This window comes from Halomonas sp. NO4 (assembly GCF_010994375.1).
Taxonomy (GTDB): Bacteria; Pseudomonadota; Gammaproteobacteria; order Pseudomonadales; family Halomonadaceae; genus Halomonas.
The window spans coordinates 1-40,538 of the sequence record NZ_WHMA01000026.1 but is presented as its reverse complement, the minus strand read 5'-3'; the positions used below and the strand labels follow the sequence as shown (position 1 = coordinate 40,538).

Sequence of the window (40,538 nt, the reverse complement as noted above, 5' to 3'; positions counted from 1 at the left end):
TCTTGGTCGTGATCAATCAACAGGATACGCCACCCTTCCTACCTCCTCCCATACACCAGAAGTCACCATAGCTCCCTATCAACGCTTTGTTACGCTAAACGTCATTAGGGCGCTTAACACGATGCCAGGCAGCCGCAGGGACGCACGACCGAACATAAGGAGGACGTCCCTCGAGCTAGAGAAAGGCCGCTTGCAGTACCTCGGGGGAAGGCATGGGCCAGCACCAGCAGTTTGCACCGGGCATGCGCCTGGAAATCCTCGATGCCGAGTGGCGCCTCACTCGCCTGGATCATTCGAGGGACGGCGGCTACCTGCTCGGCTGTACCGGACTCTCCATGCTGGTGCGCGGCCGCGAGGCCCAGTTTCTCAGCCGACTCGAGGACGACATCCGCATCCTCGACCCGGCCACCACCGAGCTGGTCGACGACCTCTCCCAAGGCTATCGTGCCGGCCTGCTCAACCTGGCCACCCAGCTACGCGACACCGCCCCGACTGACGAGCGCATCCATCTCGGCCACCACGCCGCGATGGACGCCCTCAAGGCCCGCCACCAGCAACAAATCGAACTCGACCTTGCCGCCAGCCGCGAGCAGGAAGCCCGCAAGCAGCGCCGCCGAGAGGAACGCACCGCCCAGCTCGAGCGCGTCTTCGACGACTACCTGGACTGGCTGGAAGCCACTCAGCAGATCGAGCCCCGGCCTTGGCTCCAGGTCGCCGCCATCTTCACCGGCGACCCCGCCTCTCCCCAGGAGGCGCAGCCGTGATGCGTCTTATCGGGCTGGCTCTCGCTCACCCATCCCTGGCGAACCGGAACGCCATGGCAGCCGGCGCCTTGCAACGCGCCGCCGGCGGGGCTACCATTGTTTTCAATACACCCGCCAAGCCTATGTGGACTTCGGTCTTCACGCTCAAATTGCGCGGGTTTTTTTATTGCCCCTACGCAAGGCTCCAGCCACCTCGCTCCGGAGGTGGCACGATGACCCGCTTCGCCAAACCCGCCCTGACGGCAGGCGAGCAGCTCGACCTACTGATCGAGCGTGGCTTGCACATCAATGACCGTGAACGCGCTCTTCGGCTGCTTGAAGTCACGACATCCTTCAGGCTCAGCCCTTATATGCGGCCCTTCCAATATCCCGATGACCCCGAACACCGGTTCAAACCGGACGCCAGGTTATCGGACATCATGCAGGTCTACCGCTTCGACAGCGACCTTCGTCAGCTTGTGATGGTGGCCATCGAGAGGGTCGAGATCGCCGTACGGACGGGTATCAGCAACCATATGGCCTGCCAATACGGTACGCATTGGTACTTGACGCCCGCGCGCTTCAAGGCCCACTTCGATCATCCACGGTTGCTCAGTGAGCTCAACGACAAACTCGTCAAGGAAGCCCGTCAGTATCACAAAGAGATAGAACGGATCGAGAGGGCGAAGGTACCCGAGGAAATCAAACAGGCACGAAAAGAGAGCCGCAAGCGTGACAATTACCCACGCTATTACGCGCTCACCTACGACCAGCCTGCGCACTTGCCTTCCTGGGCGATGGTGGAAGAGCTGAGCCTCGGCACGCTATCCCATCTGTTCGATGGGCTTGACGAGTATCGTGATCGAAAGTCCATCGCAAGGCGCTTCGCCCTCCCGCACCATGTGCTCGCGAGCTGGCTGCACACTCTGACATTCATTCGGAATGTCTGTGCCCATCATTTCCGGCTCTGGAACCGCGAGCTCTCGATTCCGCCTAGTTGGCCGAAACACCTCACTTTTCCGGCACCTCAGGCGGGAAGGGGCGTCCCCCGCCGCCTCTTCACCGTCCTGATGATGCTGACTCACCTCACCACCCAGATCAGCCCGGACACCCGCAGGCCCGGTCGCCTGCAGACCCTGCTCGAGGAATACCCCGATATCCCTCGCCCACCCATGGGCTTCCCGGACGACTGGCAGCAACGATTCGCATCGCTTCATCCACAACCGCCGGCCGCGGCCGACGGGGCGCAGACGCGTTAAGGCAAGGCACGCTATGGCATACGCAGGCATCGTCAACGACAACGAGTTCTACAGCGAGCACTACCTCGCCGACATCTTCGAGGGCGATGTCCGCGGCGTGCTCGAGGCCTGGCAGCAGCGCGCCACCGAACACGGCGAGACGCCCTGGGCCCTGCTGCGCCGCGGCGCCCACGAACGGCTGCGCGAGATCGAGGCGGTGCATGCCCTGGCCCGCTGGGGCCGCATAATCCTCACCCCCAGCAAGCGCCTCGTCGGCGTCGGCCTGCCACGCAAGGCCAACAAGAAGGACCTGGACAACGATATCCACTACTCCATCGATTCCCCGGATCGCACGGCATATGGCATCGCCCTCGGCTGGGAAGAGATCAAGGACCTGCAGGAAGGCGTCGTCCGCAAGACCTACCTCGACGATACCCTCCCCGATGGGCCCTGGGAAAAGACCGTGGAATACCACGCCCCCTTCACCCGCCCGGACCGGGAGAAGGACTACGAGGAAGCCTGGGCGTATTTTGAGCGGGCCTCCTCATGACGGATATCGCTACCTCCTTCTTTACGACTCTGGCCGCACTCGCCCTTGGGGCCTATCTATCTATAGGCTTCTTCCCTCTGCATGCGAAACGCAGAGAGTGGAAATGGCAGAAGGAAATATGGGCAAGGGAATACTTCTTCGAGAGAATATCCAGAATTGCCTTTCTTTCCGACCATTTCGTGAGAGGCGAGCTGTCAAATGAATATTCGATGGCAGGAACCCAAGCAAGCGACATGGAAAAAGAGATAACGCTATGCGCCAAGGAAATACACGCCAATGCCCACAAGGCCATGCTATACATGCAGGCCAATGAATTAGAGGCTTTAGAACGGTATATTGAAGAAATCCAAGCAGGATTCAACCATGCAAAAGACACTTGGCGTCAGTGGCATGACGATGACCACCTGGCCGAAGAATTCCACACAATAGAATTCATAGACCTTCAGGGAAAGGCCGCCAAAAATGCCCTAAACAAGCTCACAAGGAGACGTCATGGACACTGAAAATATCGAAGCCTTTCTTGCCCGACTCATCGAAGTCAACGAATCGATCTCTGACCAGCTTACCGATATAAAGTCCGATATCAACGAGATACGATCGGAGCTTAACTGGGCCGAAGACCTGTCATTTTCCAAGCAGATCTATGAGGCCTTGAACTCGATTGATTCTCACCTTGGTAGCATCGAGGGCGATATTTCGTCACTCGGAGACTGAACGCTCCTCATCGCATAGCCGTTGGCGGCAATGGCGCCGGGAATTGACTCATGCCTGATACCTCATTGCAAAACAAGCTCGAGCTCGCCCGCCATGAGCTGCTCGACATGGGCCTGCGCGGCAATCCACTGCTGCACGTGCCCAGCAACAAGCGCTTCCTGGACATCGTGGATGAGCGATCGACCGAGGTCGCCAACATCCTGGTCGAGGAGCGCAAACCCATGCGTTTCCTTCCCTTGCCGGAGGCCTACGCAAAGCGCGAGGACGAGGCCCATACCCTGCTGCAGGAGCAGGGCATCGAGGTACTCTATCTGGCACTGGGGTTCCTGGAGTGGTACGAGGACGAAAACGCTCACACGCCGCGCTTCGCCCCCCTGGTCCTGGTTCCCGTAGCGCTGCAACGGGAATCCGCCCGCGCCGGCTTTACCCTGTCGTTTACCGACGCCGACATGGGGGGCAACCTGGCCCTGGCCGCCCGGTTGAAGCAGGACTTCCGGCTGATCCTTCCCGACTTCGATGACGCCACGCTCCTGATCGACTATTTCGGTCGGGTCGAGGAGATGATCGCTGATCGCCCCCGCTGGCGAGTCCATGCCGACCAGATTCGACTGGGGCTCTTCTCGTTCGGCAAGTTCCAGATGTACACCGATCTGGACCCGGCCAATTGGCCGGAATCCCACGATCTCGTGGCGCATCCCCAACTCGAGAAACTATTCGAGACAGGTTACCGAGAGGATGCCGAACGCCTTGAGGCATCTTCTGGCCATGATCTGCTCAAGACACCCGAGTCGCTGCACCTGGTCAAGGATGCCGACTCCAGCCAGCTCGAGGCCATCCTGGCTGTGATGGACGGTGCCAGCCTGGTGGTCCAGGGGCCGCCGGGGACCGGCAAGTCGCAGACCATCACCAACCTGGTCGGCGAAGCCCTGGCGCGCGGCCAGAAGGTCCTGTTCGTGGCGCAGAAGATGGCCGCCTTGGAGGTCGTCAAATCACGCCTGGACGAGTGCCATCTCGGCGATGCGGTTCTCGAGCTGCATAGCCACAAGAGCAACAAGAAGGCGGTCCTCGACTCGCTACGGCGGGTATTCGAGAACGGGCGCCCCAAGGTCCCGGTCCGTACTCACGAGTATCAGCGCCTCGGCGAGGTCCGCGAGTCCCTGGATGCCTATGTGGAGGATCTCCGCACCCCCATCCTGGCCTCACAGACCGACTACGTGACCGCCCTGGGGCGAATGTTGGAGCTCCAGCGCGACGAGCGCCTGCAGGCATTGTCACGGATCGACTTCGAGCGTCTCCGCAACTGGGGACCTCAGGACCTGGCCCGGAGGCGGCGTGCCATGGACGCCATGGGCGACTACCTCGCAGAGTATGGTCCCCCATCTGACAACCCCTTCCACCGTTCCCGGCGTCATGCCTTGTCGCCGGGGGAAGAGCAGGAGCTACGCAAGCTGGTCCAGCGGGCATCCGATCAGCTAACGGCGCTGACCGACAACGCGGTCTCCCTGGCCACGGTCATGCAGCTGCCCATTCCTCAGGACTTCGACGACATCGCCATCCTGCAGCGTGCCGGCACACGGGCACTGCAGGCCCCCCACCTGGCCGGCGTGCGGGTCAACACCGAGGAGTGGCAGGCAAGGCGGGACGAGGTGCGTCGGGTGATCGAAGCCGGGCAGGCTCTGGCGCGCGTTCGCGAGGCGATGCAGCCGCGCTTCATCAAGGCGGTGTATGACGCCGACCTGCTGCCGATCCGTACGGGTCTCGCTGGGCGAGCCGACAAGTGGTGGCGGGTCTTTTCAGGCGAGTACCGACGGGCGGCGGGAGCCCTGAAAGGCTATTCCCGCGACCGGCTGACGGGGTCGCCGGTGGAGTGGCTGGCCTGGGTGGACGAGCTGCTGGAAGCCCAGCAGCACCGTCAGACCCTGGAGCGTCTCTCACCGACCTGCCAGACCCTGTTCGGCGCGCAGTGGCAGGGCGAGGAGAGCGACTGGCCCGTGCTCGCGCAGCTCGCCGACTGGATCGTCGACCTGTACGAGGCGATCGGCAAGGGCGAGCTGCCGGCGGGGCTGGCGGCCTTCCTGGATGGCAACCCCGATCTGCGCGAACACAGCGATCAGGTCGAGGCCCTGCAGACCCAATCCGAGAGCGTCCAGGGCTTGCTCCAGGAACTGTGCCATCAGATCCAGTGGCAGGAGGAGGCATCCTCGATGGCTCTGGGCACCTGGCATCACCGTTTGGCCGAATGGCGAGACACCGAGCAGCTGTACTCGGTGGTGCGTTTCAACCAGCTCAGCGAAGACCTCGAGGAAGCCGGACTGGGGCACCTGGTCGAGATCCTGGCCGGCTGGCCACACGCGCCCCACGTGCTCTCGCCGTGGCTGGCGCTGAGCTACTACGGCGGTCTGGTGGATCATGCCTATGTCGAGCGACCCCGCTTAGGGCGTTTCGATCGGCTGACCCATGAACGCCTGATCCAGGAGTTCAACCAGTTGGACGAAGCCTGCTTCCGCTATGCGCAGGAGTCGCTGGTCGAGCGCTTGCACGATACCCTTCCGTCCTATCATGCGGCCGGAGAGATGGAGATCCTGCGCCGGGAGTTCACCAAGAAGCGCCGTCACCTGCCGATCCGGCGCTTGTTACGTGAGGCAGGCACGGTCATCCAGCAGGCGAAGCCCGTCTTCATGATGAGCCCGATGTCGGTCGCCGGCTACCTCGCCCAAGGCAACCTGGACTTCGACCTCGTGATCTTCGACGAGGCCAGCCAGATCCCCGCCCCTGAAGCTCTGGGGGCGATCTTACGCGGTCGGCAGGTGGTGGTGGTTGGTGACAGCAAGCAGATGCCACCCACCAACTTCTTCGGGCAATCGGTGGAGCTCACCGACGAGGAGGCTGACGAGAGCGCTACCGCCGATGTGGAGAGCATCCTCGGCATGATGAAGGCCCGCGGCATGCCGGAACGCATGCTGCGCTGGCACTATCGCAGCCGCCATCACTCGCTCATCGCGGTCTCAAACGCTCAATTCTATGACAACCAGTTGCTGATCTTCCCCAGCCCCGGGCTGCACCCCCATGCCCGCGGGCTGGGATTCCGCTACCTGCCTGATACCCACTACGATCGCGGCGGGTCGCGAACCAATGCGGGCGAGGCCAGGGCCGTGGCCAAAGCCGTCATAGAGCATGTCCGGCGTCATCCCGCGCTGTCGCTGGGGGTTGTGGCCTTCAGCACCGCTCAGCGCGAGGCCATCCTGCTGGAGGTGGAACGCCTGCGGCGCGAGCATGAGGAGCTCGAGGACTTCTTCCGTCATCACGACGGCGGCGATGAATTCTTCATCAAGAATCTGGAGAACGTTCAGGGCGACGAGCGTGATGTGATCTTCATCAGCGTGGGCTATGGGCGCACCGCGGCGGGCCGCCTGGGTCAGAACTTCGGCCCCCTCAACAAGGCAGGTGGTGAGCGACGACTCAACGTGCTGATCTCCCGAGCACGCCTGGCCATGGAGGTCTTCGCCAACTTCCAGGCCGATGAGCTACGCGTGACCGACGGTTCCCCCTTCGGCGTGCGTGCCTTCCAGGCATTCCTGAAGTACGCCGAGACAGGTGAGCTGCCTACCCACGAAATGACGGACAAGGAGCCTGATTCGCCTTTCGAGTGGGAGGTGATGCGAGCGATTCAGGATCTGGGCTATGAGGTACAGCCGCAGGTCGGTAGTCAGGGATTCTTCATTGATCTTGCGGTGAGGGACCCTGATGCCCCGGGTCGATTCTTGCTGGCCGTGGAATGTGACGGTGCCAGCTATCACAGCAGTGCCGTGGCCAGGGATCGAGACCGGTTGCGGCAATCGGTACTAGAAGGCCTTGGATGGCGATTCCATCGCATCTGGAGTACCGAGTGGTTCCGTAATGCCCCGGCCGAGACGCAGCGACTTAAAGAGGCCATCGAAGCCGCCCAGCGCCATCAGAAGGCCCTTGAAGCGGCGAGCCTGGAGACAGCAGAACAGGAGGCTCCACAGGCCACCCGCCAAGGCACAGGCGAGGCAGAGGTCGTCGAGGTAACTGTGGAGCCGGCCTCGGCCAACATCGAGCGAGAGGCGCCCTCACAAGAGGCGACCAGCATCCCGATCTACTCTCCTGTAGACACGAGTGCATTAGGGCTTTCACCAGCCGATTGCCAGTTTGAGGAGATCCCGAGCCATCGACTTCAGGAAGCCATTCACCAGGCAGTCGCTCATGAAGGGCCAATGCACCTCAAGATGCTGTTATCACGGCTGACCGACGCCACCGGGCTGCAACGCGCCGGCGCACGTATCCAACGGCGTGTTGAAGCTGAGAGCCGTACCCTGGAGCGCCAGGGACGCCTACACCGTCACGGCGATTTTCTGGATACCCCGGAGCGGGAGGTACCGCCCCAGCGTGACTGGAGCAGCCTGCCTGCCAGCCAGCGCAAGTTCGAGCTAGTGCCACCCAGCGAACTGGAGCATGCCCTCCTGCTCACCCTGAGAGACAGTGTCTCGATCGAGCCAATGGATGCCATGGGAGCTGCCATCAACCTGCTTGGCTTCAAGCGCCTGACCAAACCGATCCGCCAGCGTGTCGAAGCCGTGCTTCAGGACCTACATGACAGCGAGCACATCCAGGAACGTAACGGGCGGCTACAGTTGGCTAAGCAGGATGAGGAAGCATGATGCGCCAGTTCACTCTTGTGACGTGGATGCTACTTGCCATGGCCCTGCCGACGGCCGCGCAGGACTTCGATGATTTCACCACGCCGGGCGTCAACGAAGGGGCCATTGGCTCTGGCTACGACGACTTCACCACTCCGGGCATCAACGAGGGGCACATCGGCTCGGGCTATGATGACTTCTCCACCCCAGGCATCAACGAGGGCAATATCGGCTCGGGCTATGACGACCTCTCCACCCCGGACATCAACGAGGGCGCTATCGGCTCGGGCTATGACGACCTCTCCACTCCGGACATCAACGAGGGCGCCATCGGTTCCGGCTACGATGATCTTTCCACCCCCGACGTCAACGAGGGCGCCTGGTAGCGCATGGAGGGAATCGCTCGGCGGCGTCTATCCCTTGCGATTCCTGTCCCTCTCGGCCTGCAGTGCCTGTCTCAGTTGAGCGATGGAGCGAAGGTTCTCCTCGTGAAGCGAGGCTTCCCTATCCTGCTTGGCGGCAATACCCGGCGACATGCGCCGATCGGCTACCTTGCGTCCGCCCCGGCGAAAGCCGGCCTGGATCGGCTCCAGCATGAATTCAATCTCGTCCGCGTCCAGCTTTTGCGGATCAAAATCGCCACCCACGGCTTCCAGCAGCATCTCGCCGTTCTCGTCGCCGCGCCCGGCGGCGGCTGCCTTGAGCGCCTCGAACCCCGGCGTGCCGCCGATATCCTCCGGCGGGCAGGCCATAGCGCCATCGATCAGCCGCGGGCAGGAATTGGTCTCGGCCAATCCGGTCGCTTCCACCACGATGCGATGCAGCCAATCGTCGCCGAAGTCATAGCGGTAGTGGAAGGTATTGTCTGTCAGCCGCGAGGCAATGGCCTTGAGCTTGGCGTTGCGCGCCAGCGCGATGGGCCGGTCGCTCCAGTCGTCCGGCTCGCCGTAGTAGCGGCCATTGCACTCGAACTCGAAGAGGTGGCAGTCGCACCAACCCATGGTGGCCTGGATGACCTCGTGCAGGCGGTGCATGTTGATCTGCTCCGGCACCAGCACGCGGCGCCAGACCAGGGGATCGGTGTCGAGCAGTTCGATACGCAGGCGGATATCAGGCATGGTGAGGGGGCTTGATCAGGCTCTCGGCGGGGATGCCGAACATGTCGTGAAGTTTCCAGACCATGGCGAGGGTCAGGTTCCGCTTGCCATTCAGGATCTCATAGACGCGGTTGCGTCGGCCAATGGCGGGTTCGAGATCCTTGGGCGTGAGGCCCTGCTGTTCCATGCGAAACTTGATGGCCTCGATGGGGTCCGGCAGGTCCACGGGAAAGTGCCTGGCCTCATAGGCCTCGACCAGGGTCATGAGGATCTCGAAGCGGTCGCCTTCCTCGGTGCCGGGTTCCGGCTCATTGTCGAAGTAGGCGGACACTTCCCGCAGGGTAGCCTGATAGTCCTCTTCGGTGCGAATGGGGCGAATATCCATGGGTTACTCCATCTCCACGGTTTCGGCATCCACCTTGTCGTAATCCGCGTGAGTGCCGATGAACTTGATATAGACCGCGCCGAACCGGTAGGCAACGGCGACGATCAACCGGTAGTCGTTGCCCTTGATGTTGAACACGACGCGCTTGTTGCCCACTGGACTGGCACTCCGGTACTTGGCCTTGATGTCATGCACATTTTTCCAGTCGGCATGCTTCACTTCATCGATCCAGGCTTCCAGTGGCGCCTTGGCATCTGGGTGCTGCGCCCAGAAGTGGCGCAAATTCTTGATGGCGATGATCCTCATTTGCCCATCATGTCCCATTATGGGACCTTGTGCAAGACGAGACGTTCCCGGAGCATCCTGCTGTGGCCGCGGAAAGCATGCTGTGCCCAACAGAGGTAAGCAGACAAGGTCTTGGCATGGTGCTCGGCGCGGCAGGGCGTTTCTGTTAATTTGAGTGAGCATTACGCCTACGGTGGCCACCGGCACCGGCTCGGGCAAGACCGAATGTTTTCTATTGCCGATCCTCGATCACTGCGCCAGCCTGCGGGCCGATCCAGCGGTGACCGAGAAGCGCGGCATCAAGGCTCTGATCATCTACCCCATGAACGCCCTGTCCACGGACCAGGCGCGTCGCGTGGCGGCATCGTCTACGCCTATCTCGCCGACAAGCACATCACCTCGGCGGTGATCTGCAGCCGCCGGCACGGCGAGACGCCCTCTCCGATCATGCAGGACGCCAATGCCATCCTCGCGGTACTGGTGGAGAACCGCCGTAGCGGGCGCTATCCCTGAAGGGGTGGAGTCTCGAATCCTTCTTTGCGCGACCAGGGCCAGGAGCTGCCCAACCCCGGCATCCCCGGTGATACCACGGCCCTGCAGGAGATCCTGCCCAGTGCCGTGGCCACCGCCGAGCGCTACCCCGAAGCCACCCGCCAGGTACGCGAAGCCGAGCTCAACGAACAGACTGCAGGCACTGGTCGATTGCGCGGACACGCAGCTGCGGGCAGCGAGCCATAGGCTTCTCAGGATTCACGGCAACAGCCCAAAGCGTTGCAATTGTTCGAGGAAACGGCCCTTTCGCCGATGTTCGGCCACTATCCTGTCCAGGCGCTCCTCGAAGGCGGCCTGCTCACCGCGGTCGATGGCCAGCGCACGCAGGTCCGCAAGCAACCCGGCGGCCATTTCGTAGCTCTTGGGCTGCCGATGGCCAATCTGGCTCAGCGCTTCCTGCCAGGCTCGCTCGCCCAGCCTAGCCACCTGGGCCATTCGCTCCTGACGCTGCTTCTCCTCCGCTGCCGCCTGCTCCGCTTCCCGGCGCGCCTTCTCCGCCAGATAGGCCTGACGATGGCGCTCGTGGGAGGCATCGGCCTGTATCTTCAGCTCGGCTAAGCTGCGCCGAGGCGGCTGATCCGCCTGACCATGCTGGCGAAGGCGACGCTGCAACTCGGCGAACACACTGCTGTCGCCCTCCAGCAGGCGCCGCAACAGCGCATCCTTTTCCGGCAGGGGAAGGGAGGCGACAAAGCCCTCGACCTCACTGCCGGCAGGCGCCTTCTCGCCGGATTCGGCAGCGGCCTCCACCAGCATGGGATCAAGCGCCATGAACTCGACCAGCGCCTGCTGGCTGGGGGTCAGGGGGGCGATGCCCGGCAGCGGCTCCAGGGCCTCTTCGCGGATATAGCCGACCTGCGCGGCCCACAGCCAGCAAAGGTAGAACAGCCGCAGGTCACCGGAGAGCAGCTCCTGGCGCAACCCCGTCAGCGCCCCCATCCAGCCGCTGCCATCGTCGAACGCCTCCCATTCCGACTCTTCATCGGCTTCGACATCGATGTCGATCAACCAACCTTCGGGAATCTCACGGACCTCCAGCAGATCACACTCATCCAGTTGGAAGGCGTCCAGGTCCGTCAGGGAAAGTGCCGTCCTGGGCAGCCGAATGAGCAGGCGTTTCGATCCCCACATCGCCACATAGACATGCAGGTCGAAGTAGCGATGCAGCAGCCGGGCCGGATCGGCCTTCAGGTTGCCCCATTCGTAGTGATTAGTGAAGCTGGTGGACGTGATGCGCGCCCGGCTGGAAATCGCTCGCAGCGCCCGCTGGTCATCCACGCTCAAGGGCCGGTCCACGGCCAGGAATTCGTAGTACTGGTATTCACTCATGGCTTGCGTAGCGGCTCCTGGCAACGAATTCGGGATTATCGACCCAACCAGTTGAAGCGGTAGTCATTCATGATCATGTCAGCCTCGCGGCCATCTACGGCATCATCGCCCGACAGCCGCTGGCCGTAGAAGGGGCAGTGGCTGATCCCCACCGCCGCGCACCACAGCGTGCCCCCTCCTGATCCAGGTAGTGATACTGCTCCAGATCCGCCTCGGTGGCGGTGCGCTCGATATACAGGCACCAGCGCCACTCGCAATCCTCGCCCAGGAGGTTCTCGGCCCAATAGACATGCACACCTTCTGCCGGCATGGTTCCACAGCGGTGTTCACGTTCGGTAATCACGACTCGCCCTCCTCCGATGAAAGCACTCGGGATTCGGCGACCATGACCCGGTTGCGCCCTGCTGCCTTGGCAGCGTAGAGCGCGGCATCGAGGCGCTTGAAACACGCCTCGGGCGATTCTTCGGCCGCAAGCTCCGCCACGCCGAAGCTGCTGGTCACACGGGGAACGGGGAAAAAGACCGCGTTCTCGATGGCCTCGCGCATGCGCTCAGCCAGAATCAGAGCTCCCGACACGGGGGTATCGGGCAGAAGCAGCATGAACTCCTCCCCGCCCCAGCGCGCCAGCACGTCCGCCTCGCGCAGCAGCGCGCGGCTGATCGTCACGAGCTTGCGCAGCACCTCGTCCCCCGTGCCGTGGCCGTAGCTGTCGTTGACCCGCTTGAAGTGGTCGATATCGAACATAACCAGGCTGAGGGGGCGGCCCTGGCGGCGCGCGGTGACGCGCCCGCGCTCGAGCAGGGTGAGGAAACGGTTGCGATTGACGGCGCCGGTGAGCGGGTCGTGGCCGGCCAGGTGCTCGAGCTCCGCCTGGTAGCGCTTGGTCTGGCTGATATTGCGCATGATGGTGGCGATGCAGTCCAGCTCGCCCTGCTCGTCCCGGCGCGAGACGATGAGCTGCGAGACCGGGAGTTCGCCCGACGGCTGCTGGAGCGCCGTCTCCGCATACCAGTGCCCGTGCTCCAGGGCAAAGGGGATGCCCTGGTCGGCGATCAGCCGCCGCGCCCACTCCGGATGGGCCGCGCTGAGCGCGGCGGGCAGATGTTCCGGCAATTCGCCCACCAGCCGCCGGGCCGCCTTGTTGAGGTACACCACCCGCTGCTCGGCATCGGTGATGGAGACGAAATCCGGCGAGGCATCCAGCAGGTGGGTCAGCCGCTCCTTGAGCACCTGGGCTTCATTGCGGGCGGTGACGTCCTCGACGATACCGTTGAAGACAACCCGGCCATCCGCTTCGACCTGTTTTCGCGCGGTCACCTCGGCCCAGAACCGTCGCCCGGTCAGGGTGCGCAGGCACAGCCGCTGACGCTCCACCGCCCCCTCGCGCAGGATGGCCTCGCTGAAGGCCCGGCGCTCGGCCGGCGAGTCGTACAGATCGGCGACGGGCACCTCGCACAGCGCCGCTAGCGACTTCGCCTCGAAGATCGTCAGCATGGCCGGGTTGGCGGTGATGAAACACCCCTCGGGGCCGGGCGTGTTGCGGTAGACCCCTACCGGCAGGTTGCGGATCAGTTCGTTGTGCACTTCCAGCTGGGCGCGGTGGCGCTTCTCGTCGGTAACGTCGTCGATGATCGAGTGCAGGTACTCATGCTCGCCCACCGTGACCGGCCCGGTGTAGACATGCACGTCACGGATGTCGCCACTGGCGGTGCGGTGCTGGAACTCGAAGAAGAGCCGCCGACAGGCACGCGCCTGCGCCATGCGGCGCTGGATTTCGGCCGGTGAGAGGCAGTTGATGTCGGCGATGTTGAGCTGCTTGAGCACCTCCAGTGGATAGCCGTAGAACGCCGCCGCGGAGGCGTTGGCATCGATGATGCGGCCGTCGCTGGGGTCGACGAGCAGCTTGACCGCCGGGTTGGTACTGAACATCTGTCGGTAGATCGTCTCGTGCGATGCCGGGCCCGGCTCGGAAAGCAGGACCAGGGTGAGCTGCAGTGCCGGCTCGTCGCCCCAGTCCAGGCGCCGGGCACGCAGTTCCACCACCGACTGACCGGCGCGGGCGAGCTGCTGGCAGCGGCGCACTTCGGAGCCCTGGTCGTCGGTCGCCTCCCAGAGGCCGGCCAAGGCGGCGGGGTCCTCCTCGAACAGCAGCGCCGACAGGCTCGGCACCTCGCCCTCCGGCGGCAGGCCGAAAAGTCGCCTGGCGGCCTTGTTGGCATAGCGGCACTCCCCTGCGCGTCCCGCCACCAGGATCGGCAGGGGCAACGCCCCCACCAGTGTCTCGAAAGGCCTGGCATCGGCCTGCGCGAGTGCTGCCATTTTCGCTTCCCCACCCCCACTGTTACGCCGGATACATCGTATAACGAAAGACTAATCCAATAGAACTGGCCTGGATCAAGTTGCTTACCCAAGCGTGCGGGCCAAAGCGTATTGGGTGGCAGCGTCGCAGACACTGGCTCAACGCCGAGCCAACTGTTCGAGCGTCTCGGCCAGCGCCTCGGTCAGCAGCGCCATGTTGGGGTAGTCGAGGGTGTTCCAGGTATCGCTTGGGCCGTGGTAGTACGGGTTGCGGAAGTTGGCAGTGTCGGTGAGCATCATCGCCAGGTAGCCCATCTCCCAGAACGCCCAGTGGTCGGAGCGCAGGATGTCGCGCAGCAGCTCCGGGGCGGCAAGCCCCTCCGAGGGTAGCTCGGCGCGCTTGCGAAAGGCGCCCGTGACCTGGCGCACCAAGCGTCGCGAGCGCAGATTGCCGACGAAGGCGATGAAGTCGCCGCGCTCGGGATAGACGAGGTCAAGCAGCGGCGGGTAAGCCTGGCTGCCGGGTGCATCGCGGTAGTAGCCGAGCATCTCCAGCGACAGCATGCCCACGATGGCATCGCCCCGCGCCCGAGCCTCGCGGGCGTAGGCCAGGCTGCCCATGGCCTCGCTACCGAAGTGCGGCGCCTCCTCGTTGACGAAGGCGACCAGGCGCAGTTCCCGCTCGAGCTCGGCCTCCCGCAGCAGCTGCGCCAGCTCCAGCAGCACGGCCACGCCCGAGGCGTTGTCGTCGGCACCGGGGCTGCCGCGCACGGTGTCGTAGTGGGCTCCGACCACCAGGCTCTCGTTCGTTGCCCCGCGGCCCGGCAGCCGTACCTCCAGATTGTGGAATGTCCGGTCCCCGGTCGGCACCGGCAGGCGCCGCGGTTCGAAGCCGGCATCGCGAAAGGCCCGCTCGATGTAGTCGGCGGCCGCCCGCAGCGCTTCAGGGCGCCCGACGTGGCGCTCGCCAATCGTCTCCGCGAGCGTGCGCACATGGCCCTGCAAACGTGCACGCAGCGCCTCGCCCCGGGCATCCAGGGGCGGCGGCGTATCCCGGTAACTGCTGCCCGGCATATGCACGATCAGCCGATAGCCGCCGACCAGCGCAATTGCCAGTGTCAGCGCCACGACCGCCAGCAGGACTGCCGCCCAACGCTTCATACCGCCTCCTGCCCGGAATCCTCTGACCAACGCCTATTGACCTGCCCAACGACTAGTAATCTGCCCAACGACTAGGAGCGCGCCCTCAGCAGCAGGTTGCGCGGGGTGAGCTCGCGCGCGCAGAAGGTGCCGAGCTCGACCGAGAACCCCGCCTCCTCGAGGCGCAGCAGCCGATCCAGCGCCAGCCACACCTCCAGCGGCCGGCGGAAGAGATGGCGCACCAGTTCCAGGCGCGTGACCTCGACCAGGCGCCGCCGCCCTGCCCGCTCGAAGGCAGACCAGTCGAGGTGCGCCGGCAGGTCGAGCCCCTTCTGGGCCGCCGCCCAGCGGCAGAAGCCGGCGAACGTCTCGGGCAATCGCCCGTAGGCGAGGCTCGGCACCGGCAGGTAGGCGTCGACGCCGCGCACCTCGCGCTGGAGCCGGTCGAAGCCGAGCCGCCAGGCATTGGCCTGTTCCCGGCGGCGCCGGTCGCCCCGCGGCGCGGTGACGGTCTCCTGCACGGCCAGTGCCAGGTCGTCGCGCGCGAGCGTCAGCCCCTGCTCGGCGGCGAGCCGGCGCCCGTGCTGTGAGAGTGGCCGATAGCGCTGTGCCGCCGTACGGTGGTAGCAGCACGGCGCCAGGGTGACGGCACCGGCATGCTCGGCGGCCAGCTCGATCAGGCGGGCGTGCAGGTCGCCGCAGGCATGCAGCGCGGCCACGTGGGTCTCGTCGTCCAGCCAGTGCGTTGCCTCGTCGACCATCACGTCCTGCTGCGCGAGGGTGACGGCTGCGCCCTGCCGCTCGGCCAGGCCGGCGCCAGCCTGGCACAGCGACGCCTGCCACTCCAGGCCGATGGTCGCGCGATCGTGGACGCGCGCCAGGGTCCTGGCCAGGTGGCCCTTGCCGGCGCACCACTCCACGAGCGGCTCGCCGGGGTGCACGCGCGTGCGAGCAACGAAGGCGGCGATCTGCTGCCACTTCCGCCCGCCGATGTGCTCGCCCCAGGCCCCGGGCGGCTCGTCCCGGTCGGCGGGCAACGCCGGCAGGTTGACCAGAGTCGCCAGCTCGTCCACCGGCAGCCACGCCGCCAGCGGCGAGGCCGCGAAGGGCGCGTCCTGCCATCGCGCGACCGCTTCTTCATCGAGTGCCAGCAGCGCCTCGGCCAGCCCCGGCAGGTGCGCTTCCCACGGCAGGTGGCGGTGCTGGAACGGCAGGGGGCGCCACACCGCCTGCCACTCGGCCAGCAGCGCGGTCAGGCGAGCGAAACGCTCGATCGGGGGCAAGGACACGGCGTTCAAATCGCGTTGCGCAGGCCCAGTTCGTACGGGTGCGGGTCGAGGTAGGTCTGGGCGCGGATGTACTCCGAGCCGTGGCGCTTGATGTAGTGGTTGATCAGGCGGATGGGTACCACCAGGTGCACGCGGCCGAGGCGGTAGTCGTCGATGGCGGCCAGCAGGTCCTGCTTGGTGTCGCTGTCCAGGGCCTGCTTGAGGTAGCCCAGCACGTGGGTCAGGGCGTTGGCGTGGGTCTTGCGCGTGGCGGGGCGCGCCAGCGCCGCCATGAAGCGCTGCAGGTAGTGGCGCATCGCCTCGTCGAGCGGGCGCTTGCCGGCATCGGCCAGGTAGCGGCCCAGCTCGCGGTAGCCCTCCACGTGGTGGGCCATCAGCAGGTACTTCTGGCGGCTGTGGAATTCCAGCAGGGCGTGGTGGCTGGGGTCGGCCTCGACGTGGCGCTTCCAGTCGTCGAAGGCGTAGACGCGGGTGATGAAGTTCTCGCGCAGCACGGCATCGTTCATGCGCGTCTCCTCCTCCAGCGGCAGCTCGGGGAAGTGGCGGCGCAGCGCGCGCACGAAGGCGCCCGAGTCGCTGTGGCTGGGCATGCCGTTGTCGTGATAGACCTTGACGCGCTCCAGCCCGCAGCTCGGCGAGCCCTTCATGAGGATGAAGCCGCGCAGGTGGCGGTGCTGCTCCACGAAAGCCGCGCTCACCTCGGCCAGGCGCTCGGTGACGTCGAGGCTCGGATCCTTGGTGCCCACCAGGCGCGGCTCCTCGCCGAGCCGTCCCACCAGGCGGATGGGGTCGCGGGGCACACCGAGCCCCGCCTCCAGCTCGGGACAGAAGGGTTCGAGGGCGAAGCGGTCCTGGAGCACGTCCAGGCAGTAGCGCGAGCGCTTGTGCCCGCCGTTGTAGCGTACCTGTTCGCCCATCAGGCAAGCGCTGATGCCCACCGGAATGCGTTCGGCAACGCGGGACGGCTCTGCCATGCTGTGCCTCTCCTTCCTGCTCGACAACCCGGCCCTGTCGGCCGTACGGGGCCATTGTGGCACAGGCCATCGGGGCGGTCAGTCCCGCACCAGCCCGCGCCGCTCGTGCCACTCGGCGATGCTCTCCTCGGGATAGTGATCGAAGCACTTGTCGCCCTTGCGCACGTCCGGCTCGACCCAGCCCGCCTTGCTGTCGAGCAGCAGGTGGACCCGCTCCGGCGGGATCGGCAGGTCGGAATCGATGGCCGAGGCGAAGGGGTGCACCAATTCCGGCCAGTCGGGATCATAGACCCACAGGGCGCTGGCACAGCGCGAGCAGAAGTGGCGCTCGCCGCCACTCTCCACCCCATCGATCACGGCGTGATAGATGCGCTTGTGCGCCTCTCCCTCGACCCGAAGCGTCTCGGCCCGCCCCGAGAGGTTGATGGCATAACCGCCACCGCCGGCCGTCTTGCGGCAGATCGAGCAGTAGCAGCGCTGATAGGGATAGGGGTGCGGCGACTCGACCGAAAAGCGCACGGCGCCGCAGTGGCAGGAACCTTCCAGCAGCATGGCTCTCCTCCTTCGCGGGTTCGCGGGGCTTCCCTGGCAGCATAGCGGCTCAGCGGCGCTCGCTCCTGTCAGCGCTCGAGACCAACCGTTCCGTGCGACTCCTCCCCCCGCCGATCAAGCGCAAGGGGCACTGCTATCCTGAGTCGTTGAATGACCGAAAAGGAACACCCCATGATCGATCTCTGGACTTGGAGCACCCCCAATGGCCGCAAGGTCTCTATCATGCTTGAGGAGCTCGGCCTGCCCTACCGCACCCATGCGGTGGATATCACCCAGGGTGAGCAGCACGCGCCGGACTTCGTGGAGCTGAGCCCCAACCACAAGATTCCCGCCATTCGCGATAGCGAGACCGGCATGACCCTGATGGAATCGGGCGCCATCCTGCTCTACCTCGCCGAGCAAACCGGCAAACTCATGCCCAACGACTTCGAGGGCCGCCATCGCATCATGGAGTGGCTGATGTGGCAGATGGGCGGGTTCGGGCCCTTTCTCGGCCAGGTGCACCACTTCGTGAAATTCAACGCCGGCAAGGCACCTTATGCCGAGGAGCGTTTCCACAAGGAAGCGCACCGCCTCTACGGCGTGCTCGACAAGCGGCTCGAGGGGCGCGACTTCGTGGCCGGCGACTACAGCATCGCCGACATCGCCATCTGGCCCTGGGCTTCGCGCTTCGAATGGCAGCAGATCGATCTCGGCGACTACCCCAACGTCAAGCGCTGGTACGTCGAGATCGCCAAGCGTCCGGCCGTGGAGCGCGGCTACCACTGCCCCAAGTGGGTCAACGAGATCCCCCTGCCCTGACACTCCCGCGTTTGGGCCGGCCCAGCGTTACCGGCCTGGGCCACGCGCAGGCTCTTCCCTCCCGGCCCAGGCCGGGAGCGTTCCGGCGCATGCCGCTTCGCATGCTATGCTTTGGCCCTTCCATCCTGCGCGCCAGCCATCGAGGCAAGGAATCCCATGAACGACGACACCTTCCAGCACAGCATTCGCAAATTACTCAAGAACGTGGGCGTGAACTCCCAGCAGGCGATCGAACAGGCGGTCGCGAAGGCGCTCGCCGAGGGCCGGCTGAGCGGCGATGAATCGCTGCCGGCCACCGTTCGCGTGCAGGTGGCCGGCCTGGACCTGGACCTTGAGTTCAACGGCGACATCACTCTTGAGTGAAGCGTCGATGAATGAGGCGCCGATGATCCACGTCGAGGGGCTGTCGAAGACCTTCGCCGACGGCTTCCCGGCGCTCAGGGACGTGAATCTGACGATCCGCCGCGGCGAGATCTTCGCCCTGCTCGGCCCCAACGGCGCCGGCAAGACGACGCTGATCAGCGTGATCTGCGGGCTGGTCAATGCCAGCCGCGGGCGGGTGCGCGTGGACGGCCACGACAATGTGCGCAACTACCGCGCCGCCCGCCAGCTGATCGGCCTGGTGCCCCAGGAGCTCACCAACGAGGCCTTCACCACGGTGTGGGATACGGTGAGCTTCAGCCGAGGCCTGTTCGGCAAGCCCAAGGATCCCGCCCACATCGAGAAGGTACTGCGTTCGCTGACCCTCTGGGAGAAGCGCGACAACCGCCTGCTCGAGCTGTCCGGCGGCATGAAGCGCCGGGTGCTGATCGCCAAGGCGCTCGCTCATGAGCCCCAGGTGCTGTTCCTCGACGAGCCCACCGCCGGGGTCGACGTGGAGCTGCGCCGCGAGATGTGGGACGTGGTGCGCGGCCTGCGCGACCAGGGCGTGACCATCATCCTCACCACCCACTACATCGAGGAGGCCGAGGAGATGGCCGACCGCATCGGCGTGATCCGCGCCGGCGAGATCGTGCTGGTGGAGGGGAAGCATGCCCTGATGCGCCAGCTCGGCAGCAAGGAGCTGACCCTGCACCTCCACGAACCGCTGGCGGGCATACCGGCGGCGCTGTCTGGCCATGCGCTGGAGCTTACCGAGGAGGGCCACGCCCTGGTCTACACCTATGACGCCGCGAGTCAGGAGGACGGTTCGAGCATCTCGGGGCTGCTCGCCGACCTCGAGGCGGTGGGACTGCGGGTCAAGGACCTGCACACCCGTCAGAGCTCGCTGGAAGACATCTTTGTCAGCCTGGTCCGGGAGCGCCGATGAACCTGCAATCCGTCAAGACGCTGTATCTCGCCGAGATGGCCCGCAGCCTGCGCACCGTACTGCAGAGCATCGTCTCACCGGTGATCTCCACCTCGCTGTACTTCGTGGTCTTCGGCGCCGCCATCGGCACGCGCATCAGCGAAGTGGACGGCGTGAGCTACGGCGCCTTCATCGTACCGGGCCTGATCATGCTGATGCTGCTCACCCAGAGCGTGTCCAACGCTTCCTTCGGCATCTTCTTCCCGCGCTTCTCGGGCTCGATCTACGAGATCCTTTCCGCGCCGATGTCCTACTTCGAGATCGTGCTCGGCTATGTCGGGGCGGCGGCCACCAAATCGCTGATCCTGGGCGCCATCGTGCTGGTCACCGCGCGGCTCTTCGTGCCCTACTCCATCGAGCATCCGATCATGATGGTGTTGTTCCTGGTGCTCACCGCGGTCACCTTCAGTCTGCTCGGCTTCATCATCGGCATCTGGGCCGACGGCTTCGAGAAGCTGCAGCTGGTGCCGCTGCTGGTGATCACGCCCCTGACCTTCCTCGGCGGCACTTTCTACTCCATCGACATGCTGCCGCCCTTCTGGCAGGCGGTCACGCTCGCCAACCCGGTGGTCTACCTGGTGAGTGGCTTTCGCTGGAGCTTCTACGGCATCAGCGACGTGAGTCCGCTGGTGAGCCTCGTCATGATCCTGGCCTTCCTCGGGGTAGCGCTGGCGCTGGTGGCCTGGATCTTCCGGACGGGCTACCGGCTCAAGCCCTGACGGCTCACGCCCGACGGAACACAGCGCGGGCCGGCAAGGACGGGCTATGCTGTAACGCATCTTCTCTCACCGCAGGGAGGCCGCGTGATGCGTCGCATCCTGATCCTCCAGGGACACCCCGACAGCAGCAGCCCCCACCTCTGCCACGCCCTGGCCGAGCGTTACCGCCAGGGCGCCGAGGCGGCAAAGCGAAGTGAGCTACGGCGCAGCGGCTGCCTGACCACGGCTAACCTCCACCCCGGCCTGGAAAAAGTGAGAGGGTCTCGTAGCAACGACTGAGAGCCCGCTCAATCTTGTACTGTAGGCATTCTCTTACAGCTTCTGTGCGCTATGAATGACATTGTTTCAAGTCACTGGCAGACGCTGCCATTCCCGCCCATGATTCGCTGTGAACACGGCCTTTGTCTCGGTAGCCGCATCCGATTGTGTCGGGAGCAGCAGCCGATGACATGAGCGGCCGATAACAACACCGTAGGGAAGGAAGGGGCCCATGTCGGCCACCTTTCTCAAGGATGGTGGCGAATGGCAGTAGGCCAGATCGAAGCCAAGGCGGGCTCGCGTCTCAACTGGCATGCGGAATTCAGCGAGCCAGCCGCAGAGGCGCTCTTCCGGCGCACCATGCAAACCCACGATGCCTGCCAGTTGCGCTATGCGCTGTGCTCGGCAGCGGGACTCTTCCTGGCTTTCAGCCTGGCGGATTACGCCCTGCTCGGGCCGGGGGGTGCCTTCCTGTCGCTGCTGCTGATGCGCGTGGGCGTGGCGCTGTGCTGCCTGGCGCTGACCATGGCGACCCTCAAGCGCCCGGCGCTCGCCCAGCGCCCCCTGCCGGTCAACCTTATCTGTCTGATCTGCCTCACCGGGCTGATGGCGACCATCCCGCTGCGGCCCGACCAGATCGGCATTCATCTGGCGTCGATGATCTTCGCCAGCATGGTGCTCTACCTCTTCGTGCCCAACCGCTTTCCGTGGATTCTGACCTGGAACGCTTACCTGGCTGCCGGTGTGGTCACGGCGATGCTCATCTGGTCGAACCTCCCGCCCGAGCTGATTTTCACGAGCCTGCTGCTGCTGGGTTTCGTCAATCTGCTCGGCAGCCTGACCCTCACCCGGCTCAACCGGCTGCAACGCACCCAGTTCGCTTCCCTGCTGGAGGAGCGCGCCATCAATCGCCGCTTGCAAAGCGAGATCGAGGAGCGCTGCCAGCTCGAGGAGCGGCTGCGTCACATGGCCACCACCGACGAGCTGACTGGTATCGCCAATCGTCGCCACTTCTTCGAACTGGCAAGCCGTGAGCTGAGCCGGGCGCTGCGCGAGCGTACCCCGCTGGCCATCTGCATGGTGGACATCGATCACTTCAAGCAGCTCAACGACCGTCACGGCCATGCCACCGGCGATCGCGTGCTGGCGGCCGTCGCCGCCTGCTGTCAATCGGTGCTGCGCGACACCGACATCATCGGCCGCTATGGCGGCGAGGAGTTCGTGCTGGCGCTGCCCAACGCCGAGCTGCACACCGCCGCCAGCATCGGCGAGCGCTTGCGCGAAAAGGTCACCAACCTGACCGTGCCCACCGTGGATGACCTCGGGCAGCTCTCGGTCACGGTGGGCATCAGCCGCCTGGAAGCGACCGAGGTGCAGCTCGAGGCCTCACTGCTGCGCGCCGACCAGGCGCTCTACGCCGGCAAGGCCCGCGGCCGCAACTGCGTGGTGATCGCCGATCCACAGGCGCCCTCGCTCTCCGCCGTGAAGGCGTGAGCCAAGGCAAGCGTCACGCCTGGTCCAGGGTCGCCTCCGCCTGGGCCAGCCACTCGTGGAAGACCTGCTGGCCGCGTGCCTCGAGCGCCGGGCCGTAGCGATGGGCTTGCTCGCGGATCGCCACGGGATCGACCCCGGCCGCCGCCAACTCCGCCGCATGACCAATCAGCCACGGCTCGATGCGCCGTGAATCGACCTCGAGATGGCACTGCAGGCCCAACACGGTATCGCCCACGGCAAAGGCCTGATGCGCGCAGGGGTAGCTGTAGGCCAGCCGCACCGCGCCCGGCGGTGTCTCGAACATGTCGCCGTGCCAGTGCAGTACGGTGTCGGGATTGCCCAGGTGACGCAGTGGGCTCTCCAGGCCCTCGCGGGTCAGGCTCAAATCGCCGTAGCCGATCTCCTGCTCGGGCATGGGGAAGACTCGCCCGCCCAGGGCGCGGGCGATGAGTTGCGCGCCCAGGCAGATGCCCAGCAGCGGGCGGCCGCTTTCGATTCGCCGACGAATGGCCGCGAGCTCTGCGGGAAGGAAGGGATAGAGCGCCTCGTCGTTGGCGCCCACCGGCCCGCCAAGCACCACCATCAGCTCGGGGCTCTCCACATCGAGCACTTCCAGTGCCGCCGGCTCCAGCTGCCCGGGGTCGAGGTAGCGGATACGGTAGTCCCGCGCCTTGAGCATGGGCTCGAAGATGCCGAGATCCTCGAACGCGACGTGACGAATGGCGACGGCACTCTTCATGGCGGTGTCACTCATGGCGTGGCAACTCCCTTCCCGGATGATGGCTCAAGCTTGAATCTCGATGACCTGGTCGGCCACGAACAGCGGTGGCTCATGCTCTCCCGGGTAGCCGCCCGGGTTGGCGAGTACCCGCGTGCCGGACCGCTCCAGATCCACCGGATCGTGCACATGGCCGTGAATCCACAGGCGCATGCGCCCCATCAGCGCCGCCAGGTTCGAGGCGAAGGCGGCGGAGAGCGGATCGCCGCGATAGCGCAGCGGCACGCAGTCGGGCAGCGGCGCATGGTGACTGATCACCACTCGGGGCGTGGCGTCGTGTGCGGCCAGCTCGGTCTCGAGCCAGGCGCGTGCCTCGCGGTGCAGTGCCTGGCTGGCACGCGGGGTGAACACCTCATCCGCCGGCTGCTCGATGAGACGAAAATCGGCCATCAGCAGCTGAGCTTCGATCAGGCCCAGCGTGGGATCGTGCTCCGGTTCGCCGGCGTAGAGCGCGAAGTCGGTCCACAGCGTGGTACCCAGAAAACGCACGCCACCCAGCGTCACGGCAGTGTTGTCGAGGAGATGAATGCCCAGGCGCTGCGCGGTGTCGGCGAGCTCGGCGCGCAAGGCTGACATGCAGGTGCCGTAGAACTCGTGGTTGCCCGGCACGTACAGAACCGGCGTGTCCGGAAAGCGCTCGGCGGCCCACTCGAGCCCCCTGGTATGGCGGTGGATGTCGCCGGCCAGCACCACCGCATCCGCCTCGACGTCCGGCAGCTCGCGCGACCCGTCGAAGTGCTCCAGGTGCAGATCGGACAGGATGCGCAGTCGCATGGCGTCCTCGTGGCCTGCGGGGTACATGAATCAGACTGGCGGCCCTGGCGGTCGAATTCAACCGGCGAGGGGCCTGTCCGCTCGCGTCATGCGCCCCAGGCCCTTGGCTGGTATTGTAACGGCATGATGACCCAACCTGACCCCCGGGTGCTGATGCGGCTGCTGTCGCTGCTGCGACCGTACCGCACCCGCCTGGCCATGGCGGCGTTGGCCCTGCTGGTGGCCTCGGGCTGCGTGCTGCTGCTCGGCCAGGGGCTGCGCCTGGTGATCGACCAGGGCTTTCTCGCTGAGAACCGCGCCCGCCTCAACCAGGTGCTGGCGCTGATGCTCGGCGTGGTGGCCGTGCTCGCCAGCGCCTCGGCGCTGCGCTACTTCCTGGTCACCTGGATCGGCGAGCGTCTCGCCGCCGACCTGCGCCGCCGGGTCTTCGATCACCTGCTCGATCTGGAACCCGGCTTCTTCGAGAGCGCCAGCCACGCCAACCAGGGTGCCGGCGAGATCACTTCGCGCCTCACCGCCGATACCAGCGTGCTGCAGACGCTGTTCGGCTCCTCGATCTCGCTGGCGCTGCGCAACGTCGTGATGCTCGTCGGCGCCGTGGCGCTGATGCTCATCACCCAGCCCTGGCTGTCGGCCATCGTGCTGCTGGGCATTCCCGCCACGGTGCTGCCGATCCTGTGGTTCGGGCGTCGGGTGCGCCGTCTCTCCCGCTTCAGCCAGGACCGCGTCGCCGAACTCGGCCGCTATGCCGGCGAGGCGCTCAGTGGCATCCGCACCGTCCAGGCCTTCACCCACGAGGATATCGAGCGCCGCGACTACGGGGAGCGCGTCGAGGACGCCTTCGCTACCGCCGTGGCGCGCACCCGCCAGCGCGCCTGGCTGACCGGCGTGGCCCTGCTGGCGATCTTCGCCGCGGTGGGCGTGATGCTCTGGCAAGGCGGCCAGGCGGTGCTCGCCGGCAGCATGACCGCCGGCGAGCTGGCCGCCTTCCTCTTCTACGCCGTGCTCGCCGCCGGCGCCGTGGCCACCCTGGCCGAGGTGGCCGGTGACGTGCAGCGCGCTGCCGGCGCCGCCGAGCGGCTGCTGGAGCTGCTCGACGCCCGGCCGGGTATCCACGCCCCTGTCGACCCGGTGCCCCTGCCCGCGCCGCTGGCCGGCGAGATCACACTGGAATCGGTGAGCTACACCTACCCGGGGCGCGAGCAGCCGGCACTGACAGCACTTGACCTGACCCTCCACCCCGGCGAGCGCGTGGCCCTGGTGGGTCCTTCCGGCGCCGGCAAGAGCACCCTGCTGGGCCTGCTGCTGCGCTTCCACGACCCGGACCAGGGCCGCATCCGCCTGGATGGCGTCGACCTGCGCGACCTCGACCCGCGCGCGCTACGCGGCGCCATGGGGCTGGTGGCCCAAGAGCCGGTGCTGTTCACCGGCACCGTGGCCGAGAACCTGCGCTACGGCAAGCCCGAGGCCGACCTCGACGACCTGCGCCGCGCCGCCGCCGACGCCAACGCCCTAGCCTTCATCGAGGCCCTGCCCCATGGCTTCGCTACCCCGCTCGGCCCCGGCGGCGTGCAGCTCTCGGGCGGTCAGCGCCAGCGCCTGGCCATCGCCCGCGCCCTGCTCAAGGCCCCGCGGGTGCTGCTGCTCGACGAGGCGACCAGCGCCCTGGACGCCGAAAGCGAGCGCCAGGTGCAGCAGGCCCTCGACCGCCTGATGGAAGACCGCACCAGCCTGGTGATCGCCCACCGTCTGGCCACGGTGGTGGCCGCCGACCGCCTGCTGGTGCTCGATCAGGGACACCTCGTCGCCACCGGGCGCCACGAGGAGTTGCTCGAGACGAGCCCACTGTATCGCCACCTCGCCGAGCTGCAGTTCGGTCGCCACGCCCCGAACCGCGAGCCTACGGTCTAATCCGCCAGCAATGGTGAACGGGCGCCCCCTGCTAGACTGAAGGGGTACACGTCCGACGGGGAGCCGCCATGGCACGCCTCAACGTGACCCGCAAGCTGATCGACGCCCACCTGGTCGCCGGGCACATGGAGCCGGGCGAGGAGATCGCCCTGGCCATCGACCAGACGCTGACCCAGGACGCCACCGGCACCCTGGTGATGCAGGAGTTCGAGGCCATGCAGATCGACCACGTGCGCACCGAGCTCTCGGCGCAGTACGTCGACCACAATCTCTTCCAGGAAGACTTCAAGAACCCCGACGACCACCTATTCCTGCAGAGCGCCTGCCGCAAGTACGGCGTCTGGTTCAGCCCGGCCGGCAACGGCGTCAGCCACCCGGTGCACCAGGAGCGTTTCGGCATTCCCGGCAAGACCCTGGTTGGCTCCGACAGCCACACCCCCGCCGCCGGGGCGCTGGGCATGTTCGCCACCGGCGCCGGTGGCCTCGAGGTAGCCCTGGCCATGGCCGGCCAGCCGCTCTACCTCAAGATGCCGGCGGTGGTCGGCGTCGAGCTCACCGGCGAGCTGCCCGACTGGGTGAGCGCCAAGGACGTGGTGCTGGAGATGCTACGCCGCTTCGGCGTCAAGGGGGGCAAGAACAAGGTATTCGAATACTACGGCCCCGGGCTCGAGACTCTCTCCGCCATGGACCGCCACGTGATCGCCAACATGGGCACCGAGATGGGTGCGACGACCACGGTGTTCCCCGCCGATGCCGAGGTGAAGCGCTTTCTCGAGCGCCAGGAGCGCGGTGACGACTGGCGCGAGCTCATCGCCGACGCCGGCGCCGACTACGACGAGCACGTGAGCCTCGATCTGTCGACGCTCGAGCCGCTGATCGCCCTGCCGAGCAGCCCCGGCAACGTCAAGCCGGTGCGCGAGGTGGCCGGCGAGGCGATCTACCAGGCCTATGTGGGCTCCTCGGCCAACCCCGGCTTTCGCGACTTCGCCGTGCCGGCGTTGATGGTCGAGGGCCGCCAAGTGACACCCGGGGTGTCGTTCGACATCAACCCCACTTCGCGCCAGATACTGGAGAATCTCACCAACGAGAGCTACCTATCGCGACTGATCCGCGCCGGGGCGAGGCTCCACCAGGCGGGCTGCAACGGCTGTATCGGCATGGGCCAGGCGCCGGCCACCGGCCGCAACAGCCTGCGCACCGTGCCGCGCAACTTCCCCGGCCGCTCCGGCACTCCCGAGGACCGGGTCTTCCTGTGCAGCCCGGAAACCGCCACCGCCGCGGCGCTCACCGGCCGGATCACCGACCCGCGCGACCTGGATATGGCCTGCCCGCGCTTTCAGGAACCCGAGCGGCTTGCCATCAACCGCGAGATGCTCCTCGCCCCGGCCGGCGACAGCGGCCTGGTCGAGCTGGTCAAGGGCCCCAACGTGAAGTCGCTGCCCGAGTTCGAGCCCATCCCGGCGGCGTTTGCCGGCCCGGTGCTGCTCAAGCTGGGCGACGATGTCTCCACCGACGAGATCATGCCCGCCGGCGCCGAGGTGCTGCCGCTGCGCAGCAACATCCCCGCCATCGCCGAACACGTCTTCCGCGCCATCGACCGTGACTTCAGCCAGCGCGCCCACGCGCTGGACGGCGACGGCTTCTTCATCATTGCCGGCCACAACTACGGCCAGGGCTCGAGCCGCGAACACGCCGCCATCGCCCCGCGCTACCTGGGGCTGCGTGCGGTCTGTGCCCTCTCCTACGCGCGCATCCACTGGCAGAACCTGGCCAACTTCGGCGTCGTGCCGCTCACCTTCGAGGACCCCAACGATCTCGACACCATCGAAGCGGACGACGAACTGGCACTGGACGATGTCGTCGCCGCTCTCGACCGGGGCGAGACGGTCCAGCTCCACAACCGCACCAAGGACCGGCGCTATACGATGCGCCACGCCCTCTCGCCCCGCCAGGTCGACATGATCCGCCACGGCAGCCTGATCAACCTGGTGCGCCAGGAGGCATAGCCGCTAGCCGCGCTCCATCACGGCGCTAGCGAAACCGCCAGGCACCCATACTGACCCTTGGGGAGGCACCGGTTCCCGGCGGCCCCAATGCAACCTCTTGCGAATGCCACGACCTGATCGCCGACCTAGCCCATGCCATGGGCGGGGGTGACGACGAGACACAGGCCGGTTGAATCGGTTGGTGGGGTGAGGTTAGCTGCCTGACAGTCAGCCAGTGTAAGGACATGAGGTTAGAGTTATTACCGAGGTTTCCGCGAAGGCCAATAACGAGCGATAGTGGGCTTTACGCTGACCCCGTGAACCAGAATCGACAAAGCAACCACCACCAGGACCAAGTGTATCAATTCCAGCGCGACTTCCTCTGGCAGCCCGTGTTGGATGGCGTACATCAGATAGTACAGTGAGCCAATACCGCGAACGCCAAACCAGCCCATGAGGTGGCGCATGCGCATGGGCGACCTGCTGCCAAGCACGCCAAGATGCACACTGACGGGGCGGGCGACAAAAAACAGAAATGCCGCGAAACCCACGGCTCGCCAACTCCAGGAATCCCAGAAGAGCGAGCCACCGATCAGTAAAACCAACACGATTTCTGCTAACCGTTCGAGGTGCTCGTTGAATACTAGAGAGCTTTCGCTCACGTGCACGTGCGCTATGGCTTGCGGCTCACCTTCCAGGGGTGTCTCGACAGGTACCGCGTAACCTTGCTTGAGGCCGGCCAATTTCAATTCGGTATGACGCAGAGCTACCGCTGCACTAAAAACGGCCAAAAAGCCCCAGGCATCCACTAACAGACTGATTCCATAGGCGAACGCAATCAGCCCCAAGCCGAGAAAGCTTTCCAGAAAGGCAGTGCCCACAAAGCTAGTGCGTGTCTTGTTCACCAGCCAACCGACACCAACGCCCGCCAAGATACCAATACCGATACCCGCACCGCTTGCCCAGAACACATCCACTGCCAGCCACCGCCAACCGGCATCGCCAAGATCGTGCAGACCCAGCAAACCGAGACCGAGCATCACGAACGGGAAGGCACTGCCATCGTTCATTCCGGCCTCGCAGGTCAATGAAAAACGTAGTTCGTCAGGATCATCAGCGTGACGAACCTGAACCTCCGTCGCCAGTACAGGGTCGGTCGGTGCGACCACGGCACCGAGCAACACGGCAGCCCCAAGGGGCAAAGCGAGCCAATAGTAGCCGAACAGCGCCACTAATCCGACGGTAATCGCCATCGAGACCACCGCCAGTTGTAGGGGATTTCGCCATCGCTTCAGGGTCACTGGCGCTGGCATTTTTACGCCGGCGCAATACAAGGAAATGAGCACGGCGATCTCGGTCAGGAGCTCCAATAAGGCCGACTCTTCTAGCGGATTAAAATGAAACAGCTCAAAGCCCATGGGCCCCACGATGCACCCGATAAGCAGATAGACAATGGCAGAAGTGGCAGGCACGCTTTTGAGATAGGAGAAAGTAAAGCCCACTACCAACAGCAGCGAACCGATCAAGATAAACCAAGTAGCGGTTGTCATAGATGACTCGTCAAGTATGTTGTCATTCGCCTAGCCGAACGCGACCCGAGTCAAGTCTTCAGCGTGCCCATTTGAGCTGGAACTCTATCTCATCATCATCATCTGAGCGCGCGGGACACCCTTTTCCACGTCCCGCTCTGCCTTGGACCCCATAGCTGCTCACCCTCGATAACCAGGCTCGATCCAGTCTAGCAGGCAAGTCTCCCCTTCCCCCCGACGGCGGAAGGCGGTCCCGAGGCCCCCGAAGTGAGCAAACATCGCGTGGAAGAACGTCGACAGCAATCTCTATCTGAACTCCAACAGGTGGACCCAGTGGCGCTGGGAAGCCAATATTCCAGCCAACATCGAGCGGTGCTGCTCAAGCTGGGTGATGCTTCCGACCAAGGTCGCATTGCCTTGTCTTCGGCGCTGCACGAGGGTGAATGGCGTCGACAAGGCATAAGAAACGCATAAAAAAGGTCCCCCGAAGGGGACCAGTAGGAGCACGCCAGCTCACTCAGTAGATCGCCTGTTGCCTCGGGCGTCAGGCGATGAAGTCACCGGAATCCGCAGTGAATGCCTTCAATGGCAGGGTCGGCTTGCGGTGACCGTCTGCCCTATATAATGCGCATATTGTGCCACCTCAGAAAAACCCATTCAAAAACAAGAATCTATAAATACAACTCGTACCCAGCCTCGCTTGGACGGCCCTCAGCCCGCCCCCTGCTGCACCAGCATAGCCGTTTTTCATGCCGCAGTGCATCATGGCGATGCATGTCCGCACCTCTTCCGCCGTTCATCGCGAGCCGCTATATCGCTAATGCGGTTTATTCTTTGTGGTTCGCTCCACTCTTTTCATAGAGTCATAAGCACAAGCCCGATTTTCGGGAGGTCCGTCATGTCAGATTGCTGCCACGACCTGCAACCTCAGGAGCACGGCGAGCTGGACATTCTGCACGTCAGCCGCGATTTCAACCGCCGTTCGGTGCTCAAGGGCATGGCCGGCGCTGCCGGTCTGGCGGCTCTGGGCGCCCCCTTGTCGGCCTTCGGGCAGGAGCTCCAGCACATCCGGCTGGCCTTCTGCAGCCAGCTGCTGTGCGTGGTGCCCTACGAGGCCACGCGCGCCGCAGGCTTCTTTGCCGAAGAGGGCTTCGACGTGGAACTGGTCTACACCCGGGGCGGCAGCGCGGCCCTGCAGGCGCTCAACGGCGGCGCCGTGGAGTACGCTGCCACTTCCTTCGATGCCGCCCTCAACGCCTTCGCCAGCGGCGCCGACATCGTGCGTTTCGCGACCACCGGGCGCCTGCCGCTGTTCGCCCTGGCCACCAGCGTGGAAGGAGCCGAGACGATCACCGAGGTCGGCGATCTCGAGGGCAAGACCATCGGCGTCTCGGCACTCGGCAATGCCGACCATGCCTTCGCGAGGTACCTGCTCGAGCGTGCCGGCGTGGACCTCGACAGTGTCGACTTCGCCACTGTCGGCACCAACCTCTACGACGCCCTGCGCCTCGGCCAGCTCGACGCCGGCATGGTGCAGGAGCCGGCACTGTCGCTTCTCCAGGAGCGCGGCGCCCGGGTGCTGGTCAACGGCATGGACATCGAGGACGCCAACGAATACCTCGGCGGTGCCTACGAGTTCATGGGTGTGGCCGTGCGCCGCGAGGAGTTCGACGAGCGCCGCGAGGAGATGCAGCGCCTGGCCCGTGCCCTTGGCAAGGGGCTTCGCTACGTCCAGGAAGCCGAACCCGAGGCGCTGGTCGAGGCGCTGCCGCGCGAGATCATCACCGGCGGTGACCGCGAGATCGTCGCCGAGAGCCTGGCGCGCTACCGGGCCTCGCTCTATCCCCGTGAGGTGGAGCTCAACCTGGAGGCCATGCAGCGGGTGATCGACGTGCAGAAGGCCGCCGGCGGCCGCGGGGGCAGTGTCGAACTCGAGCAGATCGCCAGGCCGGACCTACTCACCTCATGATGCTGGACCTCCGCAACCTGCAGATGAGCTACGGTGACGAGCCGGTGCTCGAAAACGTGGATCTCAGCGTAGCGCCCGGCGAGTTCGTCAGCCTCATCGGCCCCTCGGGGTGCGGCAAGAGCACCCTGCTGCGCGCGGTGATGGGCCTGCAAAAGCCCAGCGCCGGTGACGTGTACCGGGGCCTGACGCTTCGCGAGATCGGTCTGCTGTTCCAGGACGACGCCCTGCTGCCGTGGCGCACCGCACGCGACAACGTGGCACTCGGCCTGCGCATCCGCGGCTTCACCAAGGCCGAGGCGCGGCGCACCGCCATGCAGTGGCTCGAGTCGGTAGGGCTCGGCCAGTTCGGCGACCGCTATCCCCGTGAGCTCTCCGGCGGGCAGCGCAAGCGGGTGGCCATCGCCCAGGTGCTGGCCCTGCGCCCCAAGCTGTTGCTGATGGACGAGCCCTTCGCCTCGCTCGACGCCATCGTGCGCCACTACCTCACCGAGGACCTGCTGGGCTGGGTGGAAGAGGAGCATCTCACGGTGCTCATGGTCACCCACGACCTGGAGGAGGCGGTGGCCGTCTCCGACCGGGTGGTGCTGCTCGGCAACGGCCCGCGTGCCCACGTCAAGGGGCGCTGGGAGATCGACCTGCCGCGACCGCGCGACCTCTTGCGCGTCAAGGAAGCGCATCAGTTCGCGGTGACCACGCGGGCGCTGTGGGATGCGCTCTCCGAGGAGGTACGCACCCCCACCGCGCGACAGCGACCGGAGAGGGAGGTAGCGACACCATGAAGCAAGCGACGCTCTGGCTGCAGCTGCGCCGCGCCACGGCCCTGGCCGTGGTCCTGCTGCTCTGGGAGGGAATCAGCGCCCTGGGCTGGGTCGACCCCTTCTACGCCCCGCCGCCCTCGGCAATCGGCGGCGCCATCGCCGAACTCTTCGTCGAGGGCGATATCTACGGCCACCTCGAGGCGACCTTCGGCGCCGCCCTGCTCGGCCTCTTCCTGGGCCTGATCGGTGGCGCCCTGCTCGGTTTCATCGCCGCCCTGCTGCGTCCGGTGGCGGAGCTGCTCGAGCCGGTAATGGCCATGCTCAATGCCATCCCTCGGGTGATCCTCGCCCCGCTGTTCATCATCTGGCTGGGCATCGGCATCGCCTCGAAGGTGGCGCTCTCCTTCATCCTAGTGGTGGTGCTCACCTTCTTCGCTGTCTACAACGGCATTCGCGACGTGGACACGCGGCTCGTGGAGCGCGTGAAAACCCTCGGCGGCGGCTCCTGGACGCTGCTGCGCGAGGTCTACGTGCCTTCGGTGGTGGCCTGGGTGATGGGCAGCCTCAAGGTAGCCGTGGGTTTCGCCTTCACCGGCGCCGTGGTGGGCGAATTCGTCGCTTCCAGCCGCGGCCTGGGCTACCTGCTGGCCTTCGCCCAGAGCACCTACAACGCCGCCCTCACCTTCGCGCTGATCGTGCTGGTGCTGGTGTTCGTGATGATTCTCTTCGGCCTGGCCGGTGCCCTGGAGCGCTACCTGCTGCGCTGGAAGTACCGCTGATGGGCTACTGCCGCGACGCACCGCGCTCCCTGCGCCTACCTGAGTGCCTGGAGCGTGGCCTGCGCACGCGGCGCGCCCCGCCGCTGCCGCACCTCGGCGAGTGGGTCGAAACACCCCAGGGGCTGCGCGCCCGTTTCAGCCTGGCGATCCGCGACGACACCCTGGTCGATGTCCGCTTCGAGGCCACGGCCTGCGCCACCCTCGTGGCCTACTGCCAGGCCCTGGCCGACCACGAGACAGGCCGGCCACTTGACGCCACGCCGAGCCTGGACGCCGACGCCCTGGCGGCACGACTCGAGGGCGTACCGCCCGCGCGACAGGACCGCGCCATCCTCGCCGTGGCCGCCCTACGCGCGGCCCTACTGATGACGACCAAGGAGCCTTCCCCATGAAAGTCGCCTACCTCTTCGCCACCCAGCGCCACAACGTCTCCTACGTGCTCGCCAAGATGATCCTGCCCCAACTCGAGGAGGGCCGCCACGGCGTCGAGGTGGTCGGCATGTTCTTCTTCGAGGACAACAACTACGTACTGGTGAACGGCAACCCCATCGGCGAGCGCCTGCGCGCCGTCGCCGAGCAGAGCGGCATGCTGCTGATGGGCTGCGACCAGTGCTGCTACGAACGCGAAATCGCCGACCAGCTGATGCCCGGCGTACCCATCGGCTGCTTTCCCGACCTCTACGCCGCGCTCGGCGGCAACATGCCGGATCAGGTGATTACGTTGTAGCGAGGTGACTTGCTGGAAAACCCTTCCATCGCGCATGCTGAGGTTTTCCACAGCTGCTGGAGACTTGCCATGACTTCCCCTCGCCTCGGCTTCATCGGTATCGGCCTGATGGGTGATCCCATGACGCGCTGCCTGCTTTCCGCCAATTGCGACGTGACCGTGTGGAATCGCTCGCCCGGCAAGGCCGAGGCGCTGCGCGAGGCGGGGGCCAAGGTGGCGGGTTCCATCGGCGAACTGGTGGAAGGCGTCGACGTGGTGATGCTGTGCCTCGCCAATACCGCCGCGGTGGAGTCGGTGGTGTTCGGCGAGGACGGCGTGGCCCAGCACGGCCGCGCCGAGCAGCGACTGATCGACTTCTCCAGCAGCGATCCGGCCGCCACCCGCGACTTCGCCGAGTGGCTGGCCAGCGAATCCGGCATGCGCTGGGTGGACTGCCCCGTCTCCGGCGGCGTGGCTGGGGCCGAGAGCGGCACGCTGGTGATGATGGCCGGCGGCGAGACGGAGGACATCGACGCCATCCGCCCCCTGGTCGAGCCGATCTCTGCCCGGCTGACGCACATGGGCCCGGTTGGCAGCGGCCAGGTGACCAAGGTGTGCAACCAGATGATCGTCGGCTGCCAGGCAGCGGTGATCGCCGAGATGGTGGCACTCGCCGAGGTCAGCGGCGTGGACGCCGGCCGGCTCACCGAGGCACTCTCCGGCGGCCATGCCGACTCCAAGCCTTTCCAGATCCTCGTGCCGCGAATGGCGGCGAGCGACTTCGAGAAGCCCCCCTGGCACCTGCGCACCCTGCTCAAGGACCTCGACATGGCGGTGGCGCAGAGCCAGCGGGCCGGCAACGCCACGCCCATGAGCGGTCTGGCCGCCCAGCTGATGCGTGCCCACGCCAGCCACGGCCACGCCGAGCACGACCCGGCCACCCTGGTGGAGACCTATCGCCCGGGGGACGGCGACTGAGCCCCACGGCCGGCCCCCACTGGCAACACCGCGGTATCGGGTCCATCCTGAGCCTGCGCTCCGCGTCAGGAGCAGCGTTCGCCACGGGCAGTCTGACACGGTCTGTCTGACACGGGCATCGGGAGGCCGCATGAGCCGGGCGGGACAAGTGAACATCGGGACGTCGGGCTACCAGTACGAGCACTGGCGGGGCGTCCTCTACCCGCACGACCTGCCCCGCGAACGCTGGCTCGGCCACTACGCCGAGCACTTCGCTACGGTGGAGATCAACAACACCTTCTACCAACTGCCCGAGGCCGCCACCTTCCGTGCCTGGCGCGACGCCGTTCCCGAGGGGTTCCGCTTCGCCGTCAAGTTCAGCCGTTACGGCAGCCACATCAAGAAGCTCAAGGCACCCCAGGACACCATTGGCCACTTCCTGGACGCGGCCGGGCTGCTCGGCGACAAGCTAGGCCCGATCCTGGTGCAGCTGCCGGGCCGCTGGCGGGCCAACGCCGAACGCCTGGACGCCTTCCTGGAGGTCGCGCCGGCCGAGCAGCGCTGGGCCCTGGAATTCCGCGACCCTTCCTGGCTCTGCGACGCCGTCTACGGGGTGTTGGAAGCCCACGGCGCCGCTCTGTGCTGGTACGACATGCTCCCCGACCACCCCCGGCGGCTCACCGCCGACTGGGCTTACCTGCGCCATCACGGCGAACACTACCAGGGCCGATACTCGCCCCAGTACCTTAGCGCCCAGGCCCGGCGCCTCGGGGACCTGGCCGAGGGCGGAAACGACGTCTACGCCTACTTCAACAACGACGAGGCCGGTCATGCCGTCGAGAACGCTCGTCAACTGCAACGTTTCCTCGCCCGTCGCGGGCCAGACTTGCTGACGTGACGTTCGCAACCGCTTCCCCCTCCGTCTCGCGGAGGCCTTCACGCGGTATAGTGCACCGCCAGCCAGACGGTCGCCTGCTGCGGGGCCGTCCACTTGACGCGATGCCGGCAGTGCGCCGGGATGGTGAGGTAATCGCCCGGCGCGAGCGCCACGTCATCGCCCTGCTCGAAGGCGAGCACCGCCCGCCCCTGCAGCACCACCACCCACTCGTGCTGCGGCTGGTCGTACCAACCCTGCTCCGGCGAGGCGTGGCCGTGCGAGACGATGCGCTCGACCCGCACGTCCTGGCCGCCCACCAGCTCATCGAACTGCTCCGCCGCCTGGGAGAGAGGAATCGACGCGAAGAGGTTTTGCACCACAGCTTTCTCCTGCCGGCCATCAAGTCGACATCAAGACTCTCCGTGGCTAGTGTATCTGTCCACTTGCCGCCGGGCCGAATTTGTCCCCACCCCCGCCCTTCCGTACACTCGTTTGACTGCAAACGTTTTTTGACCCTGGGAAACGCTGATCAAATTGGCGAGCGGAATAAAGCGCAAGGCGCACGCAGCGCAGACACCGGAGCCTATGCGGTACTAGGTGAGGATGTCGAGCAGCGCGCAACGCAGCGATTTGCCCGCGCAGACATTTGTGCAGTGTTTCCCCAGCCGAGGCACGACCCCATGGCATTTGACTCCACTTCCACCTACGTGGCCACCGAGGCCTTGAAGCAGGCGGTGAACGCCGCCGTGACCCTCGAGCGGCCGCTGCTGATCAAGGGCGAGCCGGGCACCGGCAAGACATTGCTCGCCGAGGAACTGGCCAGCTCACTGGGCACACGGCTGCTCACCTGGCACATCAAGTCCTCCACCAAGGCCGCCCAGGGTCTCTACGAGTACGACGCAGTGAGCCGCCTGCGCGATTCCCAGCTCGGCATCGAGGGCGTGGAGAACGTCGCCAACTACATCAAGCCCGGCAAGCTGTGGGAGGCTTTCACCGCCGACGAGCGGGTGGTGCTGCTGATCGACGAAATCGACAAGGCGGACATCGAATTCCCCAACGACCTGCTCCAGGAGCTGGATCGCATGGAATTCCACGTCTACGAGACCGGCGAGACCATTCGCGCCCGCCACCGCCCGATCATCGTCATCACCTCCAACAACGAGAAGGAGCTGCCCGACGCCTTCCTGCGCCGCTGCTTTTTCCACTACATCGAGTTCCCCGATCGCGAGACCATGCAGGCCATCGTCGACGTGCACTTCCCCGACATCGCGCCCAAGCTGGTCGGTGAGGCGCTGGAGGTGTTCTTCGAGCTGCGCCAGGCGCCGGGCCTCAAGAAGAAGCCCTCCACCTCGGAGCTGGTCGACTGGCTGAAGCTGTTGATGGCCGACGACCTGGCCCGCGAGGCGCTCTACCAGCGCGACCCGGTGAAGGCGATTCCGCCGCTGGCCGGCGCCCTGATCAAGAACGAGCAGGACACCGCCCTGCTCGAGCGGCTGGCGTTCATGCTGCGTCGGCAAGGCAGGTAACCACGATGTTCATCGGCCTGTTCGAGACCCTGAAGCGCGCCGGGGTGCCGGTGTCGCTGCGCGAGCTGCTCGACCTCCACGCGGTGGTCGAGCGCGGCGTAGTATTCGCCGACATGGAGGCCTTCTACCAGATCGCACGCACTGTGATGGTCAAGGACGAGCGCCACTTCGACCGCTTCGATCGCGCCTTCGCCGCCTGGTTCGAGGGGCTTTCGAACCTCGACGCCGCCATCGAGGCGCTGATCCCCGACGACTGGCTGCGTCGCGAGTTCGAGAAACAGCTCAGCGACGAGGAAAAGGCCCGAATCGAGTCGCTGGGCGGGCTCGAAAAGCTGATCGAGACCTTCAAGCAGCGCCTCGAGGAGCAGAAGGAGCGCCACGCCGGCGGCAACAAGTGGATCGGCACCGGCGGCACCAGCCCCTTCGGCGCCTACGGCTACAACCCCGAGGGCATCCGCATCGGCCAGGACGGCTCTCGGCACCGCCGCGCGGTGAAGGTGTGGGACGAGCGACGCTTCCGCGACTACGACGATTCGCTCGAACTGGGCACGCGCAACATCAAGATGGCGCTGCGCCGGCTGCGCAAGTTCGCCCGCCAAGGCGCGGCGGAGGAGTTCGACGTCGACGCCACCATCCGCGAGACGGCCCGCGACGCCGGGCTGCTCAACGTGCAGATGTGCCCCGAGCGTCACAACGCCGTGAAGGTGCTGCTGTTGCTCGACGTGGGCGGCTCCATGGACGACCACATCCGCACCTGCGAAGAGCTCTTCTCCGCAGCGCGAGCGGAATTCAAGCACCTGGAGCCCTACTACTTCCACAACTGCCTCTACGAGGGGGTGTGGCGCGACAACTCCCGTCGCCATCATGAGCGCATCCCGACGATGGACGTGCTGCACACCTATGGGTCCGACTACCAGGTGGTGATCGTCGGCGACGCCGCCATGTCGCCATACGAGATCACCCACCCCGGCGGCAGCGTCGAGCACTTCAACGACGAGGCCGGCGCGGTGTGGCTGAAGCGCCTCGTCGACAAGTTCCCCCGCCTGGCGTGGCTCAACCCCATGCCGCCGCGCGCCTGGGAGTTCACCCACTCCACCCAGTTGATCCGCCAGTTGATTGACGACCGCATGTATCCGATGACGCTGGAAGGCCTCGAAAGGGCCATGATCGAGCTCGCCAAATAGCCGTGACAGGGAATATTTTAACTTTATAGCCGTTAAAGGCTATTGACTGGCGATATAGCCTACAATGGCTATACTTAAGGTAACCGCCAGTGGAGCCTGTGTTCGCCATGCCCCAGCGAATCGCCGTACTCACGGGCGATGTAATCGATTCCCGCCAGGTGCGGGACCGCACTCGCCTCTACCGCCTGCTGGACGACACCCTGGCGGCGCTGGCCGCCCGCCACGGCGGCCGCGCCGAGCGCTTCCGTGGCGATGCCTTCCAACTCGCCCTGCCCGATCCCCGCCCGGCCATGGCGGTGGCCATTGCCCTGCGCGCAGCGCTGATCGAGCACTCCGAAGCCGAGCAGCGCTGGGACGCGCGCCTCGCCGTGGCGGTAGGCGCATCGCACTGGCACGGCGAGCGACGCCTAACCAACGCCGACGACGCCCCCTTCGTGCACTCCGGCCAGGGGCTGGATACGCTGGCCGAGGGGCCGGCGCGGCTGTCGCTGGCGCTGCTCGACGAAAGCGACGACGGCTGCCTGGCCCTGCTGGTGCGCTACCTCGACGACCTGGTGGCGAGCTGGTCGCCCTACTCGGCGGAGGTGGTGCGGCTGAGCCTGGAAGAAGCCCGCTCGCAGCAGGCGCTGGCCGAGCAGCTCGGCATCCGCCAACCCAGCGTGCACAAGCGCCTGCGCGTGGCGCGCTGGCCGCTGCTCGCCGACACCCTCGCCTACCTGGGCGAACGCCTGGCCAATGGAGAGGATCACCCATGACCACCGCCGAGCTTTCCGTGCTGCTGGGGCTGCTGCTCGCCCACCTTGTCGGCGACTTCCTGCTGCAGCCGCTCGCCTGGGTCGAGGATCGCCAGCGCCGACTGCATCGCTCGCGCCATCTCGTCCATCACGTGCTGGTGCATGGCGCCCTGACTTTCTCGGTGCTCGCCATTGCCGGTCTGGCCATGGCCGGCACGCCGGGCCTGCTCGCCGCGCTGGCCGGCGCAGCGGCGGTGGTCATCAGTCACTGGTTGATCGACCTGGGCAAGGCACACCTGCCCGCCGGCCGGCTGCGCTGGTTCCTGCTCGACCAGGCACTGCACTGGCTGATGCTGGCGGGGGTATGGCTTGCCTGGCTTGGCAGCACCCGGCCACTCGCCGAGGCCGTTGGCTGGCTCGTCTCCCCCGAGGTGCTGGGAGTGGCGGCGGCCTACCTGCTGGTGACCCGCCCCGCCGCCTTTGCCATCGCGCTGGCCATGCGGCGCTGGAGCGAACAGCTCGCCGCACCGGGCACCCTGGCCCAGGCGGGAGCGCGTATCGGTATGCTGGAGCGCGCCCTGGTGCTGACCCTGGCGCTGCTCGACCAGCTCGCCGCGGTGGGCTTTCTGCTCGTCGCCAAGTCGGTGCTGCGCTTCGGCGACCTGCGCGAGGCACAGGACCGCAAGCTCACCGAGTACGTGCTGCTGGGCACCCTGCTCAGCGTCACCAGCGCGCTGCTGCTGGGGCTGGCGCTGCGGAAATTGCTGGCGTTGTCCGGTTAGCGCCCCGAGAGTCGGGAGGCTGGTCAGGCACGCCTGCTGCCACCTGCCCCAAACCGACCCAGGCATAGGCAAGGGCGTCATGGCGTTACGCCTCGCCAGGGGTAACAGCGAAGCAGCATTGCCGCCGGGAGTCCCGATCGGCAAAATCGGGAGCCGTTTCCCCATCCATTCCGCGTTTACCCGCTCACGGAGGCACGCATGGCCGAGATCCAGCTGACGACCTGCCAGGGCGAGGCCATTGGCCCGCACCTGGACGACCTGGCACGCCTGCGCATTCGCGTCTTCCGCGACTTCCCCTATCTCTACGACGGCGACTTCGACTACGAGGCGAGTTACCTGCGTCGCTACGCCGAGTGCCCCGACAGCCTCTTCGTGCTCGCCTTCGACGGCGACACCCTGGTCGGTGCCGCCACCGGCATGCCGCTCACCGACGACGTCGAAGAGTTCCGCGCCCCCTTCGAGCAGGCGGACTACGACATCGCCCAGATCTTCTACTACGGCGAGTCGGTGCTCTTGCCGGCCTACCGCGGCCGGGGCATCGGCAAGGCCTTCATGGCCGAAAGAGAGAAACATGCAGCGCGGCAAGGCTTCGCCATCGTCGCCTTCTGCGCCGTGGAGCGCCCCGACGACCATCCGCTCAGGCCCGCCGGCTACGAGCCGCTGCACGGCTTCTGGCGCGCCCAGGGCTACGAGCGCCAGCCCGATCTGACCACCACCTTCCGCTGGAAGGACGTCGATCAGGCCGAGGAGACCGACAAGCCCATGGTGTTCTGGGTGAATGCTCCCGCGCATCATGCTGCGCATTGATGCGGGGCTTCCCGCTCTCGCTGCCAGAGCGTTGAGAGCGTGACCGGCATTCTCGGTT

General features: G+C 65.7%; 43 protein-coding genes. 29 read left to right on the top strand and 14 right to left on the bottom strand.

Features of this window, described 5'->3' with window-relative positions:
• The first annotated feature begins 212 nt into the window (after positions 1-212).
• Genes FEF15_RS15000 through FEF15_RS14970 form a run of 7 tightly spaced genes read left to right on the top strand, consistent with a single transcriptional unit; the run spans position 213 to position 8,289 of the window.
• Positions 213-764 carry a hypothetical protein gene (locus tag FEF15_RS15000; RefSeq protein ID WP_163559977.1) on the top strand — a complete coding sequence of 184 codons (552 nt, stop codon included), beginning with the start codon at positions 213-215 and terminating at the stop codon, positions 762-764.
• The gene (locus tag FEF15_RS14995; protein ID WP_240454190.1) at positions 764-2,002 is read left to right on the top strand and encodes an Abi family protein; all 1,239 of its coding nucleotides are present in this window, start codon (positions 764-766) and stop codon (positions 2,000-2,002) included. The genes FEF15_RS15000 and FEF15_RS14995 overlap by 1 nt, the downstream gene beginning before the upstream one ends.
• Before the next feature lie 13 nt (positions 2,003-2,015).
• Positions 2,016-2,531, top strand: coding sequence for a hypothetical protein (locus FEF15_RS14990; RefSeq protein WP_163559976.1), 516 nt, complete (start codon positions 2,016-2,018; stop codon positions 2,529-2,531).
• Entirely contained in the window at positions 2,528-3,034 is a 507-nt protein-coding gene (locus FEF15_RS14985; RefSeq protein WP_163559975.1) for a hypothetical protein, read from the top strand. The genes FEF15_RS14990 and FEF15_RS14985 overlap by 4 nt, the downstream gene beginning before the upstream one ends.
• Positions 3,024-3,245 carry a hypothetical protein gene (locus FEF15_RS14980; protein WP_163559974.1) on the top strand — a complete coding sequence of 74 codons (222 nt, stop codon included), beginning with the start codon at positions 3,024-3,026 and terminating at the stop codon, positions 3,243-3,245. Before FEF15_RS14985 ends, FEF15_RS14980 begins: the two co-directional genes overlap by 11 nt.
• Positions 3,246-3,295: 50 nt before the next feature.
• On the top strand, positions 3,296-7,924 hold the full coding sequence (locus tag FEF15_RS14975) for a DUF3320 domain-containing protein (RefSeq protein ID WP_163559973.1): 4,629 nt from the start codon (positions 3,296-3,298) through the stop codon (positions 7,922-7,924).
• 38 nt (positions 7,925-7,962) lie between these two features.
• The gene (locus tag FEF15_RS14970) at positions 7,963-8,289 is read left to right on the top strand and encodes a hypothetical protein (RefSeq protein ID WP_163559972.1); all 327 of its coding nucleotides are present in this window, start codon (positions 7,963-7,965) and stop codon (positions 8,287-8,289) included.
• 27 nt (positions 8,290-8,316) lie between these two features.
• Here the strand turns inward: FEF15_RS14970 and FEF15_RS14965 are convergent, their stop codons facing one another.
• From FEF15_RS14965 to FEF15_RS14955, 3 genes are read right to left on the bottom strand one after another with little or no spacing between them, the layout of a single operon-like run.
• Positions 8,317-9,021 carry a plasmid pRiA4b ORF-3 family protein gene (locus tag FEF15_RS14965; protein WP_163559971.1) on the bottom strand — a complete coding sequence of 235 codons (705 nt, stop codon included), beginning with the start codon at positions 9,019-9,021 and terminating at the stop codon, positions 8,317-8,319.
• Complete coding sequence (locus tag FEF15_RS14960; protein WP_163559970.1) at positions 9,014-9,385, bottom strand: helix-turn-helix domain-containing protein; 372 nt, start codon at positions 9,383-9,385, stop codon at positions 9,014-9,016. The genes FEF15_RS14965 and FEF15_RS14960 overlap by 8 nt, the downstream gene beginning before the upstream one ends.
• Positions 9,386-9,388: 3 nt before the next feature.
• Positions 9,389-9,691 carry a type II toxin-antitoxin system HigB family toxin gene (locus tag FEF15_RS14955; protein ID WP_163559969.1) on the bottom strand — a complete coding sequence of 101 codons (303 nt, stop codon included), beginning with the start codon at positions 9,689-9,691 and terminating at the stop codon, positions 9,389-9,391.
• Positions 9,692-9,895: 204 nt separating this feature from the next.
• Between FEF15_RS14955 and FEF15_RS19460 the strand changes: the two genes are divergently transcribed.
• Positions 9,896-10,183 carry a hypothetical protein gene (locus FEF15_RS19460; protein WP_240454189.1) on the top strand — a complete coding sequence of 96 codons (288 nt, stop codon included), beginning with the start codon at positions 9,896-9,898 and terminating at the stop codon, positions 10,181-10,183.
• 24 nt (positions 10,184-10,207) lie between these two features.
• Positions 10,208-10,408, top strand: coding sequence for a hypothetical protein (locus FEF15_RS14940; protein WP_163559967.1), 201 nt, complete (start codon positions 10,208-10,210; stop codon positions 10,406-10,408).
• A gap of 12 nt (positions 10,409-10,420) precedes the next feature.
• On the opposite strand, the gene FEF15_RS14935 is transcribed toward FEF15_RS14940, so the two are convergent.
• From FEF15_RS14935 to FEF15_RS14905, 7 genes are all read right to left on the bottom strand, one after another.
• Positions 10,421-11,551, bottom strand: coding sequence for a hypothetical protein (locus FEF15_RS14935; RefSeq protein WP_163559966.1), 1,131 nt, complete (start codon positions 11,549-11,551; stop codon positions 10,421-10,423).
• 94 nt (positions 11,552-11,645) lie between these two features.
• Positions 11,646-11,894 (bottom strand): hypothetical protein, encoded by a 249-nt coding sequence (locus FEF15_RS14930; protein ID WP_163559965.1) that lies wholly within the window; start codon positions 11,892-11,894, stop codon positions 11,646-11,648.
• Positions 11,891-13,870, bottom strand: a complete 1,980-nt coding sequence (locus tag FEF15_RS14925) for a diguanylate cyclase (RefSeq protein WP_163559964.1) — start codon at positions 13,868-13,870, stop codon at positions 11,891-11,893. The genes FEF15_RS14930 and FEF15_RS14925 overlap by 4 nt, the downstream gene beginning before the upstream one ends.
• 138 nt (positions 13,871-14,008) lie before the next feature.
• Positions 14,009-15,010, bottom strand: coding sequence for a M20/M25/M40 family metallo-hydrolase (locus FEF15_RS14920; protein ID WP_163559963.1), 1,002 nt, complete (start codon positions 15,008-15,010; stop codon positions 14,009-14,011).
• Between the two features lie 71 nt (positions 15,011-15,081).
• The gene (locus tag FEF15_RS14915; protein WP_163559962.1) at positions 15,082-16,278 is read right to left on the bottom strand and encodes a methyltransferase; all 1,197 of its coding nucleotides are present in this window, start codon (positions 16,276-16,278) and stop codon (positions 15,082-15,084) included.
• 5 nt (positions 16,279-16,283) lie between these two features.
• Positions 16,284-17,252, bottom strand: coding sequence for a DUF523 and DUF1722 domain-containing protein (locus FEF15_RS14910; protein WP_163559961.1), 969 nt, complete (start codon positions 17,250-17,252; stop codon positions 16,284-16,286).
• A gap of 78 nt (positions 17,253-17,330) precedes the next feature.
• Complete coding sequence (locus tag FEF15_RS14905; protein WP_163559960.1) at positions 17,331-17,804, bottom strand: GFA family protein; 474 nt, start codon at positions 17,802-17,804, stop codon at positions 17,331-17,333.
• Between the two features lie 171 nt (positions 17,805-17,975).
• On the opposite strand from FEF15_RS14905, the gene FEF15_RS14900 reads away from it, so the two are divergent.
• The 6 genes from FEF15_RS14900 (at position 17,976) to FEF15_RS14875 (ending at position 22,424) form a co-directional block, all read left to right on the top strand.
• On the top strand, positions 17,976-18,605 hold the full coding sequence (locus tag FEF15_RS14900) for a glutathione S-transferase N-terminal domain-containing protein (RefSeq protein WP_163559959.1): 630 nt from the start codon (positions 17,976-17,978) through the stop codon (positions 18,603-18,605).
• 156 nt (positions 18,606-18,761) lie between these two features.
• Positions 18,762-18,968, top strand: a complete 207-nt coding sequence (locus FEF15_RS14895) for a DUF6494 family protein (RefSeq protein WP_163559958.1) — start codon at positions 18,762-18,764, stop codon at positions 18,966-18,968.
• Between the two features lie 7 nt (positions 18,969-18,975).
• Positions 18,976-19,914, top strand: coding sequence for an ABC transporter ATP-binding protein (locus FEF15_RS14890; protein ID WP_163559957.1), 939 nt, complete (start codon positions 18,976-18,978; stop codon positions 19,912-19,914).
• Positions 19,911-20,672 carry an ABC transporter permease gene (locus FEF15_RS14885; protein ID WP_163559956.1) on the top strand — a complete coding sequence of 254 codons (762 nt, stop codon included), beginning with the start codon at positions 19,911-19,913 and terminating at the stop codon, positions 20,670-20,672. The genes FEF15_RS14890 and FEF15_RS14885 overlap by 4 nt, the downstream gene beginning before the upstream one ends.
• Before the next feature lie 84 nt (positions 20,673-20,756).
• A complete protein-coding gene (locus FEF15_RS19285) occupies positions 20,757-20,951 on the top strand; it encodes a hypothetical protein (protein WP_205598552.1) in 195 nt (64 codons plus the stop codon).
• A 243-nt stretch (positions 20,952-21,194) separates the two neighbouring features.
• Positions 21,195-22,424, top strand: coding sequence for a GGDEF domain-containing protein (locus FEF15_RS14875; RefSeq protein WP_163559955.1), 1,230 nt, complete (start codon positions 21,195-21,197; stop codon positions 22,422-22,424).
• Between the two features lie 13 nt (positions 22,425-22,437).
• On the opposite strand, the gene FEF15_RS14870 is transcribed toward FEF15_RS14875, so the two are convergent.
• Both FEF15_RS14870 and FEF15_RS14865 read right to left on the bottom strand, forming a co-directional pair.
• A complete protein-coding gene (locus FEF15_RS14870; RefSeq protein WP_240454188.1) occupies positions 22,438-23,178 on the bottom strand; it encodes a glutamine amidotransferase in 741 nt (246 codons plus the stop codon).
• A gap of 30 nt (positions 23,179-23,208) precedes the next feature.
• Positions 23,209-23,976 carry a metallophosphoesterase gene (locus FEF15_RS14865; protein ID WP_163559954.1) on the bottom strand — a complete coding sequence of 256 codons (768 nt, stop codon included), beginning with the start codon at positions 23,974-23,976 and terminating at the stop codon, positions 23,209-23,211.
• 123 nt (positions 23,977-24,099) lie between these two features.
• Here FEF15_RS14865 and FEF15_RS14860 point away from each other — a divergent pair, with 123 nt between their 5' ends.
• Positions 24,100-25,887 carry an ABC transporter transmembrane domain-containing protein gene (locus FEF15_RS14860; RefSeq protein WP_163559953.1) on the top strand — a complete coding sequence of 596 codons (1,788 nt, stop codon included), beginning with the start codon at positions 24,100-24,102 and terminating at the stop codon, positions 25,885-25,887.
• 68 nt (positions 25,888-25,955) lie between these two features.
• On the top strand, positions 25,956-27,893 hold the full coding sequence (locus tag FEF15_RS14855) for an aconitate hydratase (protein WP_163559952.1): 1,938 nt from the start codon (positions 25,956-25,958) through the stop codon (positions 27,891-27,893).
• 239 nt (positions 27,894-28,132) lie between these two features.
• Here the strand turns inward: FEF15_RS14855 and FEF15_RS14850 are convergent, their stop codons facing one another.
• Positions 28,133-29,422, bottom strand: coding sequence for a cation:proton antiporter (locus FEF15_RS14850; RefSeq protein WP_163559951.1), 1,290 nt, complete (start codon positions 29,420-29,422; stop codon positions 28,133-28,135).
• An 877-nt stretch (positions 29,423-30,299) separates the two neighbouring features.
• Between FEF15_RS14850 and FEF15_RS14845 the strand changes: the two genes are divergently transcribed.
• From FEF15_RS14845 to FEF15_RS14815, 7 genes are all read left to right on the top strand, one after another.
• Positions 30,300-31,370 (top strand): ABC transporter substrate-binding protein, encoded by a 1,071-nt coding sequence (locus FEF15_RS14845; protein WP_163559950.1) that lies wholly within the window; start codon positions 30,300-30,302, stop codon positions 31,368-31,370.
• Positions 31,367-32,149, top strand: coding sequence for an ABC transporter ATP-binding protein (locus FEF15_RS14840; RefSeq protein WP_205598551.1), 783 nt, complete (start codon positions 31,367-31,369; stop codon positions 32,147-32,149). The genes FEF15_RS14845 and FEF15_RS14840 overlap by 4 nt, the downstream gene beginning before the upstream one ends.
• Entirely contained in the window at positions 32,146-32,907 is a 762-nt protein-coding gene (locus tag FEF15_RS14835; protein ID WP_205598550.1) for an ABC transporter permease, read from the top strand. Before FEF15_RS14840 ends, FEF15_RS14835 begins: the two co-directional genes overlap by 4 nt.
• Positions 32,907-33,299, top strand: a complete 393-nt coding sequence (locus FEF15_RS14830) for an iron-sulfur cluster assembly scaffold protein (protein WP_163559949.1) — start codon at positions 32,907-32,909, stop codon at positions 33,297-33,299. Before FEF15_RS14835 ends, FEF15_RS14830 begins: the two co-directional genes overlap by 1 nt.
• Positions 33,296-33,634 (top strand): SaoD/DsrE family protein, encoded by a 339-nt coding sequence (locus FEF15_RS14825; RefSeq protein WP_163559948.1) that lies wholly within the window; start codon positions 33,296-33,298, stop codon positions 33,632-33,634. Before FEF15_RS14830 ends, FEF15_RS14825 begins: the two co-directional genes overlap by 4 nt.
• Before the next feature lie 69 nt (positions 33,635-33,703).
• On the top strand, positions 33,704-34,591 hold the full coding sequence (locus FEF15_RS14820; RefSeq protein ID WP_163559947.1) for an NAD(P)-dependent oxidoreductase: 888 nt from the start codon (positions 33,704-33,706) through the stop codon (positions 34,589-34,591).
• Between the two features lie 130 nt (positions 34,592-34,721).
• Complete coding sequence (locus FEF15_RS14815) at positions 34,722-35,468, top strand: DUF72 domain-containing protein (RefSeq protein ID WP_163559946.1); 747 nt, start codon at positions 34,722-34,724, stop codon at positions 35,466-35,468.
• A 38-nt stretch (positions 35,469-35,506) separates the two neighbouring features.
• Here the strand turns inward: FEF15_RS14815 and FEF15_RS14810 are convergent, their stop codons facing one another.
• Positions 35,507-35,824 carry a cupin domain-containing protein gene (locus tag FEF15_RS14810; RefSeq protein WP_163559945.1) on the bottom strand — a complete coding sequence of 106 codons (318 nt, stop codon included), beginning with the start codon at positions 35,822-35,824 and terminating at the stop codon, positions 35,507-35,509.
• A gap of 303 nt (positions 35,825-36,127) precedes the next feature.
• Between FEF15_RS14810 and FEF15_RS14805 the strand changes: the two genes are divergently transcribed.
• The 5 genes from FEF15_RS14805 to FEF15_RS14785 all read left to right on the top strand — a co-directional run bounded on the left by FEF15_RS14805 (position 36,128) and on the right by FEF15_RS14785 (position 40,480).
• The gene (locus tag FEF15_RS14805; RefSeq protein ID WP_163559944.1) at positions 36,128-36,973 is read left to right on the top strand and encodes a MoxR family ATPase; all 846 of its coding nucleotides are present in this window, start codon (positions 36,128-36,130) and stop codon (positions 36,971-36,973) included.
• Between the two features lie 5 nt (positions 36,974-36,978).
• Complete coding sequence (locus tag FEF15_RS14800) at positions 36,979-38,157, top strand: VWA domain-containing protein (protein ID WP_163559943.1); 1,179 nt, start codon at positions 36,979-36,981, stop codon at positions 38,155-38,157.
• 107 nt (positions 38,158-38,264) lie between these two features.
• Complete coding sequence (locus FEF15_RS14795) at positions 38,265-38,912, top strand: adenylate/guanylate cyclase domain-containing protein (protein WP_163559942.1); 648 nt, start codon at positions 38,265-38,267, stop codon at positions 38,910-38,912.
• On the top strand, positions 38,909-39,673 hold the full coding sequence (locus FEF15_RS14790; protein WP_163559941.1) for a DUF3307 domain-containing protein: 765 nt from the start codon (positions 38,909-38,911) through the stop codon (positions 39,671-39,673). The genes FEF15_RS14795 and FEF15_RS14790 overlap by 4 nt, the downstream gene beginning before the upstream one ends.
• A 198-nt stretch (positions 39,674-39,871) precedes the next feature.
• Positions 39,872-40,480 carry a GNAT family N-acetyltransferase gene (locus FEF15_RS14785; RefSeq protein WP_163559940.1) on the top strand — a complete coding sequence of 203 codons (609 nt, stop codon included), beginning with the start codon at positions 39,872-39,874 and terminating at the stop codon, positions 40,478-40,480.
• The last annotated feature ends 58 nt before the right edge of the window (positions 40,481-40,538 follow it).

What these genes read in the sequence shown, in the direction of transcription:
- FEF15_RS14955 (WP_163559969.1), bottom strand. Translation starts at nt 9,691, where the DNA reads ATGAGGATCATCGCCATCAAGAATTTGCGCCACTTCTGGGCGCAGCAC.
- FEF15_RS14870 (WP_240454188.1), bottom strand. Translation starts at nt 23,178, where the DNA reads ATGAGTGACACCGCCATGAAGAGTGCCGTCGCCATTCGTCACGTCGCG.
- FEF15_RS14990 (WP_163559976.1), top strand. Translation starts at nt 2,016, where the DNA reads ATGGCATACGCAGGCATCGTCAACGACAACGAGTTCTACAGCGAGCAC.
- FEF15_RS14825 (WP_163559948.1), top strand. Translation starts at nt 33,296, where the DNA reads ATGAAAGTCGCCTACCTCTTCGCCACCCAGCGCCACAACGTCTCCTAC.
- FEF15_RS14970 (WP_163559972.1), top strand. Translation starts at nt 7,963, where the DNA reads ATGGCCCTGCCGACGGCCGCGCAGGACTTCGATGATTTCACCACGCCG.
- FEF15_RS14890 (WP_163559957.1), top strand. Translation starts at nt 18,976, where the DNA reads ATGAATGAGGCGCCGATGATCCACGTCGAGGGGCTGTCGAAGACCTTC.
- FEF15_RS14925 (WP_163559964.1), bottom strand. Translation starts at nt 13,870, where the DNA reads ATGGCAGCACTCGCGCAGGCCGATGCCAGGCCTTTCGAGACACTGGTG.
- FEF15_RS14800 (WP_163559943.1), top strand. Translation starts at nt 36,979, where the DNA reads ATGTTCATCGGCCTGTTCGAGACCCTGAAGCGCGCCGGGGTGCCGGTG.
- FEF15_RS14910 (WP_163559961.1), bottom strand. Translation starts at nt 17,252, where the DNA reads ATGGCAGAGCCGTCCCGCGTTGCCGAACGCATTCCGGTGGGCATCAGC.
- FEF15_RS14855 (WP_163559952.1), top strand. Translation starts at nt 25,956, where the DNA reads ATGGCACGCCTCAACGTGACCCGCAAGCTGATCGACGCCCACCTGGTC.
- FEF15_RS14850 (WP_163559951.1), bottom strand. Translation starts at nt 29,422, where the DNA reads ATGACAACCGCTACTTGGTTTATCTTGATCGGTTCGCTGCTGTTGGTA.
- FEF15_RS14975 (WP_163559973.1), top strand. Translation starts at nt 3,296, where the DNA reads ATGCCTGATACCTCATTGCAAAACAAGCTCGAGCTCGCCCGCCATGAG.
- FEF15_RS14995 (WP_240454190.1), top strand. Translation starts at nt 764, where the DNA reads ATGCGTCTTATCGGGCTGGCTCTCGCTCACCCATCCCTGGCGAACCGG.
- FEF15_RS14885 (WP_163559956.1), top strand. Translation starts at nt 19,911, where the DNA reads ATGAACCTGCAATCCGTCAAGACGCTGTATCTCGCCGAGATGGCCCGC.
- FEF15_RS15000 (WP_163559977.1), top strand. Translation starts at nt 213, where the DNA reads ATGGGCCAGCACCAGCAGTTTGCACCGGGCATGCGCCTGGAAATCCTC.
- FEF15_RS19460 (WP_240454189.1), top strand. Translation starts at nt 9,896, where the DNA reads ATGTTTTCTATTGCCGATCCTCGATCACTGCGCCAGCCTGCGGGCCGA.
- FEF15_RS14845 (WP_163559950.1), top strand. Translation starts at nt 30,300, where the DNA reads ATGTCAGATTGCTGCCACGACCTGCAACCTCAGGAGCACGGCGAGCTG.
- FEF15_RS14795 (WP_163559942.1), top strand. Translation starts at nt 38,265, where the DNA reads ATGCCCCAGCGAATCGCCGTACTCACGGGCGATGTAATCGATTCCCGC.
- FEF15_RS14920 (WP_163559963.1), bottom strand. Translation starts at nt 15,010, where the DNA reads ATGAAGCGTTGGGCGGCAGTCCTGCTGGCGGTCGTGGCGCTGACACTG.
- FEF15_RS14875 (WP_163559955.1), top strand. Translation starts at nt 21,195, where the DNA reads ATGGCAGTAGGCCAGATCGAAGCCAAGGCGGGCTCGCGTCTCAACTGG.
- FEF15_RS14895 (WP_163559958.1), top strand. Translation starts at nt 18,762, where the DNA reads ATGAACGACGACACCTTCCAGCACAGCATTCGCAAATTACTCAAGAAC.
- FEF15_RS14860 (WP_163559953.1), top strand. Translation starts at nt 24,100, where the DNA reads ATGATGACCCAACCTGACCCCCGGGTGCTGATGCGGCTGCTGTCGCTG.
- FEF15_RS14935 (WP_163559966.1), bottom strand. Translation starts at nt 11,551, where the DNA reads ATGAGTGAATACCAGTACTACGAATTCCTGGCCGTGGACCGGCCCTTG.
- FEF15_RS14830 (WP_163559949.1), top strand. Translation starts at nt 32,907, where the DNA reads ATGGGCTACTGCCGCGACGCACCGCGCTCCCTGCGCCTACCTGAGTGC.
- FEF15_RS14785 (WP_163559940.1), top strand. Translation starts at nt 39,872, where the DNA reads ATGGCCGAGATCCAGCTGACGACCTGCCAGGGCGAGGCCATTGGCCCG.
- FEF15_RS14805 (WP_163559944.1), top strand. Translation starts at nt 36,128, where the DNA reads ATGGCATTTGACTCCACTTCCACCTACGTGGCCACCGAGGCCTTGAAG.
- FEF15_RS14960 (WP_163559970.1), bottom strand. Translation starts at nt 9,385, where the DNA reads ATGGATATTCGCCCCATTCGCACCGAAGAGGACTATCAGGCTACCCTG.
- FEF15_RS14965 (WP_163559971.1), bottom strand. Translation starts at nt 9,021, where the DNA reads ATGCCTGATATCCGCCTGCGTATCGAACTGCTCGACACCGATCCCCTG.
- FEF15_RS14900 (WP_163559959.1), top strand. Translation starts at nt 17,976, where the DNA reads ATGATCGATCTCTGGACTTGGAGCACCCCCAATGGCCGCAAGGTCTCT.
- FEF15_RS14815 (WP_163559946.1), top strand. Translation starts at nt 34,722, where the DNA reads ATGAGCCGGGCGGGACAAGTGAACATCGGGACGTCGGGCTACCAGTAC.
- FEF15_RS14980 (WP_163559974.1), top strand. Translation starts at nt 3,024, where the DNA reads ATGGACACTGAAAATATCGAAGCCTTTCTTGCCCGACTCATCGAAGTC.
- FEF15_RS14985 (WP_163559975.1), top strand. Translation starts at nt 2,528, where the DNA reads ATGACGGATATCGCTACCTCCTTCTTTACGACTCTGGCCGCACTCGCC.
- FEF15_RS14840 (WP_205598551.1), top strand. Translation starts at nt 31,367, where the DNA reads ATGATGCTGGACCTCCGCAACCTGCAGATGAGCTACGGTGACGAGCCG.
- FEF15_RS14905 (WP_163559960.1), bottom strand. Translation starts at nt 17,804, where the DNA reads ATGCTGCTGGAAGGTTCCTGCCACTGCGGCGCCGTGCGCTTTTCGGTC.
- FEF15_RS14820 (WP_163559947.1), top strand. Translation starts at nt 33,704, where the DNA reads ATGACTTCCCCTCGCCTCGGCTTCATCGGTATCGGCCTGATGGGTGAT.
- FEF15_RS14865 (WP_163559954.1), bottom strand. Translation starts at nt 23,976, where the DNA reads ATGCGACTGCGCATCCTGTCCGATCTGCACCTGGAGCACTTCGACGGG.
- FEF15_RS14835 (WP_205598550.1), top strand. Translation starts at nt 32,146, where the DNA reads ATGAAGCAAGCGACGCTCTGGCTGCAGCTGCGCCGCGCCACGGCCCTG.
- FEF15_RS14790 (WP_163559941.1), top strand. Translation starts at nt 38,909, where the DNA reads ATGACCACCGCCGAGCTTTCCGTGCTGCTGGGGCTGCTGCTCGCCCAC.